General features: G+C 69.8%; 45 protein-coding genes and 1 pseudogene. 27 read left to right on the top strand and 19 right to left on the bottom strand.

The window, feature by feature from the left end:
* Positions 1-92 precede the first annotated feature (92 nt).
* Together D7V97_RS05290 and D7V97_RS05295 are read left to right on the top strand one after the other, a co-directional pair.
* Positions 93-881 carry an alpha/beta fold hydrolase gene (locus D7V97_RS05290; RefSeq protein WP_120609493.1) on the top strand — a complete coding sequence of 263 codons (789 nt, stop codon included), beginning with the start codon at positions 93-95 and terminating at the stop codon, positions 879-881.
* A gap of 44 nt (positions 882-925) precedes the next feature.
* Positions 926-1,360 carry a hypothetical protein gene (locus D7V97_RS05295; protein WP_120609494.1) on the top strand — a complete coding sequence of 145 codons (435 nt, stop codon included), beginning with the start codon at positions 926-928 and terminating at the stop codon, positions 1,358-1,360.
* A gap of 3 nt (positions 1,361-1,363) precedes the next feature.
* Here D7V97_RS05295 and D7V97_RS05300 read toward each other — a convergent pair whose 3' ends face one another.
* Positions 1,364-2,074: a molybdopterin-dependent oxidoreductase gene (locus D7V97_RS05300; protein ID WP_120609495.1), complete on the bottom strand. Its 711-nt coding sequence runs from the start codon at positions 2,072-2,074 to the stop codon at positions 1,364-1,366.
* Positions 2,061-2,729 (bottom strand): cytochrome b/b6 domain-containing protein, encoded by a 669-nt coding sequence (locus D7V97_RS05305; RefSeq protein ID WP_120609496.1) that lies wholly within the window; start codon positions 2,727-2,729, stop codon positions 2,061-2,063. Before D7V97_RS05305 ends, D7V97_RS05300 begins: the two co-directional genes overlap by 14 nt.
* A 232-nt stretch (positions 2,730-2,961) precedes the next feature.
* Between D7V97_RS05305 and D7V97_RS05310 the strand changes: the two genes are divergently transcribed.
* From D7V97_RS05310 to D7V97_RS05330, 5 genes are all read left to right on the top strand, one after another.
* Positions 2,962-5,598 carry a right-handed parallel beta-helix repeat-containing protein gene (locus D7V97_RS05310; protein WP_147444695.1) on the top strand — a complete coding sequence of 879 codons (2,637 nt, stop codon included), beginning with the start codon at positions 2,962-2,964 and terminating at the stop codon, positions 5,596-5,598.
* Positions 5,599-5,805: 207 nt separating this feature from the next.
* The gene (locus D7V97_RS05315; protein ID WP_368668874.1) at positions 5,806-7,623 is read left to right on the top strand and encodes a penicillin-binding transpeptidase domain-containing protein; all 1,818 of its coding nucleotides are present in this window, start codon (positions 5,806-5,808) and stop codon (positions 7,621-7,623) included.
* Positions 7,624-7,655: 32 nt separating this feature from the next.
* Positions 7,656-9,104, top strand: a complete 1,449-nt coding sequence (locus tag D7V97_RS05320) for a serine hydrolase (protein WP_120609499.1) — start codon at positions 7,656-7,658, stop codon at positions 9,102-9,104.
* A gap of 77 nt (positions 9,105-9,181) precedes the next feature.
* Positions 9,182-9,754 (top strand): glutathione S-transferase family protein, encoded by a 573-nt coding sequence (locus tag D7V97_RS05325; protein WP_120609500.1) that lies wholly within the window; start codon positions 9,182-9,184, stop codon positions 9,752-9,754.
* Positions 9,755-9,977: 223 nt separating this feature from the next.
* Positions 9,978-11,444 (top strand): hypothetical protein, encoded by a 1,467-nt coding sequence (locus tag D7V97_RS05330; RefSeq protein ID WP_147444696.1) that lies wholly within the window; start codon positions 9,978-9,980, stop codon positions 11,442-11,444.
* Positions 11,445-11,485: 41 nt separating this feature from the next.
* Here D7V97_RS05330 and D7V97_RS05335 read toward each other — a convergent pair whose 3' ends face one another.
* Positions 11,486-11,842, bottom strand: a complete 357-nt coding sequence (locus tag D7V97_RS05335; RefSeq protein WP_120609529.1) for a hypothetical protein — start codon at positions 11,840-11,842, stop codon at positions 11,486-11,488.
* Between the two features lie 374 nt (positions 11,843-12,216).
* Here D7V97_RS05335 and D7V97_RS05340 point away from each other — a divergent pair, with 374 nt between their 5' ends.
* Genes D7V97_RS05340 through D7V97_RS05355 form a run of 4 tightly spaced genes read left to right on the top strand, consistent with a single transcriptional unit; the run spans position 12,217 to position 17,131 of the window.
* Positions 12,217-12,762 (top strand): RNA polymerase sigma factor, encoded by a 546-nt coding sequence (locus D7V97_RS05340; protein ID WP_120609502.1) that lies wholly within the window; start codon positions 12,217-12,219, stop codon positions 12,760-12,762.
* On the top strand, positions 12,759-13,463 hold the full coding sequence (locus D7V97_RS05345) for a hypothetical protein (RefSeq protein WP_120609503.1): 705 nt from the start codon (positions 12,759-12,761) through the stop codon (positions 13,461-13,463). The genes D7V97_RS05340 and D7V97_RS05345 overlap by 4 nt, the downstream gene beginning before the upstream one ends.
* Positions 13,464-13,521: 58 nt before the next feature.
* A complete protein-coding gene (locus D7V97_RS05350; protein ID WP_120609504.1) occupies positions 13,522-14,043 on the top strand; it encodes a hypothetical protein in 522 nt (173 codons plus the stop codon).
* A 1-nt stretch (position 14,044) separates the two neighbouring features.
* Complete coding sequence (locus D7V97_RS05355) at positions 14,045-17,131, top strand: CHAT domain-containing protein (RefSeq protein ID WP_233582523.1); 3,087 nt, start codon at positions 14,045-14,047, stop codon at positions 17,129-17,131.
* Positions 17,132-17,240: 109 nt separating this feature from the next.
* Here the strand turns inward: D7V97_RS05355 and D7V97_RS45740 are convergent.
* The 4 genes and pseudogenes from D7V97_RS45740 to D7V97_RS05375 all read right to left on the bottom strand — a co-directional run.
* Positions 17,241-18,236: pseudogene (locus D7V97_RS45740) on the bottom strand (serine/threonine-protein kinase); the annotation flags it as partial.
* 54 nt (positions 18,237-18,290) lie between these two features.
* Positions 18,291-18,887: a hypothetical protein gene (locus D7V97_RS05365; RefSeq protein WP_147444697.1), complete on the bottom strand. Its 597-nt coding sequence runs from the start codon at positions 18,885-18,887 to the stop codon at positions 18,291-18,293.
* A gap of 127 nt (positions 18,888-19,014) precedes the next feature.
* Positions 19,015-19,371 (bottom strand): helix-turn-helix domain-containing protein, encoded by a 357-nt coding sequence (locus D7V97_RS05370; protein WP_120609507.1) that lies wholly within the window; start codon positions 19,369-19,371, stop codon positions 19,015-19,017.
* Between the two features lie 16 nt (positions 19,372-19,387).
* The gene (locus D7V97_RS05375; RefSeq protein ID WP_120609530.1) at positions 19,388-19,738 is read right to left on the bottom strand and encodes a helix-turn-helix domain-containing protein; all 351 of its coding nucleotides are present in this window, start codon (positions 19,736-19,738) and stop codon (positions 19,388-19,390) included.
* Between the two features lie 138 nt (positions 19,739-19,876).
* Here D7V97_RS05375 and D7V97_RS05380 point away from each other — a divergent pair, with 138 nt between their 5' ends.
* A complete protein-coding gene (locus tag D7V97_RS05380) occupies positions 19,877-21,709 on the top strand; it encodes a serine/threonine-protein kinase (protein WP_158623281.1) in 1,833 nt (610 codons plus the stop codon).
* A gap of 102 nt (positions 21,710-21,811) precedes the next feature.
* Positions 21,812-22,747: a DUF2381 family protein gene (locus D7V97_RS05385; RefSeq protein WP_158623282.1), complete on the top strand. Its 936-nt coding sequence runs from the start codon at positions 21,812-21,814 to the stop codon at positions 22,745-22,747.
* A gap of 13 nt (positions 22,748-22,760) precedes the next feature.
* Here D7V97_RS05385 and D7V97_RS05390 read toward each other — a convergent pair whose 3' ends face one another.
* Complete coding sequence (locus tag D7V97_RS05390; protein ID WP_233582527.1) at positions 22,761-23,954, bottom strand: hypothetical protein; 1,194 nt, start codon at positions 23,952-23,954, stop codon at positions 22,761-22,763.
* Here D7V97_RS05390 and D7V97_RS45745 point away from each other — a divergent pair.
* A complete protein-coding gene (locus tag D7V97_RS45745; RefSeq protein ID WP_233582528.1) occupies positions 23,844-24,086 on the top strand; it encodes a hypothetical protein in 243 nt (80 codons plus the stop codon). The genes D7V97_RS05390 and D7V97_RS45745 overlap by 111 nt on opposite strands.
* A 5-nt stretch (positions 24,087-24,091) precedes the next feature.
* On the opposite strand, the gene D7V97_RS05395 is transcribed toward D7V97_RS45745, so the two are convergent.
* Complete coding sequence (locus tag D7V97_RS05395) at positions 24,092-26,290, bottom strand: hypothetical protein (RefSeq protein ID WP_120609531.1); 2,199 nt, start codon at positions 26,288-26,290, stop codon at positions 24,092-24,094.
* A complete protein-coding gene (locus D7V97_RS05400) occupies positions 26,280-27,725 on the bottom strand; it encodes a hypothetical protein (protein WP_120609511.1) in 1,446 nt (481 codons plus the stop codon). Before D7V97_RS05400 ends, D7V97_RS05395 begins: the two co-directional genes overlap by 11 nt.
* 398 nt (positions 27,726-28,123) lie before the next feature.
* On the opposite strand from D7V97_RS05400, the gene D7V97_RS05405 reads away from it, so the two are divergent.
* The 5 genes from D7V97_RS05405 (at position 28,124) to D7V97_RS46735 (ending at position 31,660) form a co-directional block, all read left to right on the top strand.
* On the top strand, positions 28,124-28,501 hold the full coding sequence (locus tag D7V97_RS05405) for a transposase family protein (protein WP_120609512.1): 378 nt from the start codon (positions 28,124-28,126) through the stop codon (positions 28,499-28,501).
* Positions 28,502-28,835: 334 nt separating this feature from the next.
* Entirely contained in the window at positions 28,836-30,197 is a 1,362-nt protein-coding gene (locus D7V97_RS05410; protein WP_233582524.1) for a DDE-type integrase/transposase/recombinase, read from the top strand.
* Positions 30,194-31,006: an ExeA family protein gene (locus D7V97_RS05415; protein ID WP_120609513.1), complete on the top strand. Its 813-nt coding sequence runs from the start codon at positions 30,194-30,196 to the stop codon at positions 31,004-31,006. The genes D7V97_RS05410 and D7V97_RS05415 overlap by 4 nt, the downstream gene beginning before the upstream one ends.
* A 110-nt stretch (positions 31,007-31,116) precedes the next feature.
* A complete protein-coding gene (locus D7V97_RS45750; RefSeq protein WP_368668875.1) occupies positions 31,117-31,623 on the top strand; it encodes a DUF5953 family protein in 507 nt (168 codons plus the stop codon).
* The gene (locus D7V97_RS46735) at positions 31,598-31,660 is read left to right on the top strand and encodes a DUF5953 family protein (protein WP_368668876.1); all 63 of its coding nucleotides are present in this window, start codon (positions 31,598-31,600) and stop codon (positions 31,658-31,660) included. The genes D7V97_RS45750 and D7V97_RS46735 overlap by 26 nt, the downstream gene beginning before the upstream one ends.
* A gap of 16 nt (positions 31,661-31,676) precedes the next feature.
* Here D7V97_RS46735 and D7V97_RS05425 read toward each other — a convergent pair whose 3' ends face one another.
* Both D7V97_RS05425 and D7V97_RS05430 read right to left on the bottom strand, forming a co-directional pair.
* Positions 31,677-32,366, bottom strand: a complete 690-nt coding sequence (locus D7V97_RS05425) for a hypothetical protein (RefSeq protein WP_147444699.1) — start codon at positions 32,364-32,366, stop codon at positions 31,677-31,679.
* A gap of 64 nt (positions 32,367-32,430) precedes the next feature.
* The gene (locus D7V97_RS05430; protein ID WP_120609515.1) at positions 32,431-32,883 is read right to left on the bottom strand and encodes a hypothetical protein; all 453 of its coding nucleotides are present in this window, start codon (positions 32,881-32,883) and stop codon (positions 32,431-32,433) included.
* Positions 32,884-33,201: 318 nt separating this feature from the next.
* Here D7V97_RS05430 and D7V97_RS05435 point away from each other — a divergent pair, with 318 nt between their 5' ends.
* The gene (locus D7V97_RS05435; protein WP_120609516.1) at positions 33,202-36,441 is read left to right on the top strand and encodes a serine/threonine-protein kinase; all 3,240 of its coding nucleotides are present in this window, start codon (positions 33,202-33,204) and stop codon (positions 36,439-36,441) included.
* Here the strand turns inward: D7V97_RS05435 and D7V97_RS05440 are convergent.
* Positions 36,422-37,279 (bottom strand): ADYC domain-containing protein, encoded by an 858-nt coding sequence (locus D7V97_RS05440; protein WP_147444700.1) that lies wholly within the window; start codon positions 37,277-37,279, stop codon positions 36,422-36,424. The genes D7V97_RS05435 and D7V97_RS05440 overlap by 20 nt on opposite strands.
* 781 nt (positions 37,280-38,060) lie before the next feature.
* Here D7V97_RS05440 and D7V97_RS05445 point away from each other — a divergent pair.
* Both D7V97_RS05445 and D7V97_RS45755 read left to right on the top strand, forming a co-directional pair.
* Positions 38,061-39,332, top strand: coding sequence for a sigma 54-interacting transcriptional regulator (locus D7V97_RS05445; protein WP_233582525.1), 1,272 nt, complete (start codon positions 38,061-38,063; stop codon positions 39,330-39,332).
* Between the two features lie 187 nt (positions 39,333-39,519).
* Positions 39,520-40,107, top strand: a complete 588-nt coding sequence (locus tag D7V97_RS45755; RefSeq protein WP_233582526.1) for a hypothetical protein — start codon at positions 39,520-39,522, stop codon at positions 40,105-40,107.
* Positions 40,108-40,478: 371 nt separating this feature from the next.
* On the opposite strand, the gene D7V97_RS05455 is transcribed toward D7V97_RS45755, so the two are convergent.
* Together D7V97_RS05455 and D7V97_RS05460 are read right to left on the bottom strand one after the other, a co-directional pair.
* The gene (locus D7V97_RS05455) at positions 40,479-41,813 is read right to left on the bottom strand and encodes a hypothetical protein (RefSeq protein ID WP_120609519.1); all 1,335 of its coding nucleotides are present in this window, start codon (positions 41,811-41,813) and stop codon (positions 40,479-40,481) included.
* Positions 41,810-42,082, bottom strand: a complete 273-nt coding sequence (locus D7V97_RS05460) for a hypothetical protein (RefSeq protein ID WP_120609520.1) — start codon at positions 42,080-42,082, stop codon at positions 41,810-41,812. Before D7V97_RS05460 ends, D7V97_RS05455 begins: the two co-directional genes overlap by 4 nt.
* 228 nt (positions 42,083-42,310) lie before the next feature.
* Here D7V97_RS05460 and D7V97_RS05465 point away from each other — a divergent pair, with 228 nt between their 5' ends.
* Positions 42,311-42,697: a hypothetical protein gene (locus D7V97_RS05465; protein WP_147444701.1), complete on the top strand. Its 387-nt coding sequence runs from the start codon at positions 42,311-42,313 to the stop codon at positions 42,695-42,697.
* 160 nt (positions 42,698-42,857) lie between these two features.
* Here D7V97_RS05465 and D7V97_RS05470 read toward each other — a convergent pair whose 3' ends face one another.
* Complete coding sequence (locus tag D7V97_RS05470; RefSeq protein ID WP_120609522.1) at positions 42,858-43,436, bottom strand: hypothetical protein; 579 nt, start codon at positions 43,434-43,436, stop codon at positions 42,858-42,860.
* 66 nt (positions 43,437-43,502) lie between these two features.
* On the opposite strand from D7V97_RS05470, the gene D7V97_RS05475 reads away from it, so the two are divergent.
* Complete coding sequence (locus D7V97_RS05475; protein WP_120609523.1) at positions 43,503-45,296, top strand: Vps62-related protein; 1,794 nt, start codon at positions 43,503-43,505, stop codon at positions 45,294-45,296.
* Positions 45,297-45,308: 12 nt separating this feature from the next.
* A complete protein-coding gene (locus D7V97_RS05480; RefSeq protein ID WP_120609524.1) occupies positions 45,309-46,103 on the top strand; it encodes an ABC transporter ATP-binding protein in 795 nt (264 codons plus the stop codon).
* A 33-nt stretch (positions 46,104-46,136) separates the two neighbouring features.
* On the opposite strand, the gene D7V97_RS05485 is transcribed toward D7V97_RS05480, so the two are convergent.
* Together D7V97_RS05485 and D7V97_RS05490 are read right to left on the bottom strand one after the other, a co-directional pair.
* Positions 46,137-46,775, bottom strand: a complete 639-nt coding sequence (locus D7V97_RS05485) for a M23 family metallopeptidase (RefSeq protein WP_120609534.1) — start codon at positions 46,773-46,775, stop codon at positions 46,137-46,139.
* A gap of 11 nt (positions 46,776-46,786) precedes the next feature.
* The gene (locus tag D7V97_RS05490; protein WP_120609525.1) at positions 46,787-47,653 is read right to left on the bottom strand and encodes a PD40 domain-containing protein; all 867 of its coding nucleotides are present in this window, start codon (positions 47,651-47,653) and stop codon (positions 46,787-46,789) included.
* Between the two features lie 186 nt (positions 47,654-47,839).
* Here D7V97_RS05490 and D7V97_RS05495 point away from each other — a divergent pair, with 186 nt between their 5' ends.
* On the top strand, positions 47,840-48,796 hold the full coding sequence (locus D7V97_RS05495; RefSeq protein ID WP_147444702.1) for a hypothetical protein: 957 nt from the start codon (positions 47,840-47,842) through the stop codon (positions 48,794-48,796).
* 17 nt (positions 48,797-48,813) lie between these two features.
* Positions 48,814-49,518 (top strand): TetR/AcrR family transcriptional regulator, encoded by a 705-nt coding sequence (locus D7V97_RS05500; protein ID WP_158623284.1) that lies wholly within the window; start codon positions 48,814-48,816, stop codon positions 49,516-49,518.
* Position 49,519: 1 nt separating this feature from the next.
* Here D7V97_RS05500 and D7V97_RS05505 read toward each other — a convergent pair whose 3' ends face one another.
* A complete protein-coding gene (locus D7V97_RS05505) occupies positions 49,520-50,914 on the bottom strand; it encodes an amidohydrolase family protein (protein ID WP_120609528.1) in 1,395 nt (464 codons plus the stop codon).
* Positions 50,915-51,056 lie beyond the last annotated feature (142 nt).

Below are 51,056 nucleotides of genomic sequence, written 5' to 3' on the forward strand. Positions count from 1 at the left end.
CCCTCAATTGGAATCCCCCCGTCGCATCCGGGCTTGCTACACTTCCCGTCTAACCACGACTTTCCACCTCTTTCCTGAATAGGGACTCCCCCATGCCCACGACGACCGCGACCGATGGAACGACCCTGCACTACCGGGTGCTCGGGGATGGACCGCGTGCGGTGGTGCTGGTGCATGGGTGGATGACGTCGGGCGCGGTGTGGGACGCGATGGTGGAGAAGCTGGACCTGACGGGCCTGCGGCTGGTGGTGCCGGACCACCGGGGCAGCGGCGGGTCGGGGCGGCCGGCGTCGGGGTACGCGCTGGAGCAGTACGCGAAGGACGTGCTGGCGGTGGCGGACCACGCGGGCGCGAAGCGCTTCGCGCTGGTGGGCCACAGCATGGGCGGGCAGATCGCCCAGTGGGTGGCGTCGGAGGCCCCCGCGCGCGTCACGGGCCTGGTGCTGATGACCTCGGTGCCCGCGGCGGGGCTGCCGCTGCCTCCGGACGCGGCGGGCCTGTTCCGCACGTCCGCGGGGGACCGGGCGAAGCAGCAGACCATCCTCGGGCTGGCGTGCAAGCAGCTGTCGCCCGAGTCGCTGGAGGGGATGCTGAAGGACGCCACGGGGGTATCGAAGGAGGCCATCGAGCAGAGCTTCGACGCCTGGACGGCGGGAGGCTTCGCGCAACGGCTGGCGGCCATCACGGCGCCCACGCTGGTGGTGGCCACGGATGATCCGTTCCTGCCGCCGGTGTTCCTGAAGCAGGCGGTGGCGGGCCCCATCCAGAACGCGCGCATGACGTACCTGCCGGGGCCGGGGCACTACCCGCAGGTGGAGCGTCCGGTGGAGACGGCGGCGCTGCTGTCGGCGTTCCTCGCTGGCAACGCCGCGCAGGCGTGAAGCACCCCGCGTCGGAACCGGACAAGGAAGCAGGAGAGCGCGCGATGGCCTGGAGCATGTCCTTTGAACACGACGCCGAGCACGATGTCGTCACGGCGAACTTCACCGATTGCATCCTGGTGACGGACGAGGACGTGTATCGCTGGCGCAGCGAGGTGGAAGCGCAGTTCGCGAAGTTCAACGGCCGGGTGGACCTGCTCATCAACCTGGACGGGCTGGTGGTGCGCCACACGGCGGGGCGCACCTTCGGCAAGGAGCGGCGCGAGGTGCTGGAGCGCAACACGCACCGCTCGTTCCGCTACGGCGGCGACGAGATGACGCGCATGTTCATCAGCACCAGCGGAGCCATCAACGGCGCGGCGGTGAACCACTACGCCACGCGCGAGGAGGCCCTGGCCGCACTGCTGGCCGAACGCGAGTCCCTGCGCCAGCGCGGCTTCACGCCCTTCAGGTCCAGCCTGCACAGCGGCAAGAGCTGAAGGCTACACCCCGGCGAACCACTCGTAGCCCTGGTCCTCCCAGGTGCCCCCGGTGGCCTCCGGGAGGAAGCGCACCTGGGTGAGGTACTTCACCATCTTGTAGCCCAGCTTCACGCCCGAATAGAGGCGCAGCGGCGCGCCATGGCCGGGCGTGAGCGGCTGCCCGTTCATGCCGTACGCGAGCACCGTCTGCGGGTGCAGCGCGCTTGGGGCGTCCCAGGAGGAGAAGTAGCCGCTGTCGAACGAGCGGAACTCCACGAAGCCCGCGCGCGGATCCGCGCCCACGGCCCGCGCCAGGTCGCTCACGCGCACGCCGTGCCATGACGCCACCGCGCTCCAGCCCTCCACGCAGTGATGGCGGATCCGGTAGTCGGTCCGGGGCAGCCGCCGCAGCTCCTCCAGCGAGAAGGCGCGCGGTTGGGAGACATGCCCGCCCACCTCCAGGTGCCAGCCCGCGGGGGCCAGGGGCAGGGTGTCGGAGACGAAGTAGGTGGGGAAGTCGCCGGGCGGGGTGAGCTGCTCCACGGGCTCCTCGGGCGCGAGCTGGTGGGGGTTGAAGAGGGCCGCCTGCGCGCGCTGGTTGAAGCGCTCCATGACGCCGAGGAAGCCCGCGTGGGGGCGGCTGGAATCACAGGCGCTGGTGGCGAGCGCGGCGGCGCCCAGGAGCACGCGGCGGCGGGTGAGGAGGCGGCTGCCCGTTTCAATCCCAGACATGAGGCTTCTTCCTTCCCCCGGTCACCATCTCCCCGAGGGTGCGCGGGTGCAGGGCGACGAGCACCACGTGGCCGACGGTGAAGAGGGCCAGCAGCGCGAGCAGCAGCAGGTGCACCGCGCGCGCCGGGTCGTAGCCGCCGAAGAGCGCGGTGAGCGCGTGGAGCTGCACGGGCTTGTAGAGGACGAGGCCGGAGAGGACGGACAGCGCGCCCATCACGAGGGCCATCGTGTACGCGAGCCGCTGGAGGCCGTTGTAGAGCCCGGTCCGCGCGGGCGCGGGGCGCAGCCGCAGGTAGTACGCGAGCGTGGCCACGGCGTCGCGCGTGTCGCGGCGCGGGAGGAACAGGCGGCGGCGCCACTCGCCGCTGAAGGCGAGGTAGAGCACGTACACGACGCCGTTGAGGGCGAGGAACCACCCGAAGGCGAAGTGCCAGTGGCGCGCGCCCGCGAGCCAGCCTCCCAGCCGCGCCCACGAAGGGGGCACGGCGTCCTGGAAGGGATAGAGCGCGTAGCTCCGGCCACGGGGGCCCAGGCGCGGATACGCGGCGAGGATCTGCAACCCGCTGGCGGCGAGGATGGCGAGCAGCGGCACGTTCACCCAATGGGCGAGGCGGATGGGCCAAGGCTGGGGACGGCGGGGCTCGGACGGATGCATGGGGTGGACCCCAGCATCGGGAATCGACGGGTGCATCCCGAGCGAGACGAGGGCTGCTGGCTGGAGAACGCCCGGGTGGAAAACTCGTCGGACAGCGGACGGAGAGGAGGCGTCGGAGGGCAGGACGCACACCCCGCGCGGGTCGGGCGTGGCGCGGGGCTCACGGGTTGGACGCATCGCGCGGCTCGTGATGGTGTTCCCGCTCACAATGCTTTTTCAGGACGGTGCGGCCATGAAGCGAACCCCTGCGTTGCAGCTGGTGGGACTCCTGCTGCTGAGCACGTTCGGCTGCGTGGAGGGGGAGCCCGCCTTCACGGTGAGGCCGGCCGGGGGCGTGCGACTGGTGGTCGCGCTGCCGCGCTCGTTGGAGGCCGTGCCGGTGGCGCAGGTGACGTCCACGGTGACGCACGGCTCCGGGCCGGAGGAAGCAGTGCCGCTGGCGCTGACCCTGGACGCGGGGGCTTCGTGGTCCGGTGACGTGGATCCGGTGAGCTCGGGTGAAACAGTAGGGCTGCGCGTGGACGCGCTGGATGGCGCGGGCGCGGTGGTGGCCACGGCGAGCCTGGAGGAAGCGGTGCCGCTCGCGCTCCAGGGCGAGGCCCTGGTGGTCATGGTGCCCCATCCGCCAGGCGCGGTGGCGGGCCCGGGCAACACGGCGCCTCGCATCCACGCGGTGGTGGCCTCCAAGGCCCGGGCGACCTTTGGCGAGGAGGTGCAGCTGCGCGCGTGGGCGAGCGATCTGGAGCCGACGGACACGCTCACCTATGCCTGGAGCAGCTCCTCGGGGTCGCTCGACTGTGACGGCGCCGCGTGCACGTTGACGGTCCTCCCCGAGCCCTATGCCGGGCTGGGGCCGCACTCCAACCTGAAGGACGGGCTGCGGGTGGAGGTCCGCGTCACGGATGCGCGCGGCGCGGTGTCCACGCTCCAGTTCCGCATCGGGGCGGGCACGGTGGGCGCGGTGGGGTCGCTGGAGGACACGCGGTTCAACCGCTGGCCCGTGGCGCCCGCGGATGGGGAGCCCCGGCAGCTGGCCGTGGGTGCGCCGTTCCTCGTGCCGGCGGCGACGACGGACGAAGATGGGGCCTCGGATCCGCTGACGTATGCGTGGCGCGCGACGTGCGAGGGCACGTTCGACGACGTCACGCGGGCCACGCCCGTGTTCACTCCGACCGCGGAGCCCCAGGGCTGTGGCTGCCAGTTGCAGGGCGCGGTGAGCGACCCCTTCGGGGGCAGCGTGACGCACATCGTGAGCCTGTGCGTGCGGCAGAGCGCGCCGCCGGTGCTGGGCGCCACGTCGCAGTTGGCACCGAGCGCACGCGCGGGCGAGCGCGTGACCTTCACCGCGGCGGCGACGGATCCGCGCGGTGAGCCGCTGACGTTCACCTGGACGACGAACGTGGGCGCGGTGGGCACGGCGGTGGGAGACGGCACGACGAGCACGGTGGACTGGACGGAGCTGTCCTGCGTGCCTCCGGACGTGACGCCGACGGTGGAGGTGACGGTGACGAACGCCTCGGGCGCGAGCGTGCGCCATGCCTTCACGGTGGAGTGGACGGACCGGCGCTGTGGCGCGCTGGAGGGTGCGTGCGTGTTCACGCTGGCGCCAGGGAAGGTGACGCTGTCCCAGGACTGCGTGACGCAGGGGTCGGTGTTCATCCCGGACGGCTTCACGTTCGACGGGGCGGCGCACGCGCTGACGGCGGTGGAGGACGCGGTGGCGGGGGAGCACTTCCAGGGCGCGGTGCTGCGCAACCGGGGCCCGGTGGCGAGCGTGCGCGGCGTGACGGTGACGGCGCGGAACCTGTCGGACGCGTGTGACGCGGGCGCGGCCCGGCTGCGCGGCATCCTGCTGGAGGGCGCGAGCGGCGCCGTCGAGGACTCGCTGGTGGAGGCGCTGCATCAGGCGGGGAACCTGAGTGGATGCCAGGAGGGCTTCGCCATCGAGGTGCGCAACGACGCGGCCGGCGCGGCCCAGGTGACGGTGGGCCTGAGGCGCAACCGCGTGACGGGCTACCAGAAGGCGGGCCTGCTGGTGGCGGGCAAGGTGGAGGTCGCGGCCGAGGACAACATCGTGGAGGGCGGAGGGCCGGTGGACCACATCGCGCGCATCGGCCTCCAGCTCGCATATGGGGTTACGGGGCGCGTGGTGGGCAACCAGGTGACGGGCAACGCGTACACGAAGGCCACGGACACGGGCACCGGCATCCTGGTGGTGGGCGGCGCGTACTACGGCGCGGGGCGGGCGCTGTGCCACGACCTGATCATCCAGGGCAACACGGTGAGGGAGAACGACGTCGGCATCAGCCTGTCGCAGGCGGAGGGTGGCTTCAGCGCGCCGTCGGAGGCCACGCGCATCCAGGTGCTGGAGAACGAGCTGAGCAAGGCCACGCTGACGAACGGGTCGGGACCCGAGCGGGGCTATCAGGCGGCCCTCTTCGACAACGGGCGCGCGAACCTGCTCAGCCTCAACCGGATCAGCGGTAACGGCTACGACCCGGCCGTCTTCCCGGACGAGGCCTACGCCCTGGACGTGGAGACGGTGGCGGGGGCGCGGCAGGTGGCCTTCGCCACGCAGGCCCGCACCGTGGACGCGGGGGCCTGCTCCGAAGCGCTGGTGGTGCAGGGGCGGGACGCCGAGGGCAACCTGGCCTCGCTGGTGGATCCGACGGTGGCACTGACCGCGTCGGACGCGGGAGCGACGTTCCACCTGCAACCGGATTGCTCGGATGCGGCGGTGGCGTCGGTGAGCCTCGCGGGCGCGCAGCGCGAAGCGGTGTTCTACGTGCGCTCTGGCACGGTGGGCGTGTTGACGGTGACGGCGACAGGGGACGGCGTGAGCGCGACGCAGGACCAGACCGTCCGTTGATCCGGGGTGCACGGCGGCCCTCGTTGCTCCGCGTGCGCGTGGAGCGTCAGGGTGCCTGACTGTCGGTCCGGGTGGAACGACGGATGGCACAACGCATTCGCCTCGTGAGCCATGGCGCGGTACACGGGGCGCGTGTTCGGACGGACGGTCATCACCTGGGTGGGGCTCTGCCTCCTGCTGCTGCTTCCCGCATGTGCTCCGCGCGCCGTGAGACGCGGTGTGTCCGGGGGGCCGGAGGACGTGGCCCGCGTGTACCTGGAGGCCTGGGCGCGCAACGACCTCGTCGCGCAGCGCGGGATGCTCGTGGAGGTGCCCGCGGACTTCGACGCGCAGCACGCGAAGTGGCGGCAGGCGCTGGGCATCGTGGCCTCCCGCTTCGAGGAGCTGCACCTCGAATCCGAGGATGACGTCGCCGCGGTGGTGACCTTCCATGGGGTGCACACGCTGCGGGGACTCGGCGACTGGGAGGTGGCGTCGCGCCTGCGCTTCGAGCGCCGGGGGAATCGCTGGGTCGCGCGCTGGACGCCGGAGGTGTTCCACCCGGAGGCGCGCGCCGGAGACACCTTCACGCGCCTGCGAGCCTGGGGTCCGCGAGCCGCGCTGCTTGATGCCGCCGGGGCGCCGCTCACCGTGCCCGGAGAGGTGATCAGCATCGGGCTGTACCCGGGGCGGGTGCGGGACGTCACGGCCGTGGCCCAAGCGCTCCAGACGCAGCTCGGCGTGGATCCCGCACGGGTCCAGGCGGCGCTGCGGTCCACGGGGGCGCAGCCCGAACAGTTCTTCGCGCTCATCGACGTGCGACCGGAGCGCTACCAGCAGGTGCGCCCCGTGCTCGCGCCGGTGCCCGGCATCTTCTTCCGCAAGAAGACCGCGCGCCTCACCCCGGCGGAGGGCTTCGCCGCGCACACGCTGGGGCGCGTGGGCGAAGTGACGGCGGAAGCGCTCCAGGCGCTGGGCCATCCCTATCAGGCAGGGGACCTCGTGGGCCTGTCCGGCCTGGAGCGCGCGCAGGAGCGGACGCTGGCCGGCAGCCCGTCGGGCGAGGTGCGACTGGTGCACCGCTCGGGAGAGAGCGTGCTGCTGCACCGCTTCGACGGAGCACCGGGAACGCCGGTGCGCACCACGCTGAGAAGGGAGGTGCAGGCAGCGGCGGAGGCCGCGCTCCTGGACGTCACGCAGCCCGCGGCACTCGTCGCGGTGGACACGGCGACAGGCGAGGTGCTGGCCGTGGCCAGCCGTCCCCTCGGCGAAGCCCTGCACCGGGCCCTGACAGGGCGCTATCCCCCCGGCTCCACGTTCAAGGTCGTGACCGCCGAAGCGCTGCTCGCGAGCGGCCTGAAACCCGACACGCGGGCGGACTGCCCGGTGGAGGCGACCGCGGGCCGCAGGCGCTTCCGCAACTTCGAATCCGAAGCGTTCGGAGCGTCGACCCTGCGGCAGGTCTTCGCGCTCTCGTGCAACACGGCCTTCATCCAGCTCTCCGCGCGGTTGGGCCGCGGCGCCCTGGAGGATGCGGCACGGCGCTTCGGCTTCGGCGTCCGCTACGACGTGGGCCTGCCCTCACCGGGGGCCACGTTCCCCGAACCCCAGGATGACGCCGACCGGGCCGCGGCCTCCATGGGGCAGGGCAGGGTGCTGGCCACGCCGCTGCACATGGCCACGGTGGCGGCGGCGGTGGACACGGGCCGCTGGCATGCACCGCGCCTGCTGGCGGACGCGGAGGCGGGCCCGGAGGAGTCCCTGCGCCCGGGCACCCCGGAGGCGCTGCGCAACCTCATGCGCGCGGTGGTGATGGAAGGCACGGCGAAGTCCGCGGCGGGCGTGCAGGGGCTGATGGGCAAGACGGGAACGGCGGAGTTCGGCACGGCGGTGCCACCCGAAACCCACGCCTGGTTCATCGGCCTGCGAGGCGGCATCGGCTTCGCGGTGTTCGTGGAGGGAGGCGGTGTGGGAGGCCGCGTCGCCGTCCCCCTCGCCATGCGCTTCCTCCAGGAGCTGGACGCGGCGCAATCGTCCGCCCGCTGAAGCGTGTGGAGCCTCATGAGTGGAGAGTCCGAATGAATTGGAGCCCTGTGCGCCTCTTGAGCCTGCTCGCCGCGGTCCTGCTGTTCACCCCCGCCGCCTTCGCCGCCCCGCCGAAGCCGCAGGAGCTGGATCGGCTCATCACCCAGTACCACCAGCTGCGCCAGTTCAACGGCGCCGCGCTGGTCGCGGACGAGAAGGGGGTCATCTTCAAGAAGGCCTACGGCTCCGCGAACTTCGAGTGGCAGGTGCCGAACACGGTGGACACGAAGTTCCGCCTCGCCTCCATCTCGAAGCAGTTCACCGCGATGGTCATCCTGCAGCTCGTCGCCGAGGGGAAGCTCAAGCTCGATGACACGCTCGTCACCCTCCTTCCCGACTACCGGAAGGACACGGGCTCCCGCGTCACCCTCACCCACCTGCTCAACCACACCTCGGGCATCCCCAACTACACGAACATCCCCGGCTTCTTCGAGAAGGACGCGCGCATCCCCTCCAAGGTCGCGGACTTCGTGAAGACGTTCGCCAGCGGCGACCTGGAGTTCGAGCCCGGGTCCAAGTTCGCCTACAGCAACTCCGGCTACTTCCTGCTCGGCGCCATCATCGAGCGGGCCACCGGCAAGACGTACGCGCAGGCGCTCCAGGAGCGCATCTTCGACAAGGTCGGGATGAAGAACTCCGGCTACGACGTCTCCGCGACGGTGCTCTCCAAGCGCGCGAGCGGCTACGAGCTCAAGCCCGAGGGCTACGTCAACGCCCCCTACCTCGACATGACGCTGCCGTATGCCGCCGGCTCCCTGTACTCCACGGTGGAGGACCTCTTCCTCTGGGACCGGGCGCTCTACCAGGACACGCTGCTGCCCGCGGCGCTCAAACAGAAGATGTTCACGCCGGGCCTGAGCGACTACGGCTTCGGCTGGTCCATCAAGAAGGTGAAGCTGGACGACGGCAAGACGGAGGTCTCCACCGTCAATCACAGCGGCGGCATCAACGGCTTCAGCACCTTCATCATCCGCGTCCCGGAGCGCAAGCAGGTCGTCATCCTCTTGGACAACACCGCGCGCGGCGACAAGATCCAGGCGCTCTCGACGGGGCTGCTCAGCGCCCTGAACGGCATCACGCCCCGGCCGGCCCGGCCCGACATCCGCGACCCCCTGAGCGCGCTGCTCGCCAAAGCGCCCGTCGCGGAAGCCATCGCCCGGTACCGCGACCTCAAGGCCACGAAGGCGGACGCGTATGACTTCTCCGAAGGACAGCTCAACAGCCTGGGCTACCAGCTGCTGCGCTCCGGGCGGGTCACGGACTCCATTGAGATCTTCAAGCTGAACGTGGAGATGTTCCCCACCCTCGGGAACGTCTACGACAGCCTGGGCGAGGCGTACCTGGCCCACGGAGACAAGGCGCTGGCGAAGACGAACTACCGCAAGGCCTTCGAGCTGGATCCCACCAACACCCACGCCGCCGAAGTGATCAATAAGCTCTGACCGCCGGACGCGAAGCCCTCCCTTCCCTGGCACGTTCTGCTAGGGAAGGAAGGGCAGTCCTTCCTGGAGGTCCCCGGATGAAGCTCTATTTCAATCCCCAGAGTCGTGCGGTCATCGCCAAGTGGATGCTGGATGAGTGCGGCGCCGAGTACGAGCTCGTGCCCATCAGCCTGGAGAAGCGGGAGCACAAGACACCGGAGTTCCTGAGCATCAACCCGGCCGGCAAGCTGCCCGCGCTGGTGGACGGAGCTGCCCGGGTGTTCGAGGGCGCGGCCATCTGTCTGTACCTGGCCGACAAGTACCCCCAGGCGAAGCTCGCGCCAAAGCAGGATGCGCCGGAGCGCGGCCGCTACCTGTCGCTGATGGTGTACTCGACGTCGCAGCTGGAGCCCTCCATGGGCGACCACATGATGAAGACCCCGACGCTGCCCCAGCGCGGCTGGACGGACTTCGAGGGCGCGCTGAACGCCGTCGAGCGCGAGCTGGGCGACGGGCCCTACCTCTTCGGTGACTGGTTCACCGCGGCCGACGTGATGATCGGCTCCATGTTCATCTGGATGCGCATGTTCGGCGCGAAGACGGGCCGCCCCACGCTTGATGCCTACGTGGATCGGCTGCTGGAGCGCCCCAAGGGCATGAAGCTGCGCTGACGCGCCAACCCTTCCTGCGACGGGGAGCGGGCCGTATGCTCGGGCGATGGCCGGCTACTGCTCGACGCACAAGGGATTCTTCACCGGGGCTTCGTGTGACAAGTGCAGCCCGGTTGCAACGACGTCGGGGGGCGCCGTCTCCGGTGGAGCGACGCCTTCTGTCTCCATGCTGCCCCAGCCCCGGCCGCGGTTCTCCATTCCGGTCGTGCCCCAGACACCGCCGGTGACGTCGAACGTCGTGAAGCTGTCGGCCACGCCGCAGCCGTTCACGGGCAGCCCTCCGCCCAAGGTCGTCCTGCCTCCGCCCAAGGTCGTCCTTCCGCCCAAGGTCGTCTCTCCGCCGGTGGTCTCCTCGTCGGTGTCGACGCCTGTTCCCATGGTGAACAAGCTCGCCGCCTCGGTGGAGCTGGCCTCGTCGTCGCAGCCGGCGCTCCTGACGGAGACGAACAAGTCCTCCGCCGTGCCCAAGGAGCAGATGGATGCCTTCATCGACGGGCTCGTCGCGCAGCGCCCCACCGTGGGCTTCCCGCTCTTCACCCTCTGCGACAACAACAGCTTCCACACCACGGGCTACCTGTGGGGCTTCTATTCCGTGAAGGCCCTGAAGGCGCGCGGCAAGCTGGATGGCCCCGTCGCGGTCGTCAACTTCGACAGCCACTCGGACGCGGGCTCGCAGTCCGCCCGGTTCGTGGCCAGTGACCGCTGGGGCGGGATGCTGGTGAGCGCCATCCACGCGGAAGGCGTCCCTGCCTGCTACCTGTCCACGTTCAACCACCCCCAGGGCAAGGGCAACCACTTCGTCGCCGCGGGCGGGACGGTGGGCTCGGCGCCCTCGAAGCCCACCATCACCGCGGAGGACCTGGCCATCTCCGACGTGGAGGCCCGCGCCGTCCGGCTGCGGGCGATCTTCGCCCCCTTCTGGGAGCAGGTGCAGACGTACTTCGGCCAGCCCATCAAGTACGTCTTCTTCACCATCGACCGGGACGTGTTGCTCAACAGCTTCACGCAGTGGGGCGACGGCGCCATCAACGGTCCCACGGACCTCGTGCCCTACATGAAGGCCGCGCTGGGGCCCCTGCTGGTGGGGACCCAGGAGAAGCCCGCCGTCGCGAAGCTCATCGGCTTCGACATCACGGGGCTGCCGGAGACGCGCGAGCGCATTGACGGGCGCAAGCCCAAGGACGGCTTCGAGAGCCCGCCGAAGGTCTGGGCCGACCTGCGCGCGGAACTGACCCTGGCGCGCGAGTACGCCGCCACGCTGCCCACGCCCGACGCCACCCCGTTGAGCAACGTCATCTTCTTCAGCGGCAGCATCAGCTACACCTCCGTCGCCGCGTTCGGTGCGCTGCCCCTGCTGACCTCGGACTGCTCCGACTACGTGAGCACCCTGTCCAACCTGCTCAAGGGCCCGGTGGCGGAAGGGGCCTGGACGTACCTGCTGTGCCGGCAGAAGCCGCCCATCTACAACCATGGCTGGAAGCCGTTCTCGCTGTACCGGGTGGCCCACGGGCTGGCCCCGGCGAAGCGCAACGCCATCATGGCGCTGCTGGGGGACCCCACGCCGGTGGGAGGCTTTGCCTGCACGGCGTCGGTGACGGACGCCCAGCTCATGGTGCCGACGAAGGTGAACGTCGCGGACATGGTCGAGAAGCGGGACCCCTTCAAGGAATACCACCCGGACGTGCACTGAGGCCGGGGGCTACGGCGCCAGCGCTGACCTGCCAGGCGTACCTACTTCGAGCCTGGAGGGCCCAGCTCTTCCGGAAGAGGCGTCCGAAGGAATCTCAGTCCACCGGGCAGGTGAATGACCTGGAAGCCCTGATCCGCGATTCGGACCAGCTCACCGTCAGAGGCAGTTCCTCCTGCCAGCCACGCATCGGCCTCGGCTTGCGTCGAAAAGGTCCGCGCGACAGGGACGCTGGATGACGGATCCGAATACTCCTCATGGTACTTGAGGAAGTCCTCCAGCTTCTTGATGCGACGGAGGTAGAGCAGGGCGATGGCCGCGAGCTGGACCGTGGATTCCTCCTTCGAGCCGGGCGGGTAGTTCTTGCTCGCCGCATCGAGAATGCGGAGGGCCGAGTCCATGTCGAAGTCTCGGAGGGCTGTCATTGGGCGCGGGCCTTTCGTTAGGTCAACATCTAGAGGCGCCACACTTTTCTCCCAGAGGGGGTGAGGAAAGAAAAGGGGCACTTCCGTTGGGTGGGAGCAGGCGCGAAACCGCGCCCCATTCCAAGGAGCAGCACCATGCCCCAACGTCTCCGTCCCGCCGCCCGGCTCACCGCCGTGCGCCTGGCCCCATCCAGCGATGTGTGGTGGATCGCCTGGGACGCGAACCTTCCGTAGCCGGCGGACGGTTCCCCTGGAGCCTGGCGGGCTCGGGGCGATTGGCCCTGCTCCGCCTTGCCGCCCAGGTGGCTTTCAACGACCATCGACGCCCCTTTTCCCGGAGGCGATGCATCTTGGAGCTGCGACACGGCCCCGCGGCGGAGGCCTCGCCGGACGCCGGGCTCGAAACACTGCGGCGCGACCTGGGCCGGGCCCTGGCCAGTGTCTGCCCTCCGTCCCTCGCGGACCGGCGGGAGGACCTGTTGCAGGTCGCGATGATGCGGGTGGTGGAGCTGCGCAAGCGCGACCCGGGACACGCGGAGCTGTCACCCGCGTACCTCTACCGCGTCGCGTACACGGCGCTCGTGGATGAGCTGCGGCGGGTGGGCGCCCGCAAGGAAGTGGCGCTGGACGAGGTGGAGCAAGCGCCCGTGCAGCCCGTGGCCCCCGGGGATCCGGAGCGTTCCGCCGGCGCCGCGCAGATTGCCCGCGCCGTGCGCGACTGTTTGCAGGGGCTGGTGCAGGACCGTCGGCTGGCCGTGACGCTGCACCTGCAGGGACACACCATCCCCGAGGCCGCGGAGCTGCTCGGCTGGGAGAGCAAGCGCACCGAAAACCTCATCTACCGCGGGCTGAGCGCCCTGCGGGCCTGTCTCACCACGAAGGGAATCACGCCGTGAGCGACCAGGGCCCCCAGGACGACAGCATCGATGGCGCGGGCGTGGAGCGGCTGCGCACGGCGCTGCGCGACGATGATGCGGAAGGAACCCCCGTGGACGCGGACCTCGTCTGGCGCGCGGTGATGAAGGAGCTTCCGCCAGAAGCGCGCCGGGAGGTCATCGAGCGCGTCGCGGCGGATCCCGCGTGGGCCCGCGCCTGGCGGCTGGCGCAGGCGATGTCCCAGGCCGCGTCCCAGGCGCAGGCTCCCGCGAAGGTGCTGCCGCTGGTGGCCCGTCGCGAGCAGCGGCCCCGCTTCTGGCAGGGCCGGCAGGCGTGGGGCGCGATGGCGGCCATGCTGGTGGTGCTGGTGGGCGCGGTGGTGGTGGTGCGGCAGCAGCAGCAGGTGGACCCGGACCGGATCCGGGGCGGGACGGCCGAGGCCATCACGTCGGAAGTGCCAGAGGCCACGGCGCTGCCTCGCGACCGCTTCGTGTTGCGTTGGAGCGGGGTGCCGGAGGCGACGCACTGGAGCGTGCAGGTGTCGTCGGAGGATTTGAAGCTGTTCCACCGCGTGGAGCGGCTGGAGCAGCGGGAATACACCGTGCCGGCCGCCGTGCTCGCGGAGCTGCCCGCGGGGGCGCGCATCCTGTGGCAGGTGGAGGCGCGGTTGCCGGATGGCAGCGTCCGGCGTGGCAGCACGTTCGTGAATCCATTGCAGTGAGCGCGTGAGGCCTGCGCGTTGTGGGCAGTCCATTCAAAGACATGCAGAGGGGGATGTGATGAAGACAGACAATGTGGCGGGTGGCTGGGCGCGGGCGTTGGCGGTGACCGCGCTCTTCTGGGGCTTCACGGCGATGGCGCAGACGGCGCCTCCCACGAGGGTGGTGAAGACGGACCTGGTGCCGGGAGCGGCGCTCGACACGGTGGTGGCCTCCGTGGTGGACGTGGGCGTGCGCACGGGGGGGACGGTGACGGTGACGGTGCGGCTCGTGACGGCCGCGGGCGTCGTGCTCGCCGAGGCCACGGGGCCGGTGACGGAGGGCCTCCCCCTGCGCATCAGCGCCCGGGCGCCCTCGACCGCGGGCGTTCGTGCGGAGGTCCTCCTGCCGTCGGACACGATGCCGATGTCCATCGGCCTGCTGGGCATCGAGCGGTGGCCCCAGCCGCCGGCCACCCCGCAGTTTCCTCCCATCCTCTGCAAGCTTCCCCGGGCGGCGACCGGCGACCCCGTGTCTGGGTATCCGGAGCCCACCACCGGGGAGCCGTGGGCGAAGTGCTCGCTCGAGCTCCGGCTCAACTGACGTGAACGCAGTCCGGCCACCCCGTGCACGGCACCTGGGCCTGCTCCTCCTCGCGGTGGGGCTGACCCTGCATGGCCGCGCGCGGGCCGCCGGACCCCTGGAGCCCTCCGCGCTCGCCCGGTGCGAGGAGGGCTTCATCGCCCATCCGGAGGGGTCGGACGGGGCGATGTGCTTCTTCCGCGAGGCCCAGGCCCCCGCGCGGCGCGACGAGGCCGGGCGCAGGCTGCGGGGCCTCATCGAACGGTATCCGGAGCGCCCCTGGCTGATGCTCGTCCTCGGGCACGTGGAGATGCTCTCCGCGCCGCGCCTGGCGGAGGTCTCCTACCGCCGCGCGGCCCTGGCCTTCCGGCGACTGGGGGACGCGGAGGGCGAGGTGCTGGCCGGCATCAACCTGCGCAACGTGCTGGGGGTGCTGGGCCGGACGCAGGAGGCCCACACGTGGGTGGAGCGGGTGGGGGAGGTGGCCCGCGCCTCCGGTGACGCCCAGCTCCAGGTGCGAGCGCTCATCCTGGAAGCGGCCGAGCTCTCCGACCTGGGCCAGGACGTGGGGCGCGCCTACCGCCTCCTGAAGCGCGCCGAGGCGCTCACCTTTCCTGGCGGCAGTGAGGGCTTGAAGAAGCAGCTGCTCACGCCCCTGGCCACGGCGAGCGCGAACCTGGGCCGCTTCGATGAAGCGATGGACGCGTACGCACGGCTCGCGGGGCTCGCGCGGAGCACCCGCGACGTGGGCACCGAGGCCCGGGTGGGCTTCGCGGTCGCGAACCTCGCCCTGCTGCGCTACCAGGAGCACCCCGAACCGGGGGGCCGGCCGGAGCTGCTGCGCCTCGCACGGGAGGCGCTCGCGGCGGCCGAGCGCGCGGGCAGCAAGGCCTTCGAGGCGATGTCCCGGCGGCTCGTGGCGGAGCTGCTGGGGGACGGACCGGAGGAGCGGCGCGAGGCGGAGGCGCACCTGCAACGCTGTCTGGAATTGACCCGGGAGGTGGGGCTGCCGGAGCGGCGCATCTCCTGTCTGTGGACGCGCGCGGAGCGGCTCGCGGGCGTGGATGCCGCCGCCGCCGAGCGTGACGCGGACGCGGCCCTGGCGCTCGCCGCCGAGCACGACAACCCGCTCCTCCTCGCCTCCGCGTGGAGGGCGCGCTCGATGGTGGCCTTCCGCTCCAGGCCCCTGCCTGAGGCCCTGAAAGAGGCGGAGCGCGCGTTGGACGCGGTGGAGGTGCTGCGCCAGTTGCAGCGCGATGCCTCCAGTCAGGCGGAGCTGTTCTCCGGCTGGGCCAATGACTATCACCGGCTTGCCGGGCGCACGCTGGAGGCGGGTGAGACGTCCGCCCTGCCGCCCCGCGAGGCCCTGGAGCGAGCCTTCGCGGTGAGCGAGCGGCTGCGGGCGAGGACGCTGTTCGAAGCGCTCGTGGCCTCCCGTGCGCTCGCGGTCGGCGAGGACGCACCGGAGCGCAAGGAGGCGCGGGCCCAGGTGCTGCGCGGCCTGTCCGCCACGCAGCGGCGGCTCTTGGAGACCACGCTGCCCGCGTCCGAGCGCGCGCGCCTGTTGGGCGAGCTCCAGGAGCTGGAGCGGCGGGAGCGCGAGCTGCGTCCGGCGCCCCGGCACGACGCCGTCCGGTTCGCGTCGCTGTCGCAGACCGAGCAGGGCCTGGGCGAGGACGAAGCGCTGCTCGTCTTCCTCGTGGGCACGGACCACGACCTCCAGGGCGAGCGCGCGGGAGGCGCGTGGGTGTTGGCGGTGACGCGCGGAGGGACGCACGCGTACCGCATCCCGGAGCGCGTGCGGCTGCGTCCCGCGGTGGCGCTCCTGTCGGGGCTCATCGAGCGCCGGGACGGTTCGGAGGCGGGGGCCGCCGCAGCGCTGTACGCCCAGCTCCTCGCGCCGGTGCTGCGGGAGCTTCCGTCGGGTGTGTCGCGCCTGCTGCTCGTGCCGGATGGACCGCTGCATGACCTGGCCTTCGCGGCGCTGCGCGAGCGCGCGGACGGACTGCCGTTGATCTCCCGCTACGAGCTGGCGCGGGTGCCCTCCGCGAGCCTGCTGCACCACTGGCGGGAGCGGTCGGCGCGGCCACCGGCGGGCGAGGCCCTGGTGTTGGCGGATCCGGACCGCAGGGGTGCTCCGGCGGGCACGACGGTGGTGGCCTCGGCGCGAGGCGGCGTGTTCGGGGAGACCGCGAACCTGGGAGCGCTCCCCGAGGCGCGGCGGGAAGGGCGCACCGTGGAGGAGGCCCTGGAGGACACCGACGTGCGGCCCCGACTGCTGGTGGGGACGGAGGCGTCGGAGCAGGCGCTGAAGGCGTCCCGGCTGGACGACGTGCGCATCCTCCACCTGGCCGCGCACGCGGTCGTCGACGTCGATGCGCCCGAGCGTTCCGCCCTGGTGCTGGCCCCGGGCTCCGCGCAGGAGGACGGCCTCCTCCAGCCGAGAGAGATCGCCCAGCTGCGATTGAGGGACGCGCTGGTGGTGCTCTCCAGTTGCCGGGGCGCCTCCGGCGCGCTGCTCGCGGGCGAAGGGGTGTTGAGCCTCGCGAGGGCCTTCTTCGAATCCGGCGCGCACGCCGTGGTGGCGAGCCTGTGGCCGATGCGCGACGCCGAGGCCGCGTGGCTCCTGGAGCGCTATTACAGACATCTGGCTTCAGGGCAGGGGGTGGCCGCCGCCCTGCGCTCGGCCCAGCGCGAGGCGCAGGAGGACGGCCAGCCCGCGGCGGCGTGGGCAGGCGTGGTGGTGATGGGGGATGCCGCGCTGGTCCCCGTGCGGCGGGCGGACACCGCGTCGGGTGTCCCGCTTCAGGGAGGGACGTGGGCCCTGGCCGCGCTGCTCTGCGTTCTCGTGCTGGGAATCGGCGGAGGCTGGTGGCGCCGTTCGAAGCGGCCCACGCCCGCCCGGCCGCCCGAGGACCGGGGTGCGGGGCGAAGTTCCCGGTGGACGTGGCGGGGCTGGGCCCGGCGCCGCACTGAAGCTGTCAATTCATGTTCCCCGAACGATTGCTCCCGGGAGCCGGACTCGTGGGCCCGTCCGGCTCCAGTTCATGGGCATCCTGCATGTCTGGGAAGAGGCCCGCTTCCGCGAACTCCGCCCGGCCCCGGATGACCGTGGCCTCGGAGAGGAGCCGCCCCAACTCCTCGGCGGCTTCCTTGCGCCCGTAGGGTTGGGGCTGCCCGGCCAGGGCCGCCCGCAGGGCATCCCGCATCACTCCCGCCGTGGCGTAGCGCTCGGTGGGCTCCTTCCTGAGGGCCTTGTGGAGGAGGGCCTGGAGAGGCTCCGGAAGGCCCGCTGCCGCACGCTGCACGTCCTCTGGACCCAACCGCTCCATGAAGCCCTGCATCTGCTCCAGGGGCAGTGAGGGCCGCTCCTCCGGGCGCAGCGGACCCACGGGCCCGGTGCGGGTCGCGTCCTCCAGGTCGAAGAGGTGCGCGCCCGTCAGCAGCTCCGCCAGGGTGAGCCCCAGCGAGAAGACATCCGAGCGCGCATCCAGGGGCCGCTGCTGAAAGAGGTATTCCGGCGAGGCATAGGCCACATCCCCCTTGAGGAGCGTCTTCGGACTCTCCTCGCGGTTGGCCAGCAGCGAGTAGGCCGCTCCAAAGTGGGTGAGCTTCACCGCCCCGGTGCTCCCCTCCACCCTCACGTTGCGCGGGCTCACGTCGCGGTGCACCACCCCCAGGGGTCTGCCCGCTTCATCCTTCGCCGTATGCGCGGAGTGCAGCGCTTCGGCCAGTTCGCCCGCGACGTAGAGGGCGAAGGACATGGAGACGGGCCGCCCGCGTGCCGCCGCCGCGCTCACCACCGTGTCCAGGCTGGGCCCGTCCACGTACTCCATGAGGATGTGCGGCATCCCCTCATGCATCCGCATGTGGTGCACCTGGGCAATGGCAGGGTGGCGCAGGCGGAAGGCCAGCTCCACCTCCTCGATGAGCCGGTGACGCCGCGGGCTGCTGGCCGGGCCCAACAGCCGCTTGATTGAGACAAGGCCGCACGGCCCGTCACGGGTGGAGCGTTGGGCCAGCCACATCACTTCGCCAATGCTCCGGCGCTCCAGGGGCTTGATGAACGTATAGGTGGTGGCGTCCACGGTGAGGGGGGACGGCGTGCGCAGGGTGACGCCCGCGCGCTCCAGGCTGCTCCACTCCGAGCGCAGGGCAGACGTGTCCTCGACGGGAGTGGGGGTGTTCGAGGGCGGAGGCGTGTCCTTCGTCATGGGCGGGGCTCCGAGGTGGGAAAGGGATCAGGGAAGGAGCGGCGGCAGCGGGGGCTACGGGGCTTCGTCGCCCGCGGCTTCGAGAAAGAACGCCCGGGCGGGTAGACGCGGGAGGGAGGTGTCCTCGCGGTAGCCCTGGCCCTCGCTGGCGTAGAAGGCGCCCACGCGGTAGTCGCCCGCGCGCAGGGCTCCATTCTGGACACCCACCGGGCCTACGCACTCCAGCGGCTTCCCCGTCATCGCCGCCACGATGTAGCCGTCGGGCCGCAGCACCGCGAGGGCCTGGAAGCGCCCGAGCCGCTCGCTCAGCGTGGTGCGCGAGACGGCCTCGCCCTTCGTCACCACGTCGGCCAGAAGGTAGTCGGCGGTGACATGGGGGCCAAAGCCTCTCAGCGAGTTCCCTACCAATGACAGGAGGAGCCGCAACTGGCGGGCCTCCTGCACGGTGATGGCCTCCCCCTGGGGAAGCTCCTCCGGTGACAGCCCCGCGCCCAGGAGCAGCATCCCGAAGTCGTCCGTCGCGGCCAGCACCTCACGGGTGCGATTGAAGACGCCTTCCGTCCTCCGGGCGCAACCGACGAGGCCGGGCAGGAGCAGCAGCGCGGATGCAAGACACCACGACGGGGAGACCGGAAGACGCGGACCGCGCATGAACACCTCCTGTCGGGACATGCCCTGATAGGCATGGTCGACAATGCCCATCACGTATCATGCGGGCATGCGCGGGGTGAAGCCTTCCCCATGGGTGGAATGAACCGGACACGTGCGCGGCGGTCCGTCAGCGCCGCAGCATGGCGGTGGCGACGCCCAGCAGGGCGGTGAGCTGATCCGCCTCCAGCCTCCGCGAGATGTAGAGCAACCGCTGCAAGGTCTCATCGTCCGGCCCGCCCCCGCCCTTCTTCCCGGCGCGGGCCTTGCGCGGGGAGAAGCCCAGGGCTTCCTCGGGGGACAGGTGCAGGGCCGCGCACAGCCGCACCAGCGAAGGCACGCTGGGCAGCATCTTTCCGCGCTCCAGCCGGCTGTAGACCAGGGGCGTCAACTGGATGCGCTCAGCGACCTCTGCCTGGGTGAGTCCCATCTTGTCCCGGGCCGCACGGGCCGCGGTGCCGATGACTTCCGCCAACTCTTGATTCATGGCGGGAGCGTAGCCGCTACGCGTCTTCCAGGGTGTCCAGGAGCGAGAGGAAGGACTGGAACCGGGCCTCCGGCAGGGCCCGCACGCGGCGGAGCAGCGCACGCAGTGAGGAGAGGTCCTCGTGGCTGGCGGCGTCCCCTGGCGCCCCGGGCGTGGCGAGGTGGAGCAGGGCTTCCGAGGAGACATTCAAGGTGAGGCACAGGTCCCGCAGCACGGCGACACTGGGAATCATCTTGCCGCGCTCCATGCGGGCATAGAGGGGCACGGAGAGCTGGAGGGCCTCGGCGACCTTGTCCTGGCGCAGGCCCGCGCGGTGGCGCGCTTCGCGGATGACATGGCCCAACTCAGCGGCGAAGGCTTCGTACATGGGGAGAACGCTCCTGGGTGGAGGGAATGGGCGCGGTCACGGCATCTTCCGAGCTATGCTCTTGAAGCATGCTTGACTAGCCCCTATCCACCCACCGCTGTCAAGCGCAGCCACCCACTGCTTCGTTGGAGAAAGCCCGTGCGGCTGAATCCCCCGTCACCGTCCATTGCCCCGGGCACCGTCGTTGGCGGCTACACCGTGGAGCGCAAGCTGGGCGCGGGGGGCTATGGCGCCGTGTGTCTCGCCAGGGAGCGCGAGGGCGGGCTGTTCGCGCTGAAGTTCCTCCCGGTGGAGGAGGCCGGCCGCTGGGCGGAGCGCGAAGTCTCCATCCTCCTGCGCCTGCAACACCTGTCGCACCCGCATGTGGTGCGCCTGCTATCCCATACACTCTGGCCGGTGGCGGAGGAGCCCGAGTTCCTCGTCATCGTCATGGAGTACGTGCGCGGGGCCGCACTGGACAAGTGGGCGCGCGAGGTGAATCCCACGGCCCGGGCCGTGGCCGGCGTGGCGCGGGACGTGGCAGGGGCCTTGGCGGCGGTGCACGGCGAAGGCGTGGTGCACCGGGACGTGAAGGGCAGCAACGTGCTGGTGCGCGCTGAAGACGGGCGCGCGGTGCTGGCGGACTTCGGCGTGGGCGGCTACCCGGGAGCACCGGGCATCACCCGCCACCCCTTCCTCCCGGGCACGCCCGAGTACCGCGCGCCCGAGGCGTGGCAACACCGCAGGGACAACGCGAGCGGTAAGTACGTGGCGGGCCCGGCGGATGACCTCTGGGCGCTGGGCGTGACGCTCTACTGGCTCCTGACGGACCGCTACCCCTTCGAGGCGCCGGATGACGTGGCCCTCGTGGATGCCATCCTGACGCGCACTCCGTCCGCGCCCCGGGAGGTGAATCCGCGGGTGCCCGAGGTGCTGGGCCGGGTGTGTCTGCGGCTCTTGGAGAAGCGCCCGGAGGCGCGTTTCGCGGACGCGGGCGCGCTGGCGACGGAGCTGACCGAAGCACTGACCGGAGCGGATGAGGCGTGGGACGTGCCCCTGTGTGACTTCTACAGCGTGCACACCGCCACCACGAAGGGACGGGCCTCGGACCTCCTGGCGTGGGCGAGGGCGCCACATCAACCGCCGCGACGGGGCCCGCGTCCGAAACGCGCGGCGGCCGTAGCACCGCCAGGGGCCGGGGCCGCACCCACCAAAGACAGGGCGCTGTGCGACGCAGCACCGCCGCACCAGCGAGCGCCCATCCCGCGGCGAGGACTTCGGGTGGTGGCGGGGCTGGTGCTGGCGGTGGCTGTCGTGGTCGTGGGATGGGGCGCTCCATGGCAGGTGTCCGCGCCCGTCCAGGAAGTGGCGCCCCCCCACCTGCCGCTTGAAGCTGACCGGGCCACGGCACCGCCCTTGTCAGCGGCTTCCACCGTGGCCGCCGCGTCCAGCGTGGCGTCTCCGGAGGACAGCGCTCCCATGATGAAGCCCCAGCCCCCCACCGCCTCCTTGAAGAAGTCGTTGCGAAACGCCGGGTGCGTGGCCGGTGCCTCCCTTGCCCTGGCCTGCACGAGTGGCGCCCAGGTGCGCCCGCCGCCGGATCCGGAGGACTGCCCGCAGGCGGCGCTCACCGCCATGGAGGAACTGGACATCGACATCGGGGACGACCGTATCGGCACGTTCACCGGCTACACGGGAGATCCCCGGGTGATCACCGTGCGTGGAGGACGCGGCTCGATAAAGCTGGCGACCGGTGGCTATGGCGACCAGTTCCCAGGCGGAACGGTGCTGTCCTGCCGGATCACCCTGGGGGAGCGCGTCTTCGGCCGCTGCAACTGGGCACGCACCAAGGCGGGCAAGACCTGGCCCGTCTGCTTCGAGCTGCACCACGAGGATGGAAAGCTCGGAGTGGAGCGCAAGGACGAGGGCAACGCCGACTCCGCCCGCATCTTCAACTCATTCGATGTGGTGCCGGTGCGCCGCTTCGAATGAGGCGTCCTCCGAGGAAGGCGGCCCGGCGACGAATGATGGATTGAAGTGATAGGAGCCGCCCCGCGCTCGCCTCTTCCTGCTCCACCCTGGAGGTCTCGTCCCGTGCCTGCACCTTGTTTCGCCGTGGTCCTGGCGCTGTGTCTCCTGGGCCTGCGTGCCAACGCGCAGACGCTGTCCGCATCTCTCAGCGCGAGCCCCCGCCCCATCGAGTTGCAGGAAGAACCGGGCGGCGAAGCGCCCGAGGTATTCATCAGCCCCGGCAAGTCCACCACCCTGCTGTTCGACGCGGAGTTGCTGCGCACGGCGGAAGGCAAGGACACGGCAACCCTTGAGAGGCGAGAGGCTTTCGCGCTCGTGGACGCGGGCCTCACGACCCTGCGGCTCATTCCCACCGAGGGCTTGAAGCCTGGGGATCGGCTGCGATTGACGGTGCGTTTCGCCGGCAGGGCGGCCCCTTCCGGAGCGGCCTTCACCCTCGTGGTGCATGCGGCCCAGGCGGAGCCGATGGTGGAGGTGTACCGCAATGCACGCCCGGTGGAGTCCTACCAACAGGAAGCGAGGGAAGCGCGGGCCAGGGCCGCCCAGTGCCACGATGAGTTGAAGCGCATCCAGGCAGAGCGCGCCGAGCCCGGGGGCTTGAGGAGTCTCCTCGCGGCGAAGCAGTTGGACGAGGAAGGCGTCCTTCCCAAGGTCCTGACCGAGGCTGTCACCAAGGCACCGGGAAACGTGCTCTCGGTGTTTCGCATTCGGAGTTACCGTGCCGCCGGGCGTGTCGCCGTGGAGTTCGAGGTGAACGGACTCGCGAATGCGCCTCCCTTCGTGGTGGCGGGTGCGGCCCTGACAGGCAGGCGGGGCGCGGAACTGAAGGTGCTGCCCGTGTGGTCATCCGGGCCCATCAACGCGGATCCGTCCAATCCTGGGCGCGTGGTGGTGGAAGCAGAGGCCACGACAGAAGACGCCCGTGGCCCCTACACGCTCAAGCTCTGGGAGGAGGGCGGGGGCCGAACCGTTCTCCTCGGCAACGTGACGTTCCCGTAGGTCCTCGCGGTCCTCACCCCCGGTGCCGCTCCGCCTCGCGGAAGAACTGGGTGAGCGAGCAGTCCAGCAATGACTGGCGGGACTGCATATACCGGCGGGCGCGCAGGAAGGGCAGCCAGACGCGCTTTCCAACGCGCACCTGGGACTCCTCCATCTTCGCCCGCAGCACCCACGTCCCGCCCAACCGCCGCACCAGCACGTCCCCCAGGTAGGCCCCCACGGCTGGCGCCGTGTGCTCGTCGATGAGTTCCCGCTGGTATCGCTCCGGGAAGTTCTCCCGCCAGAAGTAGAAGTCCAGGTCCGTGAGAGACTCGGGCGTCGCGTCGAAGATGCTGGGCACCTTCGTATGCAGCGCAGCCACGAGGCTCTCGGACAGGTCGCCGTAGTCGCTGCGGACGCGCTCGGGATTCTCCGCGTCCGAGGGGAGGGCGACCGGCAGCCACTCTTCTGGCTCAGGAGGCCGGAAGGCGTTGAGTTCGGCAATCTTCCGTTGCCGCTCGCTGATGGCGAACCCGTCCGGTAGCCGCGAGAGGAACGGCGCCACGTCCGGGTGGAAGCGGGGCTCCACGGGAGCGAGCGCAGCACTGCGCTCCCTCAGCGTGCGCAGCACCGTGTCGAAGTCGAGGTCCGGCCGCAGGTGGACATGCGCACGGGCCTGGGCCACACGAGCCTCGTCGCTCGCGAAGTCCGCAGCGGTGGGCCGCAGCACCAAGAGGACGGAGCCGTTAGGAAGCTCCTCCACGAGGTGAGCAGGCGTCGAGAGCATCCGCTCGCGGCCTATGGACTCAACCAGCTTCGGGCCGAAGATGTTGAGCCAATATAGTTCATAGACCTTGTCAAATCCGTCTCTATTGACGACCTCATCATCCCGACCGAAACCAGGGGCGCCAGACAACTGATCATCGGCCATACTGTGTGCCGAGGCGTAGGGCGCCGGATAGCTATCTGCCCAGGCACGTACCATTTCCACAAATCTCCGACAGCGCTCCACTTCTACAAAGAGCGAAAGCGGTTGCACATTGAGGCTGACGTTCAGCCTGGGCCGCCGGGGAGCAAGCCCTAGATACAAAGCCAGTGACATCTGCGGAACTGCCGCATGAAAGAACCCGACGGACGCACTCCTCTCGCTGCGTCGCTCCTCAATCGATTTCCAAACGGCCTCACGGGAGTACTTGCGTTGCCGCTTACCTCTGACAACATCTGGCAGCCAGTCGCCAGCATACTCTTCAAGGGCTTCAAGGAAAGGCGCCAGTTCATGCGTCAATTTGGCCTGCGGATCGAATGCACCATCGAAAGAAAGCCGCAGACTGTCTTCGGCGTCCAAGTCCCGCAGCGTTAGTAAGCTCATTGAAACAGGACCTCCACTCCCTCGACTTCATCACCGACCTTATCCAATGTGTTTTTCAATGTCTTGGCGTCAGTAGGCTTGAGTTCGCCACCCTCGTAGATGAGACGGACTTTCTGGACTTTTGCCATCTGTTCGAAACCGGGGCGACGGATGTTCAGAGCCTCACCGTAATACCGCAGAGCATTGCTCGCGTCCGCAACCATCTGCGATGCCAGAGCATCCGCATCAAGGCGACGAAGGTCCCGACTCTTGAGGCTGAACGTCTCCACGCGGGGCGTCGCGCCAGCAGCGGGCCCCTCTTCGATGACGAGCACGTCCGCGAAGCGCAAGTCTGTCTTTGCCACGCCCACATGCGTCTCGACGCGGGGCTGGTCGAAGTCCTTGAGCCACCGCCGCTGCGCCCGCGGACGGGCCGCGTCCTCCTCCAGGAGGGCGACCATCTTCCTCTCGAAGGCCAGACCCCGGGCGTACCGGTCACGCACGAGCCGGTAGCCGGCCCACTTCAGGGGCCCCTTCTGCGCAATCCCCTGTTTGATTTCCGCGGCCCTCATCTCCAGGTACGCCACGTAGTCGGCCCAGCGTGGCTCCGCCTTGATGTCGGCGGGAGCCGCCTTCAGCAGGGCTTGGCGGTGCCTCGTCAGCTCCGCCACGTCCATCGACAGGCGCTCTCCCGGGAACTCCGCCTCCCACTGCTTGAACTTCGCCTCCGCCACCTCGGCCGGGAGGCCTGCCGCCTCGGGAGGCACGGAGGGCCGAGTACCACCCTTGCGCCCTGAGCCCCCGCCGGTGGACGCAGCACTCGGGGGCTCGCGATACCGCACCGCCAACGTGGCCTGCGCCTGAACGACGTTACCTCGGGCCTCGTGAAGAGCCAGCGCGCCGGCTTCGCCCCACTCCGCCACCAGAAGGGCCGCCTCCCGGCTCTGCTGGAGGTGGCGGGCCAACTCCCCCACCGCGCTCTCTCCCAGTCGCGCCTCCAACCTCGCCAGCACGGCCTTCAGCGCCTCCACGCGGGGCACCGCCGCTTGAAGCCGCGCCCCCTCTTGCCGGGTGAGGCCGGCTTCACGGAAGGCACGCGCCCCCTTGCCTCCCGCGTACAGGCCCACCATGAGGGCCGCGGGGGCCAGTTGTCGCGTGGCCTCTTCGTACTCGCCCCTGGCGAGGGAAGCCCCGCCCTGCGCCGTTCCCGCCGCCAGGTGGTAGAAACCCAGCGGCATGCCAAAGGTGAGGTGGTCGAAGGACGCCAGGGCCACGTTGCCCGGTGCGAAGGCCCCCAGGAACTGAGCAGTCTCCACCTCCCGGTACGCTTCCCGGTACGGCGGTGGCAGCTGCGCGGGCAGCGCGGATGCATCCACGCTCCGGCTTCCTCCGACGAGAGGAATGGCGGACGCGACGTCATCCGCGGCCCTCCCCAGCCCGCGCGCGATGTCGCCCGCGCGGAAGTCCCGCTCCGGGAAGTCGGCGAGGGCCATGCCCCGCTGCTTCAGCTCCCCACGGACCACCTCCATGCCCCCCAGGGCGCGCTTGAGCAGCTTGTCCTCGGCTAACAGGTGCAGCAGCTGCCGCACCTCTTCGTCATGGGTGGTGTGCAGGACGAAGAGGGCAAAGACTTCCGCCTTGGCCAGGCCGTGCTTCTCGACGGCGGTGGCAAGGAAGGCCGCGCGCTTCTTGAGGAGGACGCGGGCGGCCTCGGCCTCCAGGGGGCCCAGGGCGCCCAGCCGGACGGCGTTCCAGTCCGAGAAGGCCTCCACCAGCCGGGGCATGTCCGCCTCGCGCTGCAAGGCCAGGAAGGCCGCTGGCGTGGTGCACTCCAGGAAGGGCGCCAGTACCTCGTCCTCCGAGTCCAGGTGCGGCCAGCCCGCGGGCACTTCCCCGCACGCTCCTGCCAGGGCGCCCACCCCACGCAGGGGCGTTGTCTCGCCTCCGCCGGGGCTCGGGGACGACGGCGAGGCCCGGCGGCGGTGCAGCAGCGGCCCGACTTCAGCCTCCTCGTCGGAGAAGTCCTCGGGCCCGTCGTCCTCGGGAAGACTCGCGACGGCACCGCGCCCCAAGGCCACCATGGGCGTCGAGCCCGAGACAGCAGCCAGGGTGCCTTCAGGGCCCGCCCGAGAGGGCAGCGAGGCACATCCCGCCATGAGGAGCGCCAGGGCCAGCACCAGGCCAGCTCCGCCACGCGGCAGTCGCTCAGCGCGCATGGTCCACCCCCAGCCCCACGGCCGCGAAGGCACCCGGCCGCAGCGTCCCCTCCGGCGTGGGAAACAGCAGCGTGCCGCCCTGCCCCAGCGCGTAGAGGTTGCCTCCCAGCAAGCGCCACCGGGCCTCCCCCGAGACGAGGTAGCGCGCGCCCGACTGGCCCATGGCCGTCGCCAGCCCGCTGACACCCAGACTGAGGTCCCGGTGGAAGAGCTGCGCCTCCAGACGCCCGTCCACGTCCACCCGGCCCCAGGAGAAGGCCTCCACCCCCAGGGAGAGGAAGAGGTGTCGCTGGCGCATGCCACTCAGGCGCACCGCGTCCCAGCTGAAAATCACCTCTCCGTAGGCGGAAGTCCCTTCCGGGAAGGACGCCTCCGCCAGCGGCACGGAGGCCGGGCCCGCCACCTGGAAGCGCGCCAGCTCGTAGTCCGGGCCGAAGGCGCCCTGCCGGAAACCTCCACGCTGCAGGCGCCCCTCCAGGCGGGCCCGCAGGTCCACCGTCGGCGTCAACGCATCCACGCCCACGCCCGCCACCGCGCCCCATGCTCCTCTCTCGCCCGGGCGTCCGCCCCATCCGCCCAGCAGGTGCGCCTCCACCCTCCTGCCCTTTCGCCCGCGCCGCAGCACCACGGCGGTGGCGTCCAGGTGCGCCAGCGTCAGGGGCCTCGCGGTGTTTCCAACCCTCCCCCAGTCATGCACCGCCGACAGGGCCAGCGTGTAGCGACCCGGGACAGGAGGCCGGCCGAAGAGGACGTGCTGCACGTCCAGGGCCACTTCCGCCCCCGTCAGGCGAGCGCTCAGCACATCCGAGACGAACGCCTCCGCGTACACCGACCCGAGCGTCCCCGTCGCGATGACACCGGCGGGGCTGTAGTCGGGGTTGACGCGGTTGCCGTAGCGCCGCACCAGGTGCCCGGACAAGAGGGAGTAGCCCTCCATCATCCCCAACCACACCGAGTTCGGCGTGTCCCCTCCCACCATGAAGAGGCGCACCACCTGCCCCCAGTCGGACAGCGTGTCCCAGTCCTCCGTCCTCACGAGGCCCGCGCCCGCCCCTCCGCCCCACAGTCGAAGCCGCACCGGCGCCCCGAGAATGAGTCGAAACGACTCCCCCTTGCCCAAGGCCACCAGGGGCTCCAACTGCACGAAGCCTTCGTCGGTGCCCGCGCCCCTTCGCGGCAGCAACGTCAACGTCGCCGCGTCCATGCGCAGCAGGCTCGTCCAGGGCGGCGTCGATTCGGACGTGGCAGGCGCAGAGGCCTCCTCTTCGGGCCGCGCCGCTCCCGCCTCTTCCTCGCCGGAAGGCTCGGCCGAAATGGCCTCCTCCAGCCTGCGAATGGTGGCGTCGAAGTCCTCTGGGGCGGCGGCCTCCTGCGCCCCTCCGGCCCCGGGTACCAGCCCCAGCATGACGACAGCCCAACTCCATCGCATGAGCATCGACGCCTCCTGTGAATGGTCCCGGCAGGGGTGAAGGACAGAGTGTCCTTGTTCAGTCCGACAGTGAGCCTCTCCGGGTTTTGTGGCTGTTGCTGAGCGAAGTGGTTGATGGAGATCGCGGTCGCGACGAGCGTGCTGGTTGCCGGGAAGGGATGTTGCAGGCCGCGCGGAGTCCAGCAGCGAGCCGGATTCTGGCGCGCCACGCTGCGTGAGGTAGTCCGCGGGGCGCTGAGAGGACGGGGCGCGGCGGTGTTCGCCAGCTCGCGTGCGAGAAAGGTGACCTGGAGCGTGCGCCAACACGCTCACAGGTCGAGCGCCCCGCTTGACGTGTGAGAGAGAAGCGAGGCACCCAAGGAGTCGTACGGACGCGCGTCGGCGTCAAGTCCTGGGCGGCACAGATGCCGTCCGTGTCGGCGGTACGCCCGGCGAGCTGCGCCGCTTGCGGCGCGGCGAGCCGCCCTGTGGGAGCGCCTCTGGGGCTTCATGGGCATGGCAGCCGGAGCCGCCAGGTGCGCGGGCCGCTGGACGCTGGCGCGTCGCCCGTCCTCGTAGAGCTGCGCGTGCGACGCTACCGCTGCCGTGCGTGCGGCGTGTCGCAGACGGTAGTGCCCGCGGAGGTGCTGGCCAGGAAGCTCTATTCGCTCGCGGCCATCGCCTGGGCGCTCGCCCTGTGGGGCCTCGAGTCGCTGCCGGCGGCGGCGGTGCGCAGGCGCGTGAGTCCGTGGGACGTGGTGGGGCCAGGGAGCGCTGGGCGCTGGGATGCCCTCTGTCGCTGAGCCGGAGAGGCCAGGCGCGGGAGGCTGCTCTGCTGCGTGCGGCCGGCGCCCGCGGACTGGACGGCGCGAGCGGTGGCCGCACGAGCGGCGACGACAGTCGCCGCCTTTGCGCTCCCGGCGACGGGACCGCCATCGCTGTCCGCCTGTTCGTTCCGGGGCGCCGAGCGCGCTCGCTGAGGGACTTGCTCCGCGGCCATCGGCTCGCCCCGCGCAGAAGTCCGTCCCACCCGACACGCCCCGTCCTCGAAGGCCTGCCTCCGGCGGGACGGTAGGCGTCTGCTCTCCCAAGAGGCCCATGCCGGGATGAGGGGGCGGTACGGGAAGTCCGCGCAAAATGAAGAGCCTCACCCCGAAGTCCCACGCCGAGGCGGTGGCGGTGTTTCGCCACGGAGTCATCGGCGCCCTCACCCAGGCGCAGATGGACCGAGGCCAGCTCGCCTCGGCGCTCGAGTCCCTCGCCCAGCAGCGCTTCGTGCCGCCGGGCGCCAAGGCGAGCCACTGCTACTCGGCGGCCACGCTCGAGCGCTGGTACTACGCGTACAAGAAGCGCGGCCTCTCAGGCCTCGCCCCGCGCGGCCGCAGCGACAAGGGCCGCGCCCAGCAGCTCTCGGCGGCCCAGCGCGAGCTGCTGCTCGACATCCGGCGGGAGTACCCGTCCGCGTCCGTGACGCTCATCCTGCGCACGCTCGTCACCGATGGCCGGCTCGAGAAGGACGCCGTCTCGGCGACGACGGTGCGCCGCCTCTTTGCGGAAGCAGGACTCGACCGCATCGGAATGCGCGACGGCAGCGGCACGAAGACGCGCCTGCGCTGGCAGGCCGAGCGCCCCATGGCCCTGTGGCACGCGGACGTGTGTCACGGGCCTGGACTCACCGTCGGGGGCAAGTCGCTGCCCTTGCGCATCCACGCGCTGCTGGACGACGCGAGTCGGTACGTCGTGGCGCTGGAGGCCCACCACACCGAGCGCGAGGTGGACATGCTTGGCCTCAGGGTGCGCGCCCTGCGCAAGCACGGTCCGCCGGACGCTCTCTACCTGGACAATGGCGCCACGTACCGGGGCGAGACGCTCGCCACCGCGTGCGCTCGCATCGGCACGTCGCTCTTGCACGCGCGGCCCTACGACGCCCCCGCCCGCGGGAAGATGGAGCGCTTCTGGCGCACGCTGCGCGAGGGCTGCCTCGACTTCCTCGGGCCCGTCGCCTCGCTGCACGACGTCAATGTCCGCCTCTGCGCCTTCCTCGACGCGCACTACCACGTCACGTCGCACGCGGCCCTCATGGGCGCGACACCGAAAACCGTCTTCGAGGCCGCGCCCCGGGCGCCCGATGGCTTCGACGAGGCGAAGCTGCGCGAGGCCCTCACCACCCGCATCCGCCGACGCGTGCGGCGCGACACCACCGTCGCTGTCGATGGCGCCGACTACGAGCTCGACGCAGGCCACCTCGCCGGGCGCCTCGTGCACCTGTGCCGCTGCCTTGTCGACCTGGGTGAGGCTCCCTGGGCCGAATTCGAGGGCAAGCGCTACACCCTCCACCCGGTCGACGCGGTGAAGAACGCGCGCCGCAAGAGGCCGCTGCGTCGGCCTCCCCTCCACGACGAGACGTACCGGCCACACCCCGCGTTTGACCCGCCCCGCGCGCTCCTCGACCGCGCCGTCGGGCGTCCTCCTCAGCATCGCGATGGAGGTGAGTCATGACGCCCGCCTACGTCACTCACTTCGGCTTCTCCGAGGCGCCCTTCTCCAAGGAGATTGCCGACGCGGACCTCTGGCTGCCGGCCTCCAAGACGGACCTCGTCGAGGAGCTCTGCGAGGCCGTGCGCGAGCGGCAGAGCGTCATGCTGGTGGGCGAGCCCGGCGTCGGCAAGACGTGCGTCCTGCGCGCGCTCCGCCACCGGCTCCCCCAGGCGGGCTTCCGCCTCACCTCCTGTCACAACGCCACGCTGGGCCGCCGCGACTTCTACCGCCAGCTGTGTCTTGCCCTCGGGCTCACGCCGTCCGCCACCGCGGCCTCTGTCTTCTACGCCGTGTCCAGCCACGTGGAGGACCTCGGTCGCGAGCGCGTCCACCCCGTCTTCCTCCTCGACGAGGCGCACCTGCTCCACCAGGACGTGCTCGACCACCTCCACATCCTCCTGAACTACCAGTGGGACTCGAAGGCGCTCCTCTCCCTCATCCTCGTCGGCCTGCCCGAGCTCGACTCGCGGCTCGCAATGCGCCGTAACCGCAGCCTCGCCTCCCGCCTCGCACGCCGGCTCACCATCGACGCGCTTGGGCCCGATGACACCGCGGAGTACCTCCGCCTGCGCCTGAAGAACGCGGGCTGCGAGCGAGAGCTCTTCGCCTCCGATGCGATGGCGATGCTCCACGAGGCCGCCTCCGGCGCTCACCGCGACATCGACCGGCTCGCGACCACTGCGCTTCGCGAGGCCGCGCGTCGCAAGAAAAAGCTCGTCGAGCGCGACGTACTCGCACGCGTGCTCGACACCGACGCCGCCGCTCTGTAGGCCGCTCCCATCACCGAGCGCGCTCGCTGACGCTCGCGCTCGGTGATGCCCATCAACCAGCTCGCCTCGCAACACTCGCCGACGCGGCGAGGGGTGGGAAGTTCCCGCTCCTGTGCAATGGCGACGAGGGTTCCCCCGTGATGATCTCCGGGCTGAAGAGATCCGCGAGTCCGATGCCCGGTGGCCAGCCGCAGCTTCAGGTCCATGCGAAGCTACCCTTCGATGCGACTGTCATCGCAGCCGTGGCGGCTGTGCTCGCGGGCGTGGCGGAGGGGGCTCGTGCTTTTTGGGGCCACGCCTCACCTGACGGTTACGGCTCCGAGGTCGCGAAGCAGATGCCTGGTTCCGCTCATGTTCCGGAGCGCTCACCCCGTGGGCTGCCCATGCTCAACCCACCCGAGGCGCTTCGCGCGCCCATGCTCCCGCATTACCTCGGGTGGGTGAACTACTGGTCCTCCGACACCACGAGGGCCATCAGGTTCCCAGCCCCCTCGCGGGATGTGGGCCTGCTCACTCGGTCGCGGCGCACGGCCTCGGGGGTGGGTCGTATAGCTCACCGATGCGCCGCTCGACCTCGACAACGCGGCTCACCTGGACGCACTCCCGCGGGCCTATGAGCGCTTCCCTGAGATCGGCGGGCGCACAGCGCTTTGACGTTGGTTCGTGGTGACTACTGGAGGGCCTGCGCGTCATCGCCCCCTGGGGAGAGCAGCCTCTCCATGGGGAGGTCCACTCCCTCTCGCGCCAAGTACGTGATGGTGACGACCTTGTTGTCGGTCGAATCCACACCGCGCACCGTCACGAACGCCGCGTTCCACACCTGCCGCTCCGGAGCCATGAAGGCCGTGCGCACGAAGTTGAAGGACTGCTCGTTGTCCCCATGTTCCGTCTCGATGCGGCACAGGCTGGCCCGGCACTCGATGGACCTGAGCTGCGAGGGGTCTGGCAGCGCGGCCCTCACGCCGTCCTTCGCTTGCCGCTCGGCGCTCCGCGCCCACGCGGTGTCGAAAGGCTCGTCTCCGAAGTAGGCCTCGAGGCGCTGTCTCACCTGCTCCGTGGAGGCGGACGAAGGGGCGGGCGTCCCCCCAGCCTTGGGTGTCGCGGCGGCGAGCTCGGGTGTCGAGGCAACGGGCTCGGGTGCCACGGGCGAGGGGACGGGGACCTCGACGCGCGCTTCACGGAGACGGGCGGGCGGCGTGGGCTCGGGCGCGGAGGCCGGCCCCTGCCTCTCGGTCGCGAGCGGCTCCGCCATGGAGGCGCGTCGAAGGAACTCGTCCCTGTCATGCCGCTGCTGGAAGAACAGCACGGTGGCGCACGCGCAGGCGAGGGCGCCTCCCGTCAAGAGATGCCGGGGCTTCATGGTCATGACCTCGGTGGAGGGAGCCGCCGCTACCCGAAAGCCGGGTAGCGGCGGCTCGACGGGACTACTGGTACCAGTAAACGCTGTTCACGCGTGCGCCCTGGTTGAGGTCGCACGCGAGGTTCAGGGTGCCGCCGGCAGGCACGTACACCGGGCCGAGCGCGACGCTCACGTTGGCGCCGAAGCTCGGGAGGTAGGTGACGGGCACCGACCACATCTGCGTCGCATCACTGCTGAGCGCGAAGAACCGGCAGCCGACGTTGTTGGCGGAGGTCGCGCCATAGGCATTGAAGGTGACCCGGTAGTTACCGGAGCCGTCGACCTGGAGCGGGTAGAACAGCCCGACCGTCCTGGGGCAGTTGTTCGTCTGCGTGGTCCACGACTCGCCCAGGCAGGCGCCATCCGCTTGGAGCTGGGGCTTGCCGTGCCACCCGGAGACGGTGCGGGCGCTGGCGGTCCCCGCCACGCTGCCGAGCACCACCGCTGAAGCAATGAGGATCCTCTTGTAATGGGCCATCGGTTCGACTCCTTGGAGTGAAAGTGCTTCGAGGCGTGTGAGAGTGTTTGCCGGAGCCGGCCCCTCGGCTCGGCGGCATGAGCGTGGAGGTGTGGAGTCGGTGCTTCGGTCGTGAAGGCCTCTCCATACGTCCTCGTCGGATGCATGGCTTTGCAGCTCACATGCCGATCCAGTCGCCGCGTTCCTCGGACGCATCTGCCTCGGAGCGCACCTGACTGAGGCCCAGGAAGGCACGCCACGGACACAGCGCCGCGCGGTGCCAGGCACACCGTTTCGCTGTGTCGGATGGCCGGGGGCCGGGTGTCTGGGTAGACCATCATGGGCTACCATGACGGGATGGGGGAAGCCGTGGACGATGACCGGGACGTCACTCCGGAGGTGGCACAGCTCACCGTAGGGGCCAGCCTCGTGCCGGACGGCTCGCCCGGAGCGGGGTCGGGCCAGCTCCACGGAAACTCTTCCGTGGGGCACTACACGTTGCTGGAGCTGCTCGGCCACGGCGGCATGGGAGAGGTCCACAGGGCCTGGGACAGGCGGCTGAGCCGCACCGTCGCGCTGAAGTTCGTGCGAGGCGCGGACCCGGACCGGGTGATGCGCTTCCTGCAAGAGGCCCGGATGCAGGCGCGAATCGACCATCCGAACGTGTGCGCGGTGTACGAGGTCGGTCATGCGGAGGGCCGGGACTACATCGCGATGCAGCTCATCGAGGGCCAGCGGCTCGACCAGGCCGCGGCAGGGCTGTCGCTCCCGGAGAGGGTCCAACTGATGCGAGAGGTCGCCTCCGCGATGCACGAGGCGCATCGGCTCGGCGTCATCCACCGCGACCTCAAGCCGGGCAACATCCTGGTGCGACGGCAGGAGGACGGGCGCTGCGCCCCGGTGGTGATGGACTTCGGTCTGGCGCACGAACCCGGCCTCGAGCAGGGCCTCACCTGGTCGGGCGCTGTGATGGGCACCCCCGCGTACATGTCACCGGAGCAGGCCCGAGGGGAGACGCGGGCCGTCGACCGGCGCTCGGACGTCTATTGCCTGGGCGCCACCCTCCACGAGCTGCTGACCGGCGCTCCTCCGTTCTCGGACAAGACGCTCGTCGGCACCCTCAACAAGGTGCTCCACGAAGAGGCGCCGCCCGTGCGCACGCTCGTGCCTCACCTGCCCGGCGACCTGGAGGTCATCGTCCTCAAGTGCCTGAGCAAGGACCCCGGGCAGCGCTACCCTTCGGCGCGAGCCCTGGCCGAGGACCTGGGGCGCTACATCGACGGAGAGCCCATCCTCGGGCAGCGCCCGGGGCCGCTCTCCCGGCTATGGCGCCGCGCGCGCAAGCACCGGACCCTGGTGGCGAGCTCCGCCGTGTCACTCTCGCTCATCCTGGTGCTCTCGGTCCTGGGCATCACGTCCAGGTGGGACGCGCGACAGGCTCGACTGCAATCGGAGGGGCGTGCGCGGATGGCCGAGCAGCTTGGCCAGCAGGTGAAGGACCTCGAGTGGTTCCTGCGATTCGCATACACGGCCCCCCTGCATGACACCCGTCGAGAGCAGCAGCTCGTGCGTGAGCGCATGGCGCGCATCGCCGCCTGGCGGCACACGCTGGGGGCACCGGGAGATGCGCTCGTCCAGTACGCTCTGGGACGTGGCCATCTGGCGATGCAAGAGCTGGAACAGGCGCACACCGCGCTGACGCGCGCGAGGAAGCTGGGGCTGGACTCGCCAGAGCTCCATTATGCGCTGGGAAGGGGCCTCGGCGAGCGCTACCACCAGGAGATGGAAGCGGCGCGGCACGGGGGCGACCCGGCGTGGGTCGCGGCGCGGCAGCGCGCCATCGAAGAACAGTACCTCCGGCCAGCGCTCCAGTCGCTCGAACGCAGCCAGGTGCTGGAGCTGGAGTCCCCCCAATATCTGGAGGGATTGATTGCCTTCTATCGCCACGACTACGACGCGGCGGCTCGGGCGGCGGCCCTCGCCGAGACCCAGGCGCCGTGGCTGTACGAGGCCCGGAAGCTCGCGGGCGACGTGGCCCACGCACGAGCGATGGAGCAGTTGGAGCGGGGCAACTACGACGCGGCCCGCTCGGGCCTCCACGAGGCCCGCCGCCTCCATGAGCGCGCCGTGGAGCTGGGACGCAGTGACGCCCGGAGCTACGAGGCGCTGGCGGAGGTGGGGTTGCAGGAGGCGGAGTTGGACCGGCGCGAGGGGCAGTCTTCCGGGGCTTCGCTGGAGAGGGCGCTGTCCGCGGCGGAGCAGGGTCTCCAGGCCGCGCCGTCTCGCGGGGCTGGCTACACCCGGAAGGCCTTCATCCTCCTCAATCGGTACCGCGCCGCGAACCCGGGCGGTGAAGAGGTGGACCCGAAACGACTCCTCACCGACTGCATCGCGACCGCGTCGCGCGCGGTGGAGTTGTCTCCCCTGGACGTCCAGGCACACGACATCCTGGGCGTCGGCTATTTCTTCCTGGGGCTCCAGGCGTCCTGGGAGGGAGGAGACCCCGAGCCGTCCTGGCGCGAGGCCATCTCCCGGCTGGGTCGGGCCCTCGAACTCCAACCCCAATACCCCTGGGGACTCAACGACCTGTCGCTGGTGCATCGTTGGCGAGGGAATCGCCAGCGCGAGCGCGGTGAGGATCCATCCACCTCCTATGCCGAGGCGGAACGCCTCCTGCGTCTGGCCGTGAGGTACGACCCGAAATACGTGTTCGGGTACTCGAACCTGGCGGAGCTGTACAACGCGATGGCGGCTCAGCGGCTCGCGCGGGGGATTGATCCGGAGCCGGAGGTGCGAAAGGCCATCGCGGCGGGTGAGGCAGTGCTCGCCATCAACGGCAACTACCACTCCGCGCTGAACAAGCTGGGGCTCTCGGAGCTGCTTCGCGTGGAGTACCTCGTCGCCTCGGCGGCGGATGCACGGGCTCCGTTGGCGCGTGCCGCTCGCTGGTTCGAGCGCTCGCTCGGCATCAATCCGACCTTCGCGCGGACCCACTTCTTCCTCGCGACGGGGCACTTGTTCGCGGCGACCCAGGCCGTGGTGGAAGGTCGCGCCCCCGATGTCGCGCTCGAGGCGGGCCGACATGCCCTGCGGGACGCGACGCTAGGGGATGCGAGCTGCGCCGACTGTCAGGTCCTGAGCGCGCGGCTGGCGCTCGTGGAGGCCACCTGGGTACGACGCAACGGCGGCTCCGGACTCCGACTCCTCCAGCTCGCGCGCGCCGAAGCGAGGAGAGCGGTGGAGATACAGCCCTACAACGAATCCCACCAGGAGCTGGCGAGGGCCTGCCTGCGTCTGGCGGAAGCTGTGTCTCCCCGCGAGGCCCCTGGCTTCATCTCCGAGGGCCTCGCGCAAGTGGACCGGGCGCTCACGCTGGACCCGAAGCTGGCTTCGGCTCATGCCGTCCGTGGAGGGTTGCTGTTGCTCCAGGCACGGCTGGCACGCGCGGAGGCGGCGCGCGCCGAGCATCTGCGTCAGGCCCGCGAGTCACTGGTGAAGGCCCTCGTCTTCAATCCACTGCTGCGGCGGGAGTACGCGGAGGCGCTCCGCAAGGCGGGGCTCAGTCCGGCGCCGGGGTGAACGTGCCCGTGGCGAGTTTTCCCGTCGGTGTCCATGTGGGCGGCCTGGCGCAAGGCGGCACACCGAGCATGCCGGCGGGCAGGGCGATGTCGGGGACCCGGCGGTTCTCAGGGTTGAGGCAGACCGCGCCTTGGGGACTCCAGAGGGCCTCCAGCGTCCGAAGCTCTTCGACCTGGTTGTTCGCGTTCCTCCCCAGTCCGAACTGGTCGCGCTTGTTGATGCGCGTGCCATTCCGGGTGTAGCTCTTGAGGTCTCCGCGGCCGACGAAATACGCGGCGCGCTTGGCCTGCAGGCACGAGCCGAAGAGATGGCTGCGGAGCGTGTCGTAGACGCCTGTGTCGGGGTTCCAGGGGGCGTAGCCCCAGTCGAGGCAGGTGACGATGGCCCCCGACTCACAGCCGATGGTGGTCCACGTCGGGACGGGCTCGACGGCTGCGTTCACGCTGTTGATGCGCAGCCTTGGCAGGAAGGAAGTTGCGTCCCTGTCGGAGGCGATGACGCCCCTCAGGTCGCAGTGATGCACCCAAGGCCCCGTGGCCTCCCGGTAGAGGACGTCATAGCCGCGGACCCGGGTCGAAGCCCCGGGGCGAGGCGTCACCGCCACCTCGAAGGTCGCCGCTCTTTCGGGCCCGCCGTCATCGGCTGGGAGCGAAACCCGGAGTCTCAGCAGGTGGAGGTTCTCGTCTCGAAGTTGAAGAACCTGGGTCGCGGTGTCGATGCAGGCGCTGGACATGGGACAGTAGTTCACGGTGAACCGGGTGCCCTCCGCCTGGATGCTGTGAATCCTGACGGGCTCGCCTGTGCCGGATGTCTGGGGATTCTGTAGCACTCCCGTCACGGTGTATCCGCCGAGCAGGTCCCCGGGCGTGCTGGGGACTCGGCCCATCAAGCGGACAGAGGGGCGGGGTGCGCTGGTCGAGGCCGGGATGTTCGCGAAGGCTTCGGGACAGAAGCGTGGTCTCCCATCCACCTGGAAGCAGTAGGTGCCGCCCTCGACGACGAAGATGCCCAGCCCGTTCGTCTCCGGAGGTCGGCAGCTGGGTTGCCCGGTCGGACATTCCCATGGCGACAGGGGTATGGCTTCCGGGGGGAGGACACAGGTCTCCGAGCGGCAGTCCTGGACGGGCAGGCTCTCGTTGAGGTCGGGCTCTCCGGGGGGCGTGGGCCTCACGCAGGACTTGCTCCCGGGGAACAATACACAGCACCCGCTGACCCCCATGGCCAGGAACAGCATCACCACGTACTGGAGCCTTGCGCTCACTCGCGAGCCGAGTCCGGGAGGGCGGAGGCACTGCTTCGTTGTCATTGCCAGTCCATTCATCCTGGGGCTTGTATAGCGAACGTCGTGCCAGAGCGGGCCGCGTGAACAGGGTTCCCCGCGCCGCGAGGAGTCTCGATGACTTGCGAAGCGACGCGGGCCCGCAGTGGTGGAGCGAGGGTCGGTGGCACAGGAAGAGGCACCGCCTGACGTGTGCCCGTGGCACAAGCGTATGATGGCAACCATGGAAAGGGAACTGGAACGGTCGACGGTGCGCTCCAGCAGGGATGTCGCTGGCGCTCATGCGAGCGATGCGGCTCGTGTCCCAGGGCTGCTGCGCCTCTTCGGAGGAGGCCGGGCAATGGCCGTGGCGATGCCCTCGAGTGGGGAGGTCCTGGAGTTGGGGCGAGGCGCCACCGCGCTGGGTGAGGTCCAGGACGCGAAGATGTCGCGGCGTCATGCCCAGGTCCGCTTCGATGGGCGGAGCTTCTGGGTCACCGACCTGGGCAGTCAGAATGGCACGTTCGTGGACGGTGAGGCTTTTCCCAAGGGGACGGTCCGTGAGGCGAGGCGTGTGGTGCGCATGGGGGACTCGCTCTTCGTTCCCTGCCAGGACCTACGGCCGTTCCAAGCCGAGGGGGTCCAACTCGTGGAGGGGTTCGTGCGGGGGCCGGCGATGCAAGGTCTGCTCGCGGAAGTCTCCCAGGCGGCCAGTCTTGGCTTTTCGCTGCACATCCATGGGGAGAGCGGTACTGGCAAGGAAGGCGTGGCGCGCACCTTCCACTTCCACTCTCACCGGCGAAGTGGCCCTTTCATCGCCGTCAACTGCGCGGCCATTCCCCTGAGCATCGCGGAGCGACTGCTGTTCGGCGCTCGGCGGGGAGCGTACTCAGGGGCCGACGTGGACGCCCCGGGTTACCTCCAGTCCGCGGATGGAGGCACCTTGTTCCTCGACGAGGTCGTGGAACTGGACCTGTCGGTCCAGGCCAAGCTCCTGCGGGTACTCGAGAGCAGGGAGGTGCTCCCGTTGGGGGCTTGGAAGGCACAGCCGATAGACTTGCGAGTCTGCTGCGCCAGCAACAAGGACCTGCGCGCCCTGGTGGCCAACGGGCAGTTGCGCGAGGACCTGTACTTCCGCATCGGCCGACCGGAGGTCACGCTGCCGCCGTTGCGCCAGCGCCCCGAGGAGATTCCCCTGCTGCTCGAGCAGGAACTCCAGCGGATCTCGCCCGGGATGGGCCTGCACGTCTCGCTGGTCGAGGAGTGTCTGCGGAGGCCCTGGCCCGGTAACGTCCGCGAGTTGCTGGTCGAGCTGCGCGGCGCGGTACAAGCCGCGCTCATGCAAGGCGCGTCTCGTGTCGAGGCACGTCATCTCGGTCCTGGCGCCGGAGCGAGCTTCGGGCCGGCCTTGTCACGGGCTCCCGAAGCACAGCGAGAACCTCCTCGGCAGCGGGCGCCATCGAAGGCGAAGCCCCTGCCTCCCGACGAGCGTGCCCGCATCGAGCAGGCCCTGCTCCAGAACGGAGGCAACGTGACCGCCACGGCGCGAGCGCTCGGCATCCATCGCACGCAGCTCCGGAGGCTGCTCGAGCGCCACGCACTCACCCCTCCCGATGCGGACGAACAGGAGTGAGTCAGGGAGACGGCCGCCCACCTCGAAGGCTCTATCGACGGAGGGGCGCTGGGGCCGGATGCATCCTCCTCTGCTCATGAAGAGGCTTCGGCTGGAGCCGAAGCGGCAGGACGCTGGGAGCGCTCCTCTTCGCAGCATGAGGGAGGCTGCTCTTCCGGTCACCCTTCACGAGCCGAGCTATCAGCAGATGGTGGCCAGTATCTCTGACAGGGAAGAGCTCCTGGCTACCGCCATGCTGTATTTCCCGCACGAGTGGGTTCACGTGCAACAAAACATTGGTCAGAAGCGCATGGTGGACCTCCTGCGTGAGGCGGGGGGCGAGTCGACGCTGATGCAGTTGGACCTGTCGGCGGACCATGCCGCGGCCCAGCTCACCCGGCGCGTTGAGCCTCGGTGGAATTTGGCTTGGCTCAAGGGCCTTCAGAGCCGCTCCCTGCTCAGCTACCCGGCCGGGCGCGGTCACACCACTGCATCGCGGGGCCGCAAGACTACCCGGCTCATCTCACTGCGGCTCGACTACCTTGTACGCACCGCTTACCGCACTCCGGGCTGGTTCTCGAAGCTTGGTGAAGGTTACGTTTTCGTGGATCTCAGCCCAGGAGGCGGTGCGATGTTCCTCCTCGTCAGCGGCCCACCTCTCTCCGTCGTAGACCACACGCGCCTATCATCCGAACAGGCCGCCTTCCTCACCGCAATCATGGATGAGCGCGAGGAGAAGGGCGACAGGCTCACTGATCTCGATGCGCTACTTCGGATCAGCTTTCGGGTCAGTTGAGCCGGTGTAACGGGCCGGGGTCATGGATCGCAGCCGGGTCGGCCAAACGGATCGCGAATCCTGATCGCTCAGGAATGGCCGCTTGCGGCCGGTTGCCCTTCGCCCGCGCGGAGGGAGGGGCAAGGGCGCAGAACCGTTCAGGTTTCGGCGGAGCCGACCCTTGACGCTCCTAAGCACGCGGGCTGGTCGGACTGATCGGGACAACGATCCGAGGAGGTGTCCCACGAGCGATCCGATAGGGCGGCCCATGACACTCGAACAGCGGCTGCCTGACGAACTCGTCACCTCGATCCGCTTGGCCGACCCTCCTGCGGTCTATGACCCCGGCCGTTGACAGCGTCGTCTGGCGCGCGAGGAGAACCAGCACCAAGTCAGGGCCGGTACCGCTCCACCTCATGGAAAAACTGCGTGAGCGAGTAGTCCAACAGCGACTGGCGGGACTGCATGTACCGGCGGGCGCGGAGGAAGGGCAGCCAGACGCGCTTGCCCACCCGCACCTGGGACTCTTCCACCTTCTGCCGCAGCACCCACGTCCCGCCCAACCGCCGCACCAGCACGTCCCCCAGGTAGGCCCCCAGCGCCGGAGCTGTGTGACTGTCGATGAGTTCGCGCGTGTACCGCTCCGGGAAGTTCTCCCGCCAGAAGTAGAAGTCGAGGTCCGTGAGGGACTCGGCCGTCTCGTCCATGATGGAGGGCACCTTGGTGTGCAGTGCCGCCACGAGGCCTTCGGACAAGTCGCCGTAGGACTCGAGGACGCGCTTCGGATTCGCCACGTCCGAGGGGAGGGCCATCGGCAGCCACTCCTCCGGCTCGGGTGGCCGGAAGGCGTTGAGTTCGGCAATCTTCTGTTGCCGCTCGCTGATGGCGAACTCGTCTGGCAAACGCGAGAGCAGCGGCGCCAGGTTAGGGTGGAAGCGGGGCTCCACAGGGGCGAGCGCTGCGCTGCGCTCCTTCAGCCCGCGCAGCACCGTGTCGAAGTCGAGGTCCGGCCGCAGGTGGACATGGGCACGGGCCTGCGCCACGCGTGCATCCTCACTGGCGAAGTCGGCGGCAGTGGGCCTCAGCACCAGGAGGACGGAGCCATTGGGCAGTTCCTCCACGAGGTGCGCAGGAGTCGAGAGCATCCGCTCACGACCCACGCTCTCCACGAGATGGGGGCCGAAGACGTTCAGCCAGCACACCTCGTAGACCTTGTCGAACCCATCTCGCTGCGTGACTTCGTCGTCACGACCAAAGTTGGGGGAGTCCGTGAACTGCTCGTCCGCCATGCTATGAGCGGATGCGTACGAGACAACACACTGAGACGCCCAAGCACGAACCATCTTCACAAATTCGCCGCACCGCTCAGCGTCCATGAAACGGATGAGCGGCTGCACATCGAACCAGACGGAGATTTCGACAGGCCGGCAAGAGAGCCAGACATCAAGACCTAGCTCTATCGCGGGAGGCTCCGTTCGGAACAGCGCAACAGAAGTACTGTTCCCTTCGCGGCGCTCTTCCAATGCTTTCCGGACTGATGCTCTCGAATACTTCCGGTGCCGTAGGCCTCGAACAACATTGGGCATCGCGTCGCCAGCATACGATTCGAGAGCCTGGAAGAATGGTTCGAACGAATCCTCGAATCTCCCCTGATATGCAAGGCTCCCCTTGAGAGAAAGCCGCAGACGATCACCTACCACCAGGTCGTGAAAACCCAGAATCTTCATTCGACCAGCACCTCCACTCCTTCAACTTTACGCTTTGCAGTCGCTATCGCAGCCCTCACCATCTTGGGGTCCTTGGGCAAGAGTGGCCCTTCCTCATAAACAAGGCGGACCCTTTGGACGTGCGCCTGCTGCCTGATTCCCTTCCGAAGGATATTCAACGTCTCCCCGTAATACCTCAGGGCGTGGCCCGCGTCCGTAGTCATCTGGGCCGCCAATGCATCCCGGTCGGTCAGCTTAAAGTCCCGACTCTTGAAGCTGAACGTCTCCACGCGGGGTATTGCGCCAGCAGAGGTGGGCATGGCTCCCAGCCGTGGTCAGCGCGGCTCGGACGGCCTCTGCGTCCTGCGCCAGTCCCTGTGCGAAGGATTCCACTGCGCGCGCGGGCGAAGGGCAACCGGCCGTAAGCGGCCAGTCCTGAGCGCTCAGGATTCGCGATCCGCTTGGCCGACCCGGATGCGGTCCGTTGCCCCGGCCCATGACAGGTGTCGCTCGTTGCGTTGAGCGGGTGCTCCCTGTTCCATCGCTCGACGCGCCCACCGCATGCGCCTCCCGAAGAGGCCCAGAAGTTCGTCTTCCCGCCCCTCCTCTTTCAGGAGGGCCGGACAACACTCCTCAGTGGAGACATCGCGACCGCCGTCCAGCTCGCGATGGATGACTTCCTCCCCTTGGACCGCAAGCCGCCCAAGGACGCAACGCCGGTCGAGCTGTGCCTCTTCCGGCGCGACATCTATCAGGTGTCGGTGGAGCAGCTGCCGGACGGCATCGTCCTGGTCGGCATCTACGCGCACACCGAAATTTGCGACCCGAACGACACCGCCACGGATGCCGGCGGACTCTACGCCGTCGATGTGCGACGCGGCCTCATCGTCGCTCAACAGCGGTAGGGATTCGGTGAGCGTCAAGGTCATAGTCGCGTGAAAGGGTTCAGTTCAGCTCCTGCACTTCCGATGAGGGGTTGCGGCGCACGGGGCCCTGACACACGGACATGGACGCCTCCTGGGACTGCCCCCGGCGGGCGAAGCCCAGGGTGCCTTCACGCTCCATTCACAGCTTCCCGCGTACCAATACGGTCCGGTGGCCCAACCGCTGCGACACTTCTCGCACGAAGCCCTCGGACAAGGGCGGCCAGTTCCAGAACGTGAACCCCAGGTTGCCGAAGCCCCACGGGAACTCGCCGCTCCAATCGGTCAAGCGATCTGCCTGCTGACATTCGGGGCAGTTGAACACCGCGTCGTCGTTGCCCTTGTACCAATCATCCACGGCGTCAGACCATCCATCATCCTCGGGTTCGACTCGGGCCCCACAGGCGCGGCACGTCAACTCACATCCGATGTTGAAGAAGACGGTGCGTCCCGTGTTGATCTCCAGGCCGTTGACATCCGGGCTCCAGAAATCCGCATCGGGACTCTCCAACGCGGCCTGTTGCCCGACTCCGGGCCGATGGCCTGGACTCCCCAGCGCGCAGTCCGACAGCCCGGGCTCGATGATCGTCCGCGCGACAAGCCATTCCCTGACCCGTGAAGCCAGGAGGGGCGCGTCGTCTGATGAGACATCTTTGTCGACAATGATTTGAAAGCAGTCACCCATGCTGAAAGCGTAGTCACTCTGGAACGACGCCGACAACCGACGTTCCAGACCCGGGCCTCGCACCCCGGCTATGGTCCTGGGTTCCTCCTTCCCCAGGCGCCCATGGCCCTCAAGCAATGGCTCCCCCTCGTCGCGCTCGCCACGACCTCGCTCCTGCCTCACCTGGCCCGGGCGAACACCCTCTACGGAGCCTGGCAGGGCTCGGGCGGCCAGAGTCCTTCCAGTCCGGCCAACCGGGTGTTCCTGCTCGACGCGCCGTCCACCGGCACCCCGGTGGTCTTCACGCTGACCTCGTCGGCGGATGCCTGGCTCTACCTCCTGGACGCGAACGGGACCGTGCTCGCCCAGGACAACAACAGCGGCGGCGGCACGAACGCGCGGCTCTCCGTCACGCTGCCCGCCGGGAGCTTCAAGGTCGTCGCGGCGACCGCGCTCTCCAACCAAAGCGCCGAGTTCTCCCTGAGCGCGGACTCGCTGCCCCTGCGCTATCCCAAGGCCCTGGAGGTCAAACCCTGGAGCCGCTTCACCTGGGTCTACGATGATCACGGCACCGGCGCGACGAATGACATCTCCGTCTGGCGCCCCGACCTCTCCCTGACGCCGGGCTTCTTCTCCCTGGGCGACGTCGCCATGCCCAACCGGGGACAGGCCCCCGCGACGACCTTCCTCGTGCGCGGCGAGGGCGACCTCCTGGCGCGGCCGTCCAACTACACCTGGATCTGGAGCGACTCCGGCTCGGGCGGCACGCACGACGTGTCCTTCTGGGAACCCGTGGCACCCGCGGGCTACACCTGCCTGGGCCATGTCGCCGTGCTGGGCTACTCCAAGCCCTCCACCGACCTCATCCGCTGCGTGCGCAGCGAATACGTCCTGCCCGCCAACCCCGCGTGGCTCTGGGACGACAGCGGCTCCGGCGCCAACGACGACATCGGCGTGTGGCAGGCGATAACGCGCGACCACCGGGGCCTGCCCGCCTCCACCTTCGTCTCCCGTCCCAGCCACGGCGACACCGGCGGCAACCGTTACTGGGCCCTCAACAAGAGCGCCACGTCCAACGCGGAGCTGCGGGGCCAGCCGGTGGACGCGCAGACCGTCGCCGCGTTCGCGCCGCGCATCTGGCTCCACCCGGACGAGTCCTACTTCCCGTCCTCCACGCAGTTCCACCTGGCCAACGTCCACGAGGAGAACGGCCACCTCGTGACGAACCAGGCGCTGGGCTGTGACTCCTGCACGGATCCGCAGTTCCTGGACGGCCAGCGGCCCAACCAGACATCGGTGCCTGTCTACGCGCAGCTCATCGCTCGCACCCAGGGCGGCCAGCCGACGAACGTGACCGACGTGCTGTATTGGAGCTTCTACCCCTACAACAATGGCAAGCGCGTGTGCATCGGCTGGTACTCGCCCTGGGGCTGCGCGGGGGGCTACTCCACCTTCGGCAACCACGTGGGCGACTGGGAACACCTCACCGTGCGCTTCATCGACGGGCGCCCCGCGCGGGTCTACCTGAGCCAGCACGCCAACGGGCAGGACTTCGCCTTCGGCGACAAGGCGGTCTTCTTCACGGGCTGGCACCCGGAGGTCTTCTCCGCCCAGGGCTCGCACGGCCTCTACCCGGACGCGGCCCGCCACATCTACGAAACCATCTTCAACGGGGACTTCCTCGCGGACGACACCGGCGCGGGGCTCGCGTGGGACGCCTGGAACAACCTGGTGGTCATCCCCTGGCAGCCGGCCGGCAGCTACACGGGCAGCCTGGCCTGGATGAACCTCACGGCGTACTGGGGCAACCCGGAGGGCGGCTGTGACAACCCCACGGGCTACTGCGTGAACAGCGGGGGGCCGTCCCCGCTGCGCAACCGGTCGGTGTACCAGCCGGAGTACATGACCCTGGAGTAGGGTGGGGGCGCCATGAGCGAGAGCCACAACGGGACGGCGCCCACGCTGACCATCGAGGTGAAGGACCTCCACAAATCCTTCGGCGGGCAGGCGGCCCTGCGGGGCGTGGACCTCGTGGTGCCGGAGGGCACCACCTGCGTGCTGATGGGGGTCTCCGGTTCGGGCAAGACCGTGCTGATGAAGCACATCATGGGCCTGATGCGTCCGGACCGGGGCGTGGTGCTCGTGGACGGGGAAGAGGTGGCGCGGATGAACGAACCCGCGCTCAACCAGATGCGCCGCAAGCTGGGCATCCTCTTCCAGGCCAACGCCCTGTTCGACTCGCTCAACGTCTTCGACAACGTGGCGTTCCCGCTGCGCGAGCGCACCCAGACGCCCGAGGACGAAATCACCCGCACGGTGAACCAGACGCTGGAAAAAGTCGGCCTGTCGCACGCCGCCACGCGCTTCCCAGGCGAGCTGTCCGGCGGCATGCAGAAGCGCGTGGGCTTCGCGCGCGCGACCATCCTCCAGCCGAAAATCCTCCTCTACGACGACCCCACCGCCGGCCTGGATCCGCTCACCACGGCCGCCGTCAACGAGATCATCACCAAGGGCAAGCAGCAGCTGGGCGCCACGTCGCTGGTCATCACCCCCGACGTGGCGTCCGCCTTCGGCACCGCCGACAACCTGGCCCTCATGCACGAGGGCCGCGTCGTCGAGTACGGCCCGCCGGACCACTTCAAGCAGTCCCAGCACCCGGAGGTGAAGGCCTTCCTGCGCAACTGGCTGCGCCGCCGCTCCGAACAGCGCCCGCCCCCGGCCTGAGAACCGGGGACGGACACAGGCCCTGTCAGGTGGCTACTGGCAGGTGATGCCGGGCAGGCCCCGGTACGCACCCTGCGCGGTCCAGCGCGTGTAGGGCGTGCCGCAGGAGCCGGCGTACGGGTCATCCGTGCCGTAGCCCGGGACCCAGTACTCGAAGTGCAGGTGAGGGCCGGTGGAGGCGCCGGACGAACCCACGCGGGCAATCCAGTTGCCGCACGTCAGCGTCGTACCGCGCGCGAACTGCTGCGTGTATGCCTTCAGGTGCCAGTACCAGGTCTGCGTGTTGTCCGGGTGTCGCATGATGATGTAGTTGGCCGTGTAGAGGCCGCAGGCCGCGTAGGGATTGGCCTGGTCCCAGTAGTTGCACCGGTCGTAATACCCATCCACCGACGCCTCGACGTAGCCGCGCGCCGCGTTCATCGCCCAGACGCCGTAGTCCATCTTGCTGAACCCGCCCACCAGCGCGTAGTCCGTGCCGGTGTGCCCGCTGTAGCGCACGCCGCCGCAGGCGTAGTCCCTGCCGCCGTAGTCCTTGTAGGCGCTCACCGTGCAGCCGCCGTTGCCACACTGGTCCGCGAGCTGCGACGCGGGAAAGCGGAACATCGTCTGGGCGGAGGACACCGCCGGCAGGGCCAGCAGCATGATGGCCAGCGCCAGGGTGAGAGGCTTCATCGTCGCGCGCATCACTTCCCACCTTCCACATCCGGAGCCGCCTGGCCCGTCCGCACGTTGAGCTTCCAGAAGGCGCCGCCGCCGCCGTTGTAGCGAAGCACGTCGTCGCTCAACCACTCCATGTGGTGCGTGGAGACGGGCGGGGGCACGAACTCCTTCGGAGGGCCGCCGAACAGCATCCAGTTCTCCAGCCCCACGTTGGTGAGCTGCTTCGCCTCCGCGCCCTCCACCGTCGTCACGTAGAACGACGCCACGCTGGTGCGGCCGGACACGAACACCACCGTCCTGCCGTCGGGGGAGATGCTGGGCGTCGCGTCCACGCCGGGCCCGTCCGCCAACACCTTCACGCGGCCGTTCAGGTCGATGATGCCCACCGCCGTCTCATGCGGCCCCTCGCTGCTCATCAAGAGCGTGGCCACCAGCGCGTCACCCTTCGCCGTGGGGAACAGGTCGCCGCCCACGCCCCGGGCCAGCAGCCGGTCCTTGCCGTTCGCGTCGCGAATGCGCAGCGTGCCCTCGCCATCCAGCAGCGCCACGTCCGCGCCCACCGTGCGCGCCTCGCGGTACTTGAACTCGCGGTCCACCACGCGCACCGCGCCGGTCGACTCGTCGTACTTCACGATGGCCAGCAGCGGCAGCTCGTCCGTGCCCAGCGGCTCCGACGGAATCTCCGCGACGACGCCCGCCAGCATTCCCCGGCCCTGGCCGAAGAGGTGGACGAAGCGGGCCTTGGGCCCGAACTCCTTCGCGACGGCGGGGACCAGGGACTCTCGCGCCTTGGTGACACGGCGCAGGTCCGCCGGGTTCATGCGGTCCGCCGCCAGGACGCTGGTGGCTGCCAGCGTCACAACGGTGAGCGTCAGCAATTGCTTTTTCATCTCACTCCAGGGGAAGGGGAAACCATCGAGGGGGAAATGTGACGACAGGGTTTTCTTGTGACCCGGGAACGAGTTGCTTGGAAAGTGGCTATTTCTGGGAGATGGAAAGTTGAAGTCCCGGCGGGTGGCTGTGGCAGACTGTGGCGGCCTGGAGCCGGCAGGTCTGTGATTGACGAGGGTGTCTTCATGTCCCGCCGCAAGCTCCGCCGTGCCTTCTCCCGCCTGTTGCTCCTCGCGCCTGTCTCCACGTTGGGGATGGCGTGTTCCTCGACGTGGGGCTGCGAGTCGGGTTCCCCGCAGCAGGAGACGCGCCCCATCGCCAACATCCCGTTGAGCGACGGAGGCACGGCCACGGCGGACATGCCTTGCGAGGAGCTGTGCGCGCTGGTGGGTGGCACCACGCCGTGTTCGCTCCACCGCACCTCCGAGGCGCTCCCCGAGCCCGACGAGGTGAGCTGCGAGATGCGCTACCTCTGCGAGGGGCGCCGACCGGAGGGGCTGTGCAGCGATGGCGCGGTGGCGGGTGGGGCACCGGAGCTCGGGGCCCTCTTCGCGAAGATGGCGCACCTGGAGGCCGCGTCCGTGCCGGCCTTCGAGCGGCTCGCGGACGAGCTGTCCGCGCACGGCGCGCCGGAGCGACTGGTGCGGGCGGCGCGTCGCTCCGCGGGGGAGGAGGTGCGGCACGCGCGCGTGATGGAGGCCCTGGCGGTCCGGCATGGGGCCGCGATGCCGGAGCTCACGGTGGCGCCGTTCCAGCACCGGTCTCTGGAGGCGCTCGCCCTCGAGAACGCGGTGGAGGGCTGCGTGCGGGAGACGTTCGGCGCGCTGCTCGCCCAATGGCAGGCGCGGTGCGCGGAGGACGCGGCGGTGCGCGAATCACTGGGCACCATCGCGCCGGACGAGCTGCGGCACGCGGAGCTGTCCTGGGCCATCGACGCGTGGGCGCTGGGCCGGCTCTCCTCCGAAGCGCGGGCGCGGGTGGAGGCGGCGCGCAGTGAGGCGTGGCTCGCGCTGGAGCGTGACGCGGAGGCGAGCCTCCTTCCGGGAGCGGTGGCCCGTACGTCCGGGCTGCCCTCGGCGCAGGTGGCCCGGCGGCTGGTGCGGGAGCTGGCGCGGGCGTTGACGGCGCCGCTGCCCGTGTAGCGCGTATGCTGCGGCGCATGCCCTCCGCCGCGCGCAAGCGTCCTCCCAGACTCTCGCGGGACCTCGTGGTGGAGGCCGCCGTCGTGCTCGTGCGGGAGCAGGGGCTGCGGCAGCTCTCCATGCGGACGCTGGCGGAGCGGCTGGGGGTGACGCCCATGGCTGTGTACAAGCACGTCGAGCACCGGGACGCGCTCGTGCTCCTGTCCGTCGAGGCCATCCTGGGCACCGTCGCGCTCCCGGAGGAGCGGCTGGAGCCGGTGCCCTGGCTCCGGGTGCTCGCGGGCCGCGTGCGCGCGGTGGGCCTGGCGCACCGGGGGCTGATGGACTTCCTGTTGGACGAAGGCCCCACGGTGCACACGGCGCTCGTCATCCTGGACAGGACGGTGCGCAAGCTGCACGGCGCGGGCATCCCGTGGAAGGAGGCGGGGGCGCTGCACAACACGTTCTTCTCGTGGCTGGCGGGCGCGGTCCGCAGGCAGGAGCCCTGGGATGTGAGCACCCGGGACACGCCTCCGCCGTTCGAGAAGTTCTTCGCGGCGGCCGAGGCGCTTCCCGCCAAGGACTACCCGGGCCTGGCGCACAGCGTGCCGCACATGCGGGCCACGGACGTCGGGCGCGAGTTCGAGGCCAGCCTCGACTTCATGCTGGAGGGGATCCAGCGGCGCATCGACGCAAGGCAGGAAGCCGTGCGCAAGAAGCCGCCCCGCCCTCGCCCGGGTTGAGTCACGCGTCCTTCGCGGCGCCCAGCTCCCAGTGCTCCGCGAGCGCCTCCCGTTCACCCAGGAGCGCGGACGGTCCACCCACGCGGGTGAGCACCGCGTCGCGAGCCTGCACCACGCGGCGTCGGACCGCTTCCACGTCGACGTCGACGAGGGCGCCCTGGAACTTCGCCCACCGTCCGCGGACCATGACGGACTCGACGTTGCCCGCGTGGGCCTGAAGCACCACCGCGTCCCGGGGGCGGTTGAGCGGCGTCAGGTTCAGCGCGTCCGCGGCGAGCACGATGAGATCCGCCTCCTTGCCAGGGCGCAGGGAGCCCGTGATGTGCCCCAGGCCCAGCGCCTCCGCGGCATCGAGCGTCACCATGGAGAGCATGCGCGCGGCCTTGAGCGCGAGGACCCGCGACAGGCCGTCGCGTTCGTGGGCCCTGGCGCGCTCCACCTGGAGGGCCAGCCGCATCGCGGTGAACAGGTCCCCGCCGTTGCTGGAGACGACATCGCAGCCGAGCGTCGTGCGGACCCCCGCACGCAGCGCGCGACCGGTGACGGGGAAGCCCATGCCCATCTGCAGCTCCGTCTCCGGAGTCACGGCGATGGAGCCACCGCTGTCGGCGATGCGCTGGAGGTCATCGTCGGAGCTGAACGTGCAGTGGACGAAGAGCAGGTCCGGACCGAGCAGCCCTTCGGCCGCGAGCCGTTGCACTTCGCTCGGCCCCGACACGGGCCACGCGGAACAGTGGGCGGTGATGGGGACGCCCAGCTCGCGAGCGGCCAGGACTTCCGCGCGGCTCTGCTCCCAGGGGACCTGCATCTCCGTCAGCGCGATGCCCATGCGGATCCGCCCGGTGTCCGACGTCAGCCGCGTGGTCCGCAGGCGCCTGGCATCCGCGAGCCGGCTTGCATGCGTGGGCAGCGAGGTGCTCTCAAGGGGCCCCGCTGCGAGGCCATAGGCGAAGAGCGCCCGGATGCCGGAGTCATCGATCGCCGTGAGCGCGGCGTCCGCGTGTTCGGGGGACTCGATGCAGTGGGAGTAGTCCACGAGGGTGGTGATGCCCGCGTCCAGGGCCTCCAGCGCTCCGGCGAGGTTGGCGGCATGCACGTCCTCCGGCTGGAACGCGGGAGCAAGCTTCACGCGCACGGCCGCCAGGTAGTCCATGACGGTCCAGTCCGCCCCCAGGGCGCGCAAGGGCGTCTGCCACGTGTGCCGGTGCGCGTCGATGAGGCCCGGCAGGAGCAGCTTCCCGCGCAGGTCGACGACGCGGCAGTCACTGACACGAAGCTCGGGGCCCATCGCGACGATGACCCCGTCCTCCACGAGGACGTCGCCTCGCGGCAGGTCCTCCTGCGTGGGGTCGCAGGTGATGACCTCCGCTCCACGAAGCAGCCATCGGTCGGCCATGCGGTGTTCCTCCTGTGAGTGGAGTGCTTCGGTATACAGCGTATACCAGCCGGGTTGGGAGGCGAACCCTGCCTGCGACAAAGGCAGGCAGGGATGTGTCGGCCGGAGTCCAGGACCCGGGGTTGGGGAAGGGGCGACTACC

The organism is Corallococcus sp. CA053C (assembly GCF_003611675.1).
GTDB lineage: Bacteria > Myxococcota > Myxococcia > Myxococcales > Myxococcaceae > Corallococcus.

Bases quoted from the DNA above. Each gene is read 5' to 3' on its own strand.
- D7V97_RS05335 (WP_120609529.1), bottom strand. From the start codon at position 11,842: ATGGACTCGGCCCTCCGCATTCTCGATGCGGCGAGCAAGAACTACCCG.
- D7V97_RS05300 (WP_120609495.1), bottom strand. From the start codon at position 2,074: ATGTCTGGGATTGAAACGGGCAGCCGCCTCCTCACCCGCCGCCGCGTG.
- D7V97_RS05320 (WP_120609499.1), top strand. From the start codon at position 7,656: ATGAATTGGAGCCCTGTGCGCCTCTTGAGCCTGCTCGCCGCGGTCCTG.
- D7V97_RS05505 (WP_120609528.1), bottom strand. From the start codon at position 50,914: ATGGCCGACCGATGGCTGCTTCGTGGAGCGGAGGTCATCACCTGCGAC.
- D7V97_RS05370 (WP_120609507.1), bottom strand. From the start codon at position 19,371: ATGAATCAAGAGTTGGCGGAAGTCATCGGCACCGCGGCCCGTGCGGCC.
- D7V97_RS05395 (WP_120609531.1), bottom strand. From the start codon at position 26,290: ATGCGCGCTGAGCGACTGCCGCGTGGCGGAGCTGGCCTGGTGCTGGCC.
- D7V97_RS05480 (WP_120609524.1), top strand. From the start codon at position 45,309: ATGAGCGAGAGCCACAACGGGACGGCGCCCACGCTGACCATCGAGGTG.
- D7V97_RS05295 (WP_120609494.1), top strand. From the start codon at position 926: ATGGCCTGGAGCATGTCCTTTGAACACGACGCCGAGCACGATGTCGTC.
- D7V97_RS05310 (WP_147444695.1), top strand. From the start codon at position 2,962: ATGAAGCGAACCCCTGCGTTGCAGCTGGTGGGACTCCTGCTGCTGAGC.
- D7V97_RS05490 (WP_120609525.1), bottom strand. From the start codon at position 47,653: ATGAAAAAGCAATTGCTGACGCTCACCGTTGTGACGCTGGCAGCCACC.
- D7V97_RS05400 (WP_120609511.1), bottom strand. From the start codon at position 27,725: ATGCTCATGCGATGGAGTTGGGCTGTCGTCATGCTGGGGCTGGTACCC.
- D7V97_RS05415 (WP_120609513.1), top strand. From the start codon at position 30,194: ATGACGCCCGCCTACGTCACTCACTTCGGCTTCTCCGAGGCGCCCTTC.
- D7V97_RS05425 (WP_147444699.1), bottom strand. From the start codon at position 32,366: ATGAAGCCCCGGCATCTCTTGACGGGAGGCGCCCTCGCCTGCGCGTGC.
- D7V97_RS45745 (WP_233582528.1), top strand. From the start codon at position 23,844: ATGAAAGAACCCGACGGACGCACTCCTCTCGCTGCGTCGCTCCTCAAT.
- D7V97_RS05475 (WP_120609523.1), top strand. From the start codon at position 43,503: ATGGCCCTCAAGCAATGGCTCCCCCTCGTCGCGCTCGCCACGACCTCG.
- D7V97_RS05410 (WP_233582524.1), top strand. From the start codon at position 28,836: ATGAAGAGCCTCACCCCGAAGTCCCACGCCGAGGCGGTGGCGGTGTTT.
- D7V97_RS05500 (WP_158623284.1), top strand. From the start codon at position 48,814: ATGCCCTCCGCCGCGCGCAAGCGTCCTCCCAGACTCTCGCGGGACCTC.
- D7V97_RS05325 (WP_120609500.1), top strand. From the start codon at position 9,182: ATGAAGCTCTATTTCAATCCCCAGAGTCGTGCGGTCATCGCCAAGTGG.
- D7V97_RS05375 (WP_120609530.1), bottom strand. From the start codon at position 19,738: ATGTACGAAGCCTTCGCCGCTGAGTTGGGCCATGTCATCCGCGAAGCG.
- D7V97_RS05305 (WP_120609496.1), bottom strand. From the start codon at position 2,729: ATGCATCCGTCCGAGCCCCGCCGTCCCCAGCCTTGGCCCATCCGCCTC.
- D7V97_RS05405 (WP_120609512.1), top strand. From the start codon at position 28,124: ATGCCGTCCGTGTCGGCGGTACGCCCGGCGAGCTGCGCCGCTTGCGGC.
- D7V97_RS05365 (WP_147444697.1), bottom strand. From the start codon at position 18,887: ATGCGCGGTCCGCGTCTTCCGGTCTCCCCGTCGTGGTGTCTTGCATCC.
- D7V97_RS05445 (WP_233582525.1), top strand. From the start codon at position 38,061: ATGGCCGTGGCGATGCCCTCGAGTGGGGAGGTCCTGGAGTTGGGGCGA.
- D7V97_RS05350 (WP_120609504.1), top strand. From the start codon at position 13,522: ATGAAGACAGACAATGTGGCGGGTGGCTGGGCGCGGGCGTTGGCGGTG.
- D7V97_RS45755 (WP_233582526.1), top strand. From the start codon at position 39,520: ATGGTGGCCAGTATCTCTGACAGGGAAGAGCTCCTGGCTACCGCCATG.
- D7V97_RS05485 (WP_120609534.1), bottom strand. From the start codon at position 46,775: ATGAAGCCTCTCACCCTGGCGCTGGCCATCATGCTGCTGGCCCTGCCG.
- D7V97_RS05435 (WP_120609516.1), top strand. From the start codon at position 33,202: ATGGGCTACCATGACGGGATGGGGGAAGCCGTGGACGATGACCGGGAC.
- D7V97_RS05455 (WP_120609519.1), bottom strand. From the start codon at position 41,813: ATGAAGATTCTGGGTTTTCACGACCTGGTGGTAGGTGATCGTCTGCGG.
- D7V97_RS05495 (WP_147444702.1), top strand. From the start codon at position 47,840: ATGTCCCGCCGCAAGCTCCGCCGTGCCTTCTCCCGCCTGTTGCTCCTC.
- D7V97_RS05430 (WP_120609515.1), bottom strand. From the start codon at position 32,883: ATGGCCCATTACAAGAGGATCCTCATTGCTTCAGCGGTGGTGCTCGGC.
- D7V97_RS05290 (WP_120609493.1), top strand. From the start codon at position 93: ATGCCCACGACGACCGCGACCGATGGAACGACCCTGCACTACCGGGTG.